Genomic DNA, 57,671 nt, shown 5'->3' with positions numbered 1-57,671 from the left:
ACGACGGAAGTGGTACTGTCTGTTTGTTCATCCCGGCAGCTCCTGTCCTGTAAGCAGTTAACGTTCGTGGCATTGCGATCCGCCGAGCGTTCTTATTCATAAACTAACATCAAGCGAAAAACCCGTCAATCGGAGATTGACTAGTCGCCGATCCGGTTCTTCGTATTCGCCAGCTCCTCTTTGAATTAGACTCGTAACCCGGCCGACAATCGTCGAGCAAACCTCAATACACAAAGAACGCTTGTCACATTATCGCGACAAGCGTTCTCCGTTCGATGACCGATTCGTTTTCATTTATACGGTATTCTGTCATATTCTTTATCAAATTTCGGGTTTATGTTACGATATCCTTACGTCATTCTGTCCCATACAAGTCGAAAGCAAAAGGAGTCCGAGCCATGTATTCCGGGATGCACCATGAGCAAGTTGTCTATCAGAATCCGTTTCTTGCCATGCGAATCTGGCAAATCGATTGCAAGGATACCGCGCCGGAAGCCGTTCAATTGCAGGTCGAGCAGGATTGGAGACAGAAACAGTATGCAGAATGGCATTACCACGAGGAGGTAGAGTTTCTCCTTATCCTCAAGGGAGAGCTGACGGCCTTTTGCACAGAGGAACGATTGGTACTGCGCAAAGGAGATATCTGCCTGTTCGGATCCTCCGAACCTCACAGGACGATTCAAACGAAGGACGGCAACTTGAGTTACCTCGTGTTCCAAATTGATCTGCGCAAATATTGGGATCAGAGCACGCTGACCAGCATGCGTCACTTCTCGGAAGTTCTTCGTCCGCTCAGCACGCTGAACTACATTTACAGGGAGTGCCGCGATGCGCGCACCCGCTCTGCCGCCCTGATCCGCGATATTTTCAAGGAAATGAACGAAGGCCAGCTTGGTTACGAGCTTGCCGTTTCTTCCCGCATCAAAGATCTTCTCTTATTGCTGCTTAGACATGATGAGCGTAAGCAGCTGAATTATAGCGACAACCAATTGGCTCATCGGCTGCAGCCAGCAATTGACTATGTGGAAGAACGACTGGGCAACAAACTGTCCGTGGTCGAGGTCAGCAGCCTTCTTAATATGAGCTATACCCACTTTATTAAGACGTTCAAGAAAGCGTTCGGCATGTCCTTTATTGACTTCGTCTCCTACAAGCGAATAAGGAAGGCCGAGCAACAGCTGCTTACGAGCGACATCAGCATCGCCGAAGTTGCCGAAGCGGCGGGAGTCTCAAACCTTGGACACTTCTACGATCTGTTCCAACGGTACAACGATTGTTCGCCCAAACAATTCAGGGATCGGCATAAGGCGCCGGCCCTCTCCCCCCAATAGCGCATGAAGCAAGCAAGACCAGCGTCCGTTTACGATTGGCCGTAAGATTACCCTTGTTTATGAGCAAGAATATTAATTAGCTTGCCAAATGGATCGCGTACATAGAATCTACGAACGCCCCAAGGTTCGTCGACAGGCCCATATTCTATCGGAAATCCGGCTCTCTTCATGCCTTCTAAAGCGGCATCCACATTATCGACTTCAATCGATAATTCAGGCGTAGGCGTTTCTGAGCCGCCTTGCGAGGCGATACTAATTTGAACGCTCATCTCCTCGTTTGAACCATAGGTTCTAATCCAACCATGATCCATCATTAAGTCAAGGCCGAGCACATCCTGATAGAAGGCTGTAGCTGCCGCGATATCCTTCGTGTTTATATTGGCGACAATTCGTTTGACCTTCATTTTAACCCTCCTAGACGCAAGCATTGTCCATCAATTTAGATTACTTTCGACTACCGAATGTTTTAGCGAAGCCCTATAATAAGCCGTCTTCCAGTTGCTCAAGCACGAGGCTCCACCATTGGTTTTCGTTTGCCAGGCTGGCCGCGTCCTTCTCCTCAAACAAAGCCCGCATCCGGGTCAACTCCGTCTTGCGGTCGAAGGCCGGCCGTTTCGGATGTTGCGGGACGATCTCACCGCGGCGGAAGGCGGCCAGCCGTTCACGCATTTGCTCCGCCGTCCATATCGTCGCTTGATCACCTTCGGAGTGACTTGCTGTAAACGATCGGACGCAGGATAAGAACAACAGAAACAAACGGATATCCGAGTTAACGAATCCTGATTGCCCGGAGGTCGGGTGGAAGGAATATAGATGCCCCGAACCTTGAGCCAGTCCCAGAATGGCGCTCTCCGGCTCCCATTCGTATCCGATGGGCAGCAGCTTGCGTTCGCCAGTGTGCAGAAGTCCCATATCCGCGAACGATTGGAAGCGAACGCCTAAGACGGCATCCGCGGGTTCGATAAGAGGAAGCCCTTCTTTAAGCAAAAATGCCTCTACCTTCTCAGGCAAATTGACGGATCTGACGAGATCCGGATCATAAACGACAACACGTTTCAAAGCTCCATTTCCTCCTCTTTTTTCAATACATGATTGTGATAGCTCAATCGAGCGCCTTACACAACCCGATCTAATTATTTTCCTTTCTTCGAAGCCATCCAGAAGACAAGAATCACGACTGGGATAAATATGAACCACGGAATTTGAATTGTACTCTGGGTAATAACAGCGATCAGTACCAATCCTAATGTACCAAGGATGAGCCATAAGCAGCCTCTTCCAAAAGTCGCCATAGGTGTGGATCCTCCGCTTTCCCCTGAGGAAATATGATCACTATAATAACGAGAACCGTTTACCGTTTTTGATACAACGGATCCACAATATCTGCATGTTAATGATCCTTGGACCAAACGTTCATTACAGTGCTGGCATGTTGTGGGAGTTGCGTTTCTAGAATAATCTTTAACAGTGTTTGGAGTTCCTTCCATCATTGCATCTTTAAGCGAACTACCACAAATAACACATATTAACGAGCCTTCAGCGTTTGATTCCCCACAATCGGTACATATCTTTACCGCCATTAAGCAATACCATCCTTCTTTTAAAACTGTTTACTACTATAACGTATGATATGGAATAAGGTTGTGCGTGAACCTGGCCTCTACTCAATAAAAGCGGCAAAAGCAGTATCCACATGCGCCTAGTACGCTTTGAAAGCGACGATTATCGAACCGATCATAACGACAATGCCGCCGACCTTGCTCATTAAATAATAAAAGTCGCTCGGCTCGGGGTTCTCGTACATGAACCGCTGCGGAGATAGGCGGAACATTAAATCTTGGAAGGCTTGATAACGGAAGCTGCACCAGCCAAAGATCAACAGGCCGATGGCAAAAAACAGAAACCCAGGCATGCCTCGTTTGATATGGTAATCGGGGTAAGCCGCTATTACGAGCGCCGACGGCTGAAAATCTTCTTCCCCTTCTTCCTTGATCCGCTCGCCGTTGGCGTAAATCTGAATAGCCATGACGATATTGCCTTTGTCATCGTAGTTCCATAGCAAGCCATTATTATCCTCGACGCTGTAGACATGGCCGTTCGGATAGGTCACGCGGAACTTGATCGAGTAAGGGTTGCTTATGTCCGCAATCGCATAGGACTGCCCGCCGATGATCAATGTGCGGTTTAACTCGTCTTCGGTGCGTACTTGGACGGGATCAGCCGTGCTGCTATGGTAGGTGACGAGTCGTTCTTGCTCGCCGGCGAATTTGTACGTATCCTCGTACAGGTAGAAGACGCGCTCCGTGAAATAGGGCCTCGACAAGAAGCCCGTCAAGATGGACGCGAAGATAACGGAGACGAAGAAAATAAAACTAGGCGTTTTCATTTTTCGGAATAAGGCTGGGGTAGAAATATTCGCTCATCCTTTCTGCTTCTGCTTTATCCCCTTACGTTCTAATAAGATAGGCGGTTGCAAGCTTTAGCTGCACAGCCTGCAGGATTTCGCCGGCAGGCTGTGTAATTAACCGGGTTGCCGCGATCTAAAATGCTAAGAAAATAAACCAGCGGCGGACTAGGACTTGAAAAATAAAGTCTTAGACTGCCGCTGTTGTCATTAAGCTAATGTTTCCGTTAGTTCAACAATCGTTCCATTATAAATCTTGTGATAGTCGTATCATGTCCACCACTTGTATACCATTTTCAAATATTTCTTCATCGTAATGTCTAACAAAAAAGTCTCTGTCTACTCCAGTTATTCTAAAGCCGCATTTCTGATAAAGGGCAAGTTGCCCAACACCTGAATTTCCAGTACCGACTTCAATCGTTTTGAATCCTAATTCCCTCGCAATTTGTATTGCATGTTTCACTAACTGTTTTCCGAACCCTCTGCCCTGATTCTTTTCATCAATTGCTACATTTACTAATTCAACTGTATCGGGTCTTGTTGGCAGTAAAACATAGACTCCTATTATTTGATCATTCAGTGAGGCGATATAGCAATGTCCTCTTCGAAGATATTCCTCAACAAGCTTCTGTGAAGGATCCGCTAATAATAATAGTTCAAATGGCGGGATTTCGTGCGTATGTAACTTACGTATTTGCATTTATTACACCTCGATTTTCATTGTTCCCCTGTTCACGAAAGGATTGCCATTGACAGAGATATATAATTGAACTATCGTTCTCCGATAGCGGAATGAACTCTCTGAACACTGATAAATGCCCTAAAGCATGAAACATGGTGTTATCTGAAGAATACGGCTTCAATGTACATCTAACTCTTACCGTTTTTTTTATTTAGCTTCTTAAAAGCAGAATATTCACGATTTAATCTAATAAAATTTAATATCAAATTGGCGCATTCATCTGGACTCAAGGTTTCGGTATTTAATTCAAGATCATACTCATTAAGGCTGTAGACTTTATCATACTGAGAAATTGCTAAACCAATTTCTCTATCTCCCCTTAGTTTTTCTCTCCTTATAAGTTCCTCTTTCGAGCAAGTTACCCCTACAAGCAGTACAGGATGATCCATTAATAAACCTAGAAATGTATTAAAGCGATCTTCAGTATCATTTACTGTATCTACAACGATATTCGTCCCCATTACCGACATAAATTTAATTGTTGAATAAAACAAAGTAATCAATGGTTCAATAATTATATGGGTTGGGCCTTGCACATCATCTGCATATTTGGTGTTAATGAAGTCAATGTAGTCATGAAACAGTCCATTAAAAAAATCATCAATTGATAAATGATAAAACGAGATTTCATTTTGGTTTAATAGTTCAGTCGATATGGAAGTCTTTCCGGAACTTGAAGTTCCATTTAGAAAAACAATTATCCCTTGCTTCAATTAAATATCACCTCTTCAGATAACGTCTTTTTTCGAACATTTAAGATCAGAAGGAGGGTTATGTCCGTCCCATACAGACTTTTCATCTATTCCTTATCCTTTTATTCGTTTCGAAACGTCGTTTCCATCCATTCCGCGAACCGTTCCTCTTCTTCGAACTGAGGGTAATGAGCCGAGTGCTCGTAGACAATAAACGTTTTGTCCGGCGCGTCCAACTCTTCGAAATACGCTTTTGCCGCTTTCGTCGACGTCATATAATCATGCGCTCCCATTACGAAGTAGACCGGTAGTTCGAGCTTCTTCACCAAGCTCGTTATCGGCCGCATAGATTCTTCGTTTAATAGTCGGTCCTGTGTCACCGCAATCCCCCTTGCATAACGGATTACATCCAGCAGGTTATATTCCCGGTTCATTAGAAAACCTTCGACATAATCGCGGTTATCGTCAATTAATCTTGCCGCTCCCCCATACTTCCGGATCAGACTCCTCGGCGTGATGTCGCGGCCTGCTTCAACATTCTCCCGCATGCCTTCCAGTTGTCTTATATCGCTCTTATCGTCGGCTGCGGTGGCTTGCCCTAGCGCGAAAGCGAAGCTGTCCAACTCGCTGACGTGATGATTGGCGACTTGTCCGATTCCGATGTATGCCGCGAATTTCTCCGGCGAAGCAGCGACTGCCTGCAAGCCTATGTACGTGCCGTAGGAGTGACCGATTAATATAACCTTTGATTGCCCCAGTCTATCGGCTACGTAATCTGTAATCGAGAACAGGTCTTCGACCAGCAGCCCTGCTGTCACGTCCGAATAATCTTCGCCGAACCGATGCGACTTGCCGCTCCCCCTCTGATCGTAATGCACGATGGTAAATTGCTTCTCCAGTCTTTCTTGGTATTTGCGCACGTAAGGGATTTCGGAGCAGCCGGGTCCGCCGTGGACGAAAATGACGATAGGATTATTCCGGTCGGCGCCGCGGATCATGATCTCGTGCCAAGCGCCGTTCAATTTCACCTGCTCCAAAGTGGCGATGCTGTTTTCCCCTTTGATCGAAGGTGTCCAAGTCGGAAATGCGAGAGCGACCACGATGATAACGGTCAAAGCAAAAATGATTGAGACAGCCTTTTTAGTCTTTTTTCGTTTTCGATTCATTAAGGATGCGCGGCTCTCTTTCCGTATGATGTATTAAGATTTTTTCAGCAATTATCATAACGTCCTGAAGGCTCAACTGTCAAAAGAGAATAAAGTAGTAGACTACATTAATCGCCGGTCAAAGCGACGTCTTCAACAAGAAAGCCCGCCGACCTCTAAGGTTGGCGGGTTAAGTTCTTGGTGGCAAGCAACAAGGAGTCAGCCCTCAAACAGAACTTCTCCTGATTTGTTTAAAGTGTAATGTCGAGTTTGTCATACAATCTGTATACAATGGCGGCAGCCTCTGCTCTTGAAGCTGGTTTGTGAGGATGAATGGCATGATCGCTGCCTTGAACAATGCCTTCTCTTACCAATGCCGCTATTTCTGAAATGGCAGGAAGCTCTTGGGAGATTGGATCCCAAGAGCTTTTCTAAAGCCGGTCATTGATTGCAATGCAATCTCACTTACAAACTCAATCTATAAAACCGAGCGGCATTGCCTCCGAATATCGCCTCATGTTCTGCCTCCGACAAACCTGATGGCAACGACTCCAATAAAACCTCCAGAACCTCTGCGTAATCGCAAGTCGTCAAGCAGACCGGCCAATCGGTGCCGAACATAACTCGGTCCGTTCCGAATGTCTCTACAACATGATGCACGTAAGGAACGAAGTCAAGCCGGCTCCATTGTTGCTGATCCGCTTCCGTAACTAAACCCGACAACTTGCACATTATTCCAGGGAAACGAGCCAGCTCGGACAACTGCTCCTTCCATGGTTCTATCGCTTTCTCGGCAATAAACGGTTTTGCCGCGTGATCGATGACTGCCCGGAGCGAAGGAATGGACTGAAGAACCTTGTGCATATCCGCCAGATGTCTTGGCCTCAACTGCAAATCGATGGGGAAACCATCTTCTGCGATTAACCTCAAGTTACGCATGACTCTGCGCTGGAGGATCCAGCCGTCCGGCAAATCCTGCAACATCGGACGAAATCCAACAAACCCCTTATGCCCGCGGAATGTCGAATAATGTTGCTCAAACTCCTCGGAATCCAGATCAAGCCATCCGACCACGCCGGCAATCGACTCCTCTTCCTCGTACAAGGAAAGCATAAATTCCGTCTCTTTCATCGTCGGCGCGGCCTGTACAACGATGGTTCGATCTATGCCGTGTTGTTGCAGTGTACGATGCAGATGCGAGGGCAAATAATCCGCATACAAAATACCCTGTTCCGGAGTTAACCAGCCATAATCCCCGCGCCCTGGTTTCCAATAATGCTGGTGGGCGTCAATCCTCATTTCTTAAACCGAAGAGCATATCCGTGTAATAATAATACGAACCTGGATCAGCCGTATTGGCGGTAGCAACTGGCAAAACATACACCTGGATGGGAGCCCCCTTCTGAATAGCCTCTACCTCCACTTTATAAGTTCCGGCCTCAAGCGTCAACTGGGCCCGCTGTTCCTTGGGAGCGCGATGATAGGCCGGCATAAATTCCAGCGTATGCTGGCAGTCGATCACGATTTTCCCATTGAGCTTAAGCGAAACAGGACCGTCTGCGGCAGCAATAAGGCTAAACTGGCGCTCCGACGGGATATAAAGCGTCGTCGTGGCTTTGTAACACCCATCCGCGTCTGTATTTATTGCCTTGTCCCACTCCAATCGATTTCCGGGGAACATGGCTTCAACGCCTTCGTTGCTATCAGGTCCCCATACCGTCCAACATGAGGCCCCAATCAGTGTAAACATCACCTTCTCCGTTGCCCACACCGAATTGTCGTGAAGCCTTGTCCAGAGCAAACCAAGTTCTTGGCTGGCCCCCACGAATGCCGGAGCCGTTATGTCCGCAGCCCATTCTATAGACTGGTTCGGCTGCAACACCGCTTCGAGCGTATCCGGTCCCACCCAGCTCTCAGGCAAGTCCATTGAAAGTTTGCCTGTTATCGTGGTCAATGAACGATTTATTAATGTAACATGTATGGTTTTCTTTTGATTGGCTCCAATCGCCGGTCCTTCGGCACCATACTCCATGATCAGCTCAAGAGCAGGGTTTTGCAAGGTCCCCCGCGGCAGCAAGTAATGATTGGATGTCGCCGACCTTTTCCAAAGCTCCTGAACCTCTCGAAGCGCAACATCCTTTCGGTTCCAGCAACTTGGTTCATTGGGATGTACAATGATATCGGCATCAGCAGCAGCCAAAATCTGTTTCCCCATACGAATCGTTCTTAAGGTCAACTCATCTAAATTTTTTGGCGCTGGAAATCCGTTAATCGGCGGACTGACAACGACGCGATCGCCTACCGGCTTCACCCATTTGTCAGGGAGTCCCTCCGGTCCAAGCAGCATCCCCAATATAGCCCCCAGCGTTGCAGCCGTACAGTCGGTATCATATCCGCAGTTAACGGCTTTTAATATCGAATCTTCGAAATCCTCGCCATACAACCAGCCAAGAATGGTAAATGCAATATTTTGAGGAGCATCTGTAAAATTGTCGCTGCCGTGATGCTCAAGAATAAGCGAACGCGTTTCCGTCCAGCTCTTGCCCTCTTGATGCCAACGAATCAAATCTTGTAGTGCCTTGCAGGTGCGGCTATTTGGAGGTATAAACTTCATGCCGATGTCGATCAGTCGGTCTCGGTCCTTTTCGAAGAAAATGGCGCTTTCAATGGCCGCAAAAAACATTTCTCCATATACCCCCTCGCCGCCCGCGTGGTCTACGATTGCATCCTGGTAGGCATATGACGCAGCTACTTCCGGTAATCCGGGGGCAACCATCGCCCATATTTCTGATCGGATTGGCGAACCCATGCAGTTAGTAAATGGATTATTAAAGGAGCCGGCAACGGGTGGAATAAGCCCTCTGCGTAAATTGGTTAATGCGTAGCCATATTCATCGAAAGGAAAAAAGATATGGTCCACCCACTCCTGTCCCAGCTCTCGAGCCGTTAATCCGGGACCATACTGTTCGAGCGCATGCAGCCATACGAGTTGAAGATCAAGATCATCATTTTCGAGCGGGCCGTCCGGCAATTCCGGATAAAAGGTTAGAGTTAACAGCTCCTTTACTCCCTCCACCGGCGCACCTAGAGTACCTCCTATATTTTTTCCCAACCAACCGCCATAAACGATTCGATAATACTCTTGTTCATTCAATATACTCAATCCCATGCCAATTCCTCCATTGCCGTTTAATTGATGTAAACGAATTAGCTTGATTATAGGAATATTGTTTGAGGGATGCCATGAACCAGATTGAGATGTTTGATGAAAATTTGTGAATTTTAAATCTTGCTTTCTATACTGAAAACCGAACTTTTTGAGCACCTACTATAGTATGATATAATAAAGCAACCTCATTATTAAAGCGCTTTCATATTGTGGCTATATCAAAACTAAGTTGTTTCTACTTTATATATCGATAGGAGTCATTATGTATTATTCAATGTCGCGACTTTCCACCTTGGACGTAAGATGGGCGGATCTGTTTGATGCGGGAACAAACACTACCTTTTTCGACCAACATTATAATCCGTATTATGAGTTAATCGTAGTTGCAGATGGAAATGTAAATCTCGAGGCTGGAGGCATCCAAACGCTCTTGCAGCCCGGGGATTCGCTGTTGCTTTGTCCTTGGGAGCAACATAAGGGGATCGTCTCGGAATTTAAACAGGGGAAGTTTTATTGGGCTCAATTTTCCTGTACGCCTGGAATGAACAATTTTAATGTTAACCGCCTATCTGATCTCGACTTTGTCCATGTCGAACGTACCGAGCTTCAGACTGTCGAAATAAGTCATGAAGATCTGTTGATTCTCCCGCGTCTATACCGCAACAAACAATGTTATAAGCTGCTGAGCCGCTTCGAAGACCTGGCGGATACCATGAAGCAGCCTCGGGGTTACTTTCGATTTCAAAGCACATTAATCCTGTCCGAAATGATTGCCTCCATCGCAACGGATTTCCTGGAACAAAGCCACTTGGACACCAGCTTTCCGGTTTCCTATTTTACGTTTCGCAAGCTGGCCAACCATTTAAATAACGATTACGTATCCGAGCTTAACGGGGAAAGCCTTGAACGAACGCTTGATTACAAATACGAGTATCTATGCCAGATATTTAAAAAATACACAGGGATATCGATGACACGTTATATCCAACTTCTTAGAATTCAAAGAGCCAAACATCTGCTTGACCATACAGGTAAAAGCATTCAAGAGATTTCACTTGAAGTCGGGTATTCGGATCCCTTTTATTTCAGCCGTTTATTTAAAAAATTAGAAGGCGTTGCCCCTCAGCATTATCGGGATATCAATCAACGAGACCTAGATGAGGCTCCTCCTTTTAACAGAACTTAGAGCGGAAGCTTATAAACGCCCGGTCCTCACCATGAAGGACCGGGCGCTTCCGTTTACGCGAGCACTCCTGATACAAATCCCGCTATATAGGACGCTTGCAAATATCGAGCTTCTTCGGTGTAATGAATATGGTCGCAATAGGCTGCGCCGCCCAGACGGCAACTGAAGCTATACAGGTCCAATTGCGGGATGCGATACTGCTCCGCCGCCTCTTTCGCCGCCGCATTGTACCGGACAATATCTTGATTGTACCTTTTGAATTCGGTGACAAGAACATTATGCCGCTCGTCCGGCACCGGGGTGGAGTGGACCCAAACAGCCTGGATCCCAACTTGGCCGATTAGCGTAAAAATGTGATCCAAATTAGCCTTATAGTCCTCCAATTCCACTAATGGCTCCATAGTCTCCGGATCGCGCTTGATGTCATGGAGCCCGCAATTCAGCAACATGTAATCAACTCCGAGCGGGCTGTTGGAGCCCCCGGCTTGCTCCTGCAAAAAAGCCAGCACCCTGCCGCTATCTCCCCCGTTTGCGCCGGCGGGACGATCCAGATTGATGCCAGCCTCCCTGTCCCCTTCTTTGGTCCGAATTTCGAATGTCTCGTCCAGCAGACGCCTTAAATAAGGCCCGTAATGATACGCTATGCTGTCTCCCAGCACATACAATGTCCGTTTTTGTTCCATCCTGCTCACCTCCCCATTACGAACGATATCCGATCAAGAATGCACTTCCGCTATCCGAGGCCATTAAAAGCCTCCTCCGGCAAAATGATCGTGACGGTCGTGCCCCGATCCGGCTCGCTGGCGATCTCCAAGGCAGCTTGCGGTCCAAAATACATCGCAATACGCCTGATCAGATTTTTCATGCCGTAGCCTCCTGGAGACGAGCTGACTGCCTGCAAATCGAGAATTTGCGCAATCTTGTCCTGCGACATGCCGGAGCCGTCGTCGGATACGGCGAATCGGATCTCTCCTCGCCTTCTCGAAATGGCAATCTGGATCGTCCCTCCGCCCTCTCGTGCATTTAACCCGTGCAAAATGGCATTTTCGACGATCGGTTGAAGCATGTGTTTGAAGATGCGCATGCCGCCAACGTCTTCCTCGGCCTCGATCTTTAATTCGTAGCTGCAATTGTACGAAAACTCGTTGATCTGTACGTAATCGCGAACCATGGCGAGCTCCTCGCCCACCGTAATGACCGTGTTGCCTTTGCTTAAGGACGCCCGGTAATATTTGGACATGTGATCGATTAAAAGCGCAGTTCTCCGGTCTTTATTCCATTGTGCATTCCATTTGATAACAGAAAGCGAATTGTACAGCAAATGCGGATTGATGCGTGCCTGCAGCAGCTCCAGCTCGAATCGGCCGCGCTCCTGATTCGCCTGTATCGTCTCCTCGTGCATCTGATTCATCCGCTCCAGCAATTGGAGAAACTTGCGCTTGATCATGTCGATCTCATTATCTTCGCCGACCGCTTCGAATTTTTCCGCCCAGTGCCTCTCGTCCGTCTTGAGCGTATCCAGAAACCGTTTTAGAATGCTCAGCGTCGTCCTCGCGGAATAGCTGGCCACGTACTGCATGATGAAGAGCGCAACGACAAATATGATAACGATGAGGCCGACGAGCTTGCTTACCGCAGCCGTAATGACCGACTTCGGGACAGCCGCAACGATCGTTAAGGCCGGGTTCAATTGTCGGATGGCCGTGTGATAACCGGCGGGATCGAACGCACCCGCTTCTGTCAACGTCAGGGTTGGCCCGCTATTGCGCGCATACACCACTTTTCCCGTTCCATCCGCCACCAGCAGCGCGGCGCTGTCCGGAAGAGCCGTATTATTAATAATCCGGGTTAACTGCTCGAAGGAGATGTTGGCTTCCAGAATGCCAATGCTTTCATTAAAGTTCTTGATTTCCCGGTAAAACTGCACATAACGGGCATTACCCCGAAACGGTCGTTCATGCAGGCGGTCCGACCAGTAGACGCTCCCCGCTCCTGCCACCTGCAAGCGATCGGCTATCCCTCTATCCGCAATCCGGTCGTACCGCTCGACGAAGCTTCCCTCGTAGATGCTTTCGTTGTAAGGGTATACGGTAAAAAAACTCCGGTTGCGGCTTCCCAGCGGCTCGGCAATCAAAAGCTCCAAATTTTCGTACAGCGGCATCATGCTGGCGATATCGCCTACATAATCGGTCTGCAACGCCTGAATCAGGTAGCGGTTCTGCAGGATCATGTCGCTTTTGACATATACGGATTCAATCTCGCTCTCGACCAGCCCCGCGCTTTTGCCTGCGGCCTCGGCCAGCCCCTTCCTGAATTCGCTCGTCTTGTCCCAAGCCATATATACGCTGATGGCGATAACGACAAGCAACAGCGGTATGCTCGACGCCAGTACCATATTGCGCCGTACGCTGCGCTCCAGACCCGTTCGGTGAGATGATTGACTCCGTTGCAACTTGGTTCCTCCCGCTCCTGCATGGCAGCCCGACTACCCATGCGTGTTGTCATTCAATACTATTGCGAAGCCATCTCCTGGAACTTGCCGGGAGTCAGACCGGTATGCGCTTTAAATACCGAGCGGAAATGCGCTTCGGTCCGATAGCCGACACGCTCGGCCACCTCGTACACCTTGAGATACGGATCATCCCGCAGCATCCCTTTGGCCGCCTCGACGCGGCGCTGGGTCAAATAATCGAACATGGTGTGTCCGGACTCCCGTTTGAAAATAAGATTGGCATGACTGGCGCTGATCTGCAGATGCTCCACGATCTGATGCACGCTTTCTATCGAGGCATATCGTTCGTCGATAATAGCTTTCAGATCCTCGACGATCCGTTTGTTTTTGCCGATAGCCTCGTCTTGGACGAGCGCCTGGCAGGCATTATGCAGCAACTGTCTAATCAGCCCGCGCACCTCCGAGATGGTCTCCAGCAAGGATAAATCCTTCCAAAGCCGGGGCTCGTCGCCGGATACATCTTCGATGCTTTTGCCAGCCTCCAGCAGCGATGATTGGACGACATGCACGATAGTGTAAGATAGCAGCTTGATTTCCTTCTCCGAACACGCGGCATCTCCACTGTAATACTTGTCCAGCAATGCCTCAATTCGCGAATCCTGCCGCTGCGCGAGCAGGCTCCGGACCTCGCTTGCCAGTTGGCTCTTATCGGTCTCGAGCCCCGAGCCGTGTCTGCCGATCTCGGTATAGAAGATAACCTGGTTGCCCTTGCTGTAAAATTTGGAGCGGGCAGCGGCTTCCGCCTGGCGGTATGCCATGGAGACACTAGTCCAATCGCTTGAAATTTCGCCGATGCCGATGGTGAGCTGCAGCTCCAACTGCTCGTTGGCCGCCTCGATGCAACGGTTCGCCCGCTCGGTTACGCCGTTTAGGAAGCTTTCCTCCTCCCCTGGAGGGCAGGGCACAAGCGCCAGCAGCGTGTCATAATGACTCGCGATCGACCAGCCTGCCAACGCCCCCGCAAGAGTCTGCTGCACGCAGGACTGTAGCGAATATAGGAGCAGATGGCGTTTGTGCACCGGCAAGGATCGATAGTGCAGCTCATAATTGTCGATCTGCATATACAAGACTGCGTAGCTTCCCAGGCCGCCCTCCAGCTTTAAATAGGCTAACCGCTCTTCGACTTCCTCCATCGCGATCTCCTCGCGCTGAAACAGCTCCTTCATGAACTGCTCCCGCAGCAGCGGCAGACTCTCTTCTACCAACTTGTGCAGGCTGGCCTCCAATCGGCGCTTGCGGATGTCGCCTTCCTTGAGACCGCGCAGCTTGGCGAATACTTGAACAAGCTCCTCAAGCTCGATCGGCTTCAAGACATAAGCGTTCACCTCAAGATCGATGGCCGCCTGCAAATACGCAAGGTCGTCGAAGCAGCTCATGAATACGAAACGTGTATCCGGGAGCTCCCGTTTAATTTTTTCGGTCATTTCGATTCCGTTCATCAGCGGCATGGATACGTCCGTCAACACGAAGTCGGGTTTGAGCTCCGCGGCTTTGCGATAGCCGTCTTCGCCGTTTACAGCTGTGCCGACTACCTCGATCTGCTGCTCCCTCCAGTCGATCAGCCCGGTCACACCCCGTCGGTCGTTGGGATTATCGTCGACAACCAACATTGTGTACATCGTCATTCCTCCTGTGTCGACAAGCCGAAGCCGCCGTATTCCGTCATCTGTTCTCCAGCTCTATTCTAACATCGTCGACGAGAAAGCGACCAGCGACCCCTACATCGCTGCCGAAGCGAATCTGCTCGATCTCGTCGCTTGCGGTGCGGAAGGACGCTTGGTCCGCAACCAAAACATTGTCCAGGTAGACATCGAACTTATCTGTATTTGTATTTGCCACGATGCGCACATGATACCAGGTATCGGCGGAAAGCGGTGCTAATGCATCTTGCACGCTTCCCTTGTTGTTGACCAAATAACCGTTCATAATGCCCAGCGTAATGACAGGCTCCGCCCTCGCGTTAAGCATGTAAGGGGCAATCCGGAAACCTGCGACAGACGATGTCTTGAGCTTCGCTTCGATCGTCAGCGTGCCGGATGCGTTGCGGAAAATATGGTATGCAACGACTGCACCGGCGCCGCTGCCGTCGGTATCGAGTGCCAGCGCCTGCGTGAGTCCGCTTGACGCCACCGAGACTTTGCCGCCGGTCTGCACTTTGTCCCAGTCCAGCGCGTTGCCTCCTGCGGTATACGACTCGAAATCCTCGTCGAGCAGCGCCGGCCCCTCAGCCGGCTCCGGCGGTCGCACCGACGGCAAAATATCTGCATAAGCGGCTGTGACGCCGCTCGCCACCATTATGTCCAGCGCTACCTGCGGCCAATCCCCGCAGGTCACATACGTTGTTCCGGCGAGGAGGCTCGCCGGCGCACCGATTCCCCTGCTATCGGAGTAGTTGCCCGAACCGGACACATTTAGATTGCCTCCGTTCGTGACAAATAGCTTCTGCGACAGACGCACAACATTATCGTTTACACGCCAGTCGGACGAACCTTGGTCCAGATAAATGGCGCCGTGGTAATGTTTTACATGTGAAATATAATTGTCATGAATAAACGACTCGCTTCCAGGCCCGAACGAACGGCCAACCGTATATATGGCGCCCCCGTCGTGAAGCACTTGCATCACTTCGTGAATGTAGTTGTAGGCGATGACGTTGTTTCTCGTCGCGTTTCGCTCGAAGATTTCCCAACCCCAGCCAATATGGATTGCGCTGTACGGCAACTGCCAGAATTCGTTGTTCACAATTCGCAGTCCGTCCGGGTATGCCGCCGATACGCCGACGCCCGACATATACTCCACGCCGATATGATGGATATAATTGTTGTCGACGGCGATATTTTGGAGCAGATGCTTCGGATCGGACGGGTTGCGGTTGTCGAGGACGTTCATATCCACTTCGCCGATCTGGATCGCGCTGCCCGAAATATCATGGAATTCATTGCCTCTTATCGTCATATTCTGACTGCCCTGCAGCACATTTAGTCCTGTGGAGCCCATACGGGTAAACACATTGCGTTCAAATTCGATCAGATGGCCCGCTCGCACCGCCACAGCTGCATCGGGAACAAATTCATGTTTGTGCGCATGGCCCGGCAACGCGGGCTCGCGAATATAATTAGCCTGAATGTCGGGATGGCCGACATCCGTGCTCGGCCGCAGCCATCCCGCCTCCGCAAACTCGATGCCGCGGAACGCCACGTCATGGACGATCTCGTCCACGCTGTCGCCCGCGATCACGAGCAGCTCCGTCAGGACGGGGGCAACCGCAACAGCCGTCGCCATATTTTCGCCGACTCTTGGCATGTAGTAGATATAGCCGTCCGACTTGTCCAGATACCACTCTCCGGGCTTATCCAGCAGCTCATACGCATTTTCGATAAACCAAGGCAGTGTCGGAGCGGTGCTGCCCTTGTCCAGGCCATATGACCAGCCTGGCTGATCCATCACAATCTCGGCCGCTGAGCCGACGAGCTGGATGCTGTCCACGCTAAAGCGCGGCGTCGTCCAACGCTCCTTGTACACCAGTTCGATATCATCCGGGTTGCCCCAGCCCGCGATATCCGTCATGGCTGTCGAATGTCCCGTGCTGCTGACGGTTGCGTTAGGCAATCCGTGCTCGCTTCGCGCGCGTATCGCCCGCTCGCCGTTGACGTAGAGCTGACGCGTATCGAGCGAGCCAACAGGCGCGCGGTAAATGCCCGAAGGCGCATCATGGAGACTCCATCCCGCAATGATCGTCCCACCGCTCACAACAGGCGACTCGCCAGGATACGCGCGGTAGTCGACCTTGAAGCTGCGCGAGCCGGAATCGGCGACGCCAAGATGCAGCGTCTCATCGAGCCGGTATGTTCCTTCTCGCAGATAAACGACGATGTCTCCCGTCATAACCGAGTTGATCGACCGGACTGCGTCTCGCGCCGCCGCCAACGTCTTGAACGGAGCGGCGAACGTGCCGTCGTTGGTGTCCGTTCCGTTTACCGGGTCTACGTAAAGCTCCGACTGTATGCCCGACGCGAGATAGGTGAAAGAACGCGAGGCGATGCCGCTCGCTTGTCCGCTGCGGATGGCCAACGCCTTGATGGTCGCGCTCGCTTGCGGCAAAGGGATAGCGACTGCCCCGCCGGCGACCGTCGTACCGTTCAGAGCCAGTCCGTTTACCGGATCGTACGCCGGGTCGGAGCCGTCGAGCGTGTAGATCAATTCAGCCGCATGCGGAGAGGAAAGTTCAATGTCGTAGCTTTCGTGAAAATAACCCTCATGATACGGAAACGGTTCGGCGATTTCCACCGCATTGGGCAGGGCCGTATAGACGCGTTGCAACTCCGCCGTCTTGACCCCGCCAAGATAAGCGGCCGCCTTTAATGTCGTTGTTTCGCTCACGGTAAAGCCGCCGCCAAACGCAGTGTCGCCGCTCAACTCGTGTCCGTTCGCAACCGACGGCTCGCTGCCGTCCAGCGTGTAGCGGATCGTATCGGCTCCGATCACCGACAACGATATTTCCGCCGAAGCGCCGAAAAAGGAGAATGGGGCGTCGGCCGTCAGGATCGCCGGCGGCGTGCCGACCGTCGCGTATTGCACCGGATAAACAGTCAACTCGGTGTCGACGCCCGTACGTCCGCTCGTATAAGTCGGGTACAGCTCGACTTTGTAGACCTTGTCCTGCTCGACGGGAACGGCGATGTCCACGCCGCCCGGCCCCTTGTATCGATAAACGCTCTCTGTCGCGGCATCGGTCATATTCCGGTATCGTACGGTATAACCGGACAATCCGGCAGGCGTAGACGGCAGCGTTACATGCAGCTCGTCGCCAGAGGCGGCAAGACCGAACGGCATGCGCGAGTCTTCTTCCTCGATGGTATGAAACAGGAAGTTATCGATTTTTGTCGTGATGCCCGGAAACGTAAACAATCCAATGAAACCCGGATTCCCATTTCCTGTAAGCGCATTCAATTCGTCATATTCGATGATCGGCGTATCGGCGCCATCCACATACGCCTTGACGGACTGCCCTTGCACGATCGCCTTAAGCCGATACGTCGGCCACGGGAAAGTGTTGGTCGCGATAGCCGGGCCGCCGTAGGCGCTTATCGCATGACGATCGGTCAACCGGGCCGTGCCGTTAAGGAAAGCCATATGGGCGGATGTATCAAAATAAACCTTGGGATGCGTCGCCCAGCCATTGGACCAAAACGTTTTCTGAAATTGCAGTCCCACGTTGCCGCCCTGCGATGCATTTATCAAGGTGACATCAAAAGAAACCTCGAAATTCCCGTAACGGCTATCCGGCTCCCCGACAAATCCGTAGTCAAATACGCCAATCGTTGATGAACTTGCCGGTCCAAGCTGCAATTGTCCGCCAGTCAGCGATACGCCGCCTAGATCTCCGGAAAATTTCCAACTGTTCGTTCCAGCCCCGTCCTGATAGATACCACTGGAGAGTGAGCCTCCGTCAAAATCGACCAAATACGTTTCGCCGCCTGTCGCAATGACGCCCGCGGCATAAATTTTATCCGGACCAGGACCGCCAATAGCGATCAGCCCCGCGACCAGGAGCGCGAACAATCCAAGCCAAACGCTTCGGCCTACGCGCCGCTTTTTCCTCCTCATTACAAACGCCTCCTTGGTAAGGCGCGCAAGCAAGCCTGTTTAGCGACAGATTTGCTTGCGCGCCGGGTTATCGTCCCGCTAGTCTCTGCCTTGCACCGCCTTCAACATCGGCTCGAAAATGCTCCATTGCTCCTCGAGAAGTTGATCGATGTCCGCATTGGACTGCAGCGTGCCGATCGCATCCGTCCACTTGGTCTCGAATTCCGCGTCGTTCCTGGCGATGAGGGCGAATTTGAACGCGTCCTCCCATACCGCCCGCGAATTCAACAGATTGGCAACAGCAGGAATATCCTTATATTCCGGCTTCCACGTGCTAAATTCGGGCAGTTTTACCACATTGGTCGCATACGGGCTCGTCGACTGAAACTTCGTCATCGCGTTTATCGTGTTTTTGTGATTGTCGCGGTATATAAATTCGTAGGACCATTCGGTCGGATAACGGCGAATTTCAAAAAACAAGTTGTCCGGACTGCGCGTATAAAAACCTTTGAGATCGCGGGGATCGATCGCGCTGTCGCCTTCGACGAGACCTTGCTGCAGCGTCTCGTCCTTGAATTTGCGAACGCCGTTTTCCTCGGTGTACAGCCCCAGCTCCGCCGGTCCCCAATATTTGATTTCTTCGTATTCGTCGGTATAGAAGGTATTGATCCAGTTTAGCACCTGCGGCAGGTCCTGCTCGGCAATCGTTTTAAACAACCATATATACCCGTTTGCGCCTCCGCTCACCGGCACAACGTATTGAGCAGGATACTCCGGCTTGTTTTCGATTTGGGTAAATAGCGGCACATAGCTGAAGCTTGCCCCGTTGTCGCGCAGCATCTCGTTTAGCTTGGACAGATTGCCGATGCCCACCATGCTCGTTGCGAGGATAGATGTGATGGCGTATTGCCCGCTCAATATTTTCTCCTGAAATTGCTCCGACGTGTGCACCACCGATTCTGGATCGATTACCGTATCGCGCAGCATCTGGTTTTGAAGCCTGGCCGCTTCTTTAACTGCGGGGGTCATCAGACCGAATTCCAGCTTATTGCTTGCGGAGTTGTACATGCTCATATAGTTGTAGGATTTGTAGCCGAGCATTTCGCCGCCGAGCGCCGTCAGCGCCGTCCAGTTGTCTCCTTTAGGATAACCAAAGGCGTATACCGGGCGGTTGTTCGACTTGAGATTTAGTTTCTGGATGTCATACATCATTTGCACGTATTCTTCGGTCGAACGGATTGGGAGAATAAATTTTTCTGCGATACTTTCGTCCGATTGATCGATCAAAGCCATCGCTTCTTCATAATTCAACGCTTCCGGATAAAGTTTCTTTAAAATATCGTCACGAATGAGGAAGCCTTGCGAGCTGTTCGTCGAGCTCCATGTCACGCTTTGCGGCACAGGTCCGTAATAATCGAGCCATTCTTCCGATTTGTTTGTCGCTTCGCCGTATAGGGTCGGCTGCAGATCGTACGGAATGCCGTATATTTTGCCGTCTTTGGTCACGGCATCCCAGGTATAGGAGGGAATGCTGGACCATACATCCGGCGCATGGCTCTGCAGCAGCTCTGGTGTCAGCTCCCACAGCAGATTGCCCTCCAGCGCTTTGTCGAAGCCGATCTGGTTGGAGGAGAATGCCAGATTAGGCAGCATATTTCCGGCCACCATCATACCCAACTTGACGACGGGATCCTGGCCTCCATTGCCTACCGCCTCTGAAATCCGTACACCTGTCTTGTTCTCCAGCCAGGCGCCAGGCACGTTTTCCTTCGGTTTGGTGATCGCCGGGATATCGGCGCCGTGCGAATACCAGTACGATATGTCCAGCTGCTTGTCAAATACGGTCTGCTCCATGCCTTCTTGCTTGCCCTGCGGGGACGCAGAAGGTATAGTATTGCTCCCTGTATTGCCGGCGTTGGTGCAGCCTGCCGCGATTAAGGAAAGCAGCAGCCATCCCGTTGCGGCCCGTTGAAATATGATTGTCTTTGTCTTCAAGTCGAGAACCTCCCTGATTTGATCATACCGGATTCGAACATGCATTCAACCTTATTCTTTGATCGCGCCAAGCATCACCCCTTTGACGAAATGCTTTTGCACGAACGGATAAACCATGACGATTGGCAGCGTCGATACGATCAATGTGGCCGCGCGCACCGAAGTCGGCGTAATTCGCGGCGAGGCGGCACTCTCTCCGCTGCTCTGCATGGAGCGCTCGACCGCCATCTGCATCATCAGCTCCGATTCCTTTAAAATTTTGTACAACATAAATTGCAGCGTCTGCACGTTTGAGCTTTGCACGTACAGCAACGTAGTCGTCCAGTCGTTCCAATGCATGACCGCGATCCACAGCGAGATCGTCGCCACAACCGGCATCGACAAAGGCAGGTACAGCTTAAACAAAATTTGTGCGCTGTTCGCACCGTCCAGCTTGGCCGATTCCTCGAGGCTGATCGGAATTGTGCCCAAATAAGCACGCATCACCAGCATATTGTAGAACACAAACATCGAAGGGAAGATGTAGACCCAGAAGCTGTTGATCAGATCCAGACTTCGAAATAACATAAAGTTCGGAATCATCCCGCCCTGGATAAAGGTCGGAATGAGCAGCATGGTCAGGAAAAGATTGCGCCCGGGCAAATCTTTTTTGAGCAGCGCGTAAGCGGCGGCCATCGTTACAAACAGACCGCTCGCCGTACCGATGACGACTCTCGATACGGTAACGAATGCCGCGCGAAGAAACGACTCGTTTGATAATACCGCTTCGTAGTTTTCCAGTGTCCATACTCGCGGAAAGATCGTAATGCCGCCGTAGGCGGTATCGCTGCCGTCGTTAAACGAAACGGCCAGCTGATTGAGATACGGGTACAGAAACAGCACGCTGAGCAGCAGCATAAACAAAACATTAAATCCGTTGAACAGCTTTTCGCCTTTTGTCGTTCTCATTTGCGCTCCCCCTTACCAGATGCCGACATTGCTAATTTTTTTGGCGAGCTTGTTCACCACGTACAAGATCAGGAACGAGCATACTCCCTGGGCCAGTCCGAAGGCGGTCGCAAGCGAAAATTTGCCTTGCTGCAGCCCGTATTTGTATACGATTGTATTAATGACTTCCGTATCTTGCTGGGTATACAGATTCTGAAATCCGATGATCTGCTCGAAGTTCGCATTAAGAATGCCCCCGGCTTGCAAAATAAAAATGATCATCACCGTCGGCAAAATACCCGGAAGCGTTACATGAAACACTTGCATGAAACGGCTGCAGCCGTCTACCTTGGCCGCCTCGTACTGCTGCGGATCGACGCCGGCCATCGCCGCGAGGAAAATAATCGTGCTCCAACCGATTTCCTTGAACACGCTGGAGAAAAAAACGAGCCCGAGAAAGTTATCGGAGTCCATCAAAATATTAATGCGCGACGCATCTTCCCCTAATAGCAGCAAGCGCAAATCGTTAAACGGTCCATACAGCTCGAAGAACGAATAGGCCAGGGATGCGACGGCGATCCAAGACAGGAAATGGGGCATATAGCTAATCGTCTGCACGATTCGTTTGAACCACATCAGCCGAAGCTCGTTCAGAAGCAAAGCCAATATAATGGTCAGCGGAAACCCGAACAACAGCTTGACGGAGCTGTACAGCAACGTATTGGCAATCGCCTGGCTGAGCGCTGGCGTGCTAATAATCGCTTCAAAATGCTTTAGACCTGCGAAAGGGCTTTCAAATACGCCTTTAAAAATGTCATAATCCTGGAACGCCATAACGATGCCGGCCATCGGCACGTATTCGAATACGATGACCCATAATAGGGCGCCGCTGAGAAGCGCATAAAGCAGCTTGTTCTGTTTGATCCGACGCCATGTCGTCCTTGCATGGCCAGCTTTCATCGTTTTTTCTGGTGTAGTCATGACAGGTGCTCGGTGTTGAATAACGGTTCACTCCTTTTTTCTCTGCTCTGCCCTTATTATAGAATTGGAGCATCCTGGCCAAAAAGATAACGTTTTCATTAAATACAGGGTGAAAATGATTATATGGATAAATAAAAAAGCAAAAAACTCTTAAGATGGGAGAAACCTCATCTTAAGAGTTTTGATTACATGATCTACAGCCGGATCTCCCGCCCGTGTTCGGCGGACTCGTAGATCGCCGATAGAATCTTGATCATATCGACGCCTTGCTCCGGTACAAAAATCGGCGTTTCGCGGCCGAGCACGCATTCAACGAAGTGACGAATGTTCGCCGTATGTTGAGGAATTGCCGAACCCGGAAATGTCGGCTTCTGATCGATAAGCGCGCCTGCGGCTTCCGTAAAGAGAGTCAGCTTGTCATTAATGAGACTGAGACCGCCCTTGGTGCCTCTCCACTCGAGAAACTTCTGTTCTTCCGCAATGTTTGACGCCCAACTGAATTCGATCTGAAGCGTTGCTCCGTTATCGAAGCGGATGAAGCCAGCGGCCAAATCTTCGACGTCGAATGTACCTTCCGGGATCCGACCCGACGCGTCCGGCTGATCCGCGAACTTGCGGTACGTCGCACCCGATACCGCGACAGGCTTAGGATTGCCGCTCAGCCATATCGCGAGATCAATCATATGCACGCCAAGGTCGATCAACGGACCTCCGCCGGACAGCTCCTTTGTTGTAAACCAGCCGCCGCGCCCCGGGATACCTCGGCGTCGAATCCAGCCGCAACGCCCCGTGTAGAGCTCACCGAGTTCGCCTTGCTCGATGATCCTTTTCGCGAACTGCGCTTCCTCGCTGAATCGGTTGTTGCGCATCGTCATCAACAGCTTGCCCGAAGCTTTGGCGGCGTCCGCCATCTTTTGCGCTTCGACCGGATTTACCGCATCCGGCTTCTCGCAAAATACATGCTTGCCTTTAAGCAACGCTGCGATGGCAATCTCAGAATGATACAAGTTAGGAGTGCTGATTCCGACGACATCAATGGAAGGATCGGCCAGGAGCTCCCGGTAATCATCGTAGACCTTCGCATCGGGAAAGTCCTTTGCCGCCGCTTCGGCCGAAGCGCGCAGCGAGTCGCAGAAAGCGACAATTTCGACTTCCTTATGCGACAACCATCCCGGAAGATGCGCCCACTTATAAATTCCGCCGGTGCCGACCACGCCTACTTTTAGCTCCGTCATTATTGCCCCTTAATGCTCTCTAGCGGCTTGGCATTGCCATAGACCGGATAGTCGCGCTGCACGGGCGCCGCCCACTTAACGGCATTGGAGATTACCCTGCGTACCTGCGGGTTGTAGTAAGTCGGGTACGTCTCATGCCCCGGCCGGAAGTAAAACACCTTGCCAGCCCCGCGCGTATAGCAGCAGCCGCTGCGGAACACTTCTCCGCCTTCGAACCAACTCACCAAAACAAGCTCGTCCGGCTCCGGTATATCGAAGTGTTCGCCATACATCTCTTCCTGCGGAAGTTCAATGTATTCGCCAATTCCCTCCACGATCGGGTGGCCAGGCTTAACAACCCAGATCCGTTCCTTCTCGTCCGCTTCCCTCCACTTCAAATCGCAGGAGGTACCCATAAGCTTTTTGAATATTTTGGAGAAATGGCCCGAATGCAAAACAATCAATCCCATTCCCTTGAGTACGCGGTCATACACTCTATTGACAATTTCGTCCTGCACCTCGCCGTGCGCCGTGTGCGCCCACCAGATAAGCACATCCGTCCGGTCCAGCACTTCGTGGGTCAAACCATGTTCCTCGTCGTCCAATGTAGCGATTGTAATCTCGCCTGCCACGTCCAAGCCCTGGGCAATTGCAGTATGCATGCCCTCTGGATAAACAGAAGCTACCTTCTCGTTTTTTTTCTCATGACGGTATTCGTTCCATACGGTTACATGAATATGCTGGCTCATTCGTCTAATCTCCCCTTTGATCAACTTCCTCTCCATTTTAATAGAGGAACGATCTCCGTTCGATTACCGAATCTATTTAATTTATACGGTATTCTGTCATGATCTTTATCAAATTTCGGGGCTAAATTCGATGCCTATCGGGCTTCCCCGTCAATGATGCAAGCGATCTGCCGCGCAGTATCATACACGGCCTGCAGACCGTTGCCGGCATAGGGACTGATCTCCGCGGTCAGCGACTCGCTGTAGCCAATCTCCTGCAGCGCGGCGCGCACGGCCGACCAATTGACATCGCCGGCCAGAAGCGGCACGAAACCGCCAAACGTGCCGACGGCAGGTCTGAAGTCCTTGACATGCACACGGAAAATGCGCTGACCGAGAATGCGAATCCACTGCTCGGGAAAGCCATATTTCAATACGTTGCCCACATCGAAATAAACGCCAATATGGGATGATTGCAGCTCATCCACATAACGGACCATCTCCAGCGGTGACAGCAGGAAATTATTCCAGACGTTTTCCACGCCTATCCGCACGCCGCGTGCCTCGGCTGCCTTGGACAACAGATTCAGCTCAGCCTGACTTCGTTCGTAACAGGCGTCATAACTCGTTTCCGGATCTACCTTGCCGGGTACGACCAGCACCGTATCAATCTCCAGCGCCTCGGCCAGCTCCAGCTGTTTGGAGATGACTTCGCGGCCCTGTGCCCGCACCTCGGCGTCCGCCGACGACAACGGACAGCCCCATAACAATCCGGTGGATAGGCTGCGCAGCTTGATGCCGTGCGCTTCCGCCTGACGCCTGATTGCCTTTGCTTCTTCCGGAGTCGTATCTGTCGTCAAACCGACATTGCCTGGCTCATATACATTCAGCTCTACCGTGTCAAAGCCCGCTTTCCGGCTGACGGCAAATACTTCCTCCAGCGGTGTCTGGTTCGGAAAACACCATTGATTGACGCCCTTCAACATACGCAGTCATCGCTCCTTTTTTATAGGTGCATTTGTCCTTTTCGAATACCGCCCCTTACAGAGCGACTGCTTTTCCCGATTCCGCCGATTCGTTGGCAGCGAGCGTGACGCGCAGCGTCTCTACCGCCTCGGCATAGTCGCCCAACACCAGATCCTGACGCTTGGCTGCAACCGCCTCGACAAATGCCTTATTCTGCAAATAATAGAAGTCATCGCGCGAAACCTCCGTGATGTGCTGTTCGGCGTCGATAATTTTTAAAGTATTGCCGTTAATCGACAGGTAGAAATCCGGTCCAAAAAACTCTACCTCGCCTCGATTGAAATGATTGGACAAGCAGGTGCTCGTAATATTGCCCACCCCTCCGGACGCCAGGACGAACGAGACCGCCCCCACATCATAAGCGGTTGCCTCGGGATCGGTCTGCTTAATATGAGTTTGCGCATGGAAAGCGTGAACAGATGTAATTTCTCCCGCCAAATAGCGAATCAAATCAAGTTGATGCGTCGACTGCTCGACAAGCTGGCCGCCGGACATCTCCATGCGCGTCCACCATGCCATCGGCGGCTTTCCGCCGATCCGATAGGCTTGCACGAGGGAAATTTTTTTATCCTGCAAATAAGCTTTGGCCTTCTGCACAATATCCAGATAACGCAGGCAATAACCAGAGGAATGAACGACACCTGAGCCAAGGATCTGCGCCTCCCATTCCTTCGCCTGCTCCATGTTTAGCGCTACCGGTTTTTCGGCCAGCACGGCGATTCCTTTTTGCGCGGCCAATACTTCCGCCCCGTCGCGTGCAAAAGGCGGCGAGCAGACAAATACGGCATCTACCTGGCCAGAATCGAGCAGTTGCTCCACGCTTGCGTACGACGCCGCCTCATACTTGTCTGCGATCTCTGCCGCTCTATTCGGATTGACATCAAAGATTGCGGTAATCTTGGCCGTATGGATGCGTTGAAGCGTGTTCATATGGTGCTCGGCGATACCTCCTGCACCGATAAAACCGATTCTAACTGTCATGTGTAAACTCTCCTCCTGGTTATCATCCTTCGACGGGCAACTGCTAACCGTCTCTATGGATCAGCATAGAATATATGAATCAGGCTGTAGTTATCGAAAACGCTCAATTATTTACACAAAAAAACAGGCATCCCCTCCCGAAATTAGGGAAGGATGCCTGCTTTGAAGGGATTTCAACCGAAATTGATCTGCTGGGTTTTGCGCCATTGAGACGGGGACATGCCCTCAAGCTTACGAAACCATTGCGAAAAAGAATGCAGCCGCTCGAAGCCGATCTGACGGGCGATCTCATTAAGCTCCTTGTCCGAGGAATTTAGCAGCCATTTGGCTTCGGCCATACGGCATTGCTGCTGATAACGCTTCGGGCTCATATGGTAGACCTGCTCGAACAAACGCCGGAATCCGCTCTCGGCCATTCCCGCCAGCTGCGCCAGATCCGAAATCTGCAGTCCCTTGTCCAAATTCTCACGGATAAAGTCGGCGGCTTTGGCAATCGAGATCGGCTGTTGCCCGGTTTGCGAATGCTCAAGCAGAAACAAGAGCAGCACTTCGATCCAGGCACGATAAGCGCAGGCCGTCTCCTTGAGCGGTGTGGAGAACAAGCGCAGCCATTCGCGGAACAGCGCCTCAAAGCGCTCTTTGTCCAGACGGGACAACCGGAAGATTCGCGGCTCTCCGTTGATGCGAAATCGATTTAACAGCTCGACGACCGCAGGCGGGCAATGCTCCAGCTGGATAAGGCCAAAGCGATTGCGGCCCATTCCTTCGAAGCGATGCGGGAGATCGGGCGGCACGATGATGATATGGCCAGTCTCCAGATCGCTTCTGCCCTGCAGCCATTCCACCGCTCCGCTACCTTCCAACAGGATAGTGATCTCCAGAGAAGGATGAACGTGAAAGCCTTCATCCGCCCAACTTCGATCCGCATTACCGATAAAGCTGCGGACCTGCATATCTTTCTCCTTCATCGCTTACCCTCCTGCCGCTAATTCGGATCTCCACAACTATATACATGTTATGACGCCCCGATTTTGCGGTCAAGCGGTAAATGCTTTTCTAATCAGACAAGCGAGGTTTGGCGCAGATGCCAGATTATGCGGCTATAAGAGGGAGGAAGCTCCCCTTCGCCTTCCAGCCGGCCGCACAGTACCCCGGTTCCGTCGGGAACAACAGAGACGCGATGCCAGCTTCCGCCGCCTCTCTCATAATCATATGTTTCTCCATCGTCATCGTAGAGCATGCACATTCCCGGCGCATCGCCAAAATGGACCAAATGCAGCTCCGTCTTCGCGCCGTTCGCCGGCACATGCGACAACGGCGGCATCATCGGAATGATCGCACCTTCCCTGACAAACACCGGAATATGCTCCACACCGGACGCGACGCGAATAGTTCCTCCGCCGATATAACGTATGCCGGATTCCAATCCGTACCATACGCCCTCCGGCAGCAGCACTTCCCGCTCCGACTCTCCCTCGACAAGCGGAGCAACAACCATATCGTTGCCATACATATATTGATCGTCCCATTCCTTCGCCTTGCGTTTGCCATACGCTCCTGCAGTCGTGTCCAGTGCTCCGGCACCTTCTCCGCTCGCGGCGGCGAGTTGCTCGGGAGGTATTTCGAAACTCATCGCGCGGATGGGCGGAATTCCCTTTTCCCGATATTCCGCGAATGCGGTGTAAAGATAGGGAAGCAACCGCATCCGGAGCCGGATATAATGGCGCACGACGCCTTCAACTTCGGGGAAGCTCCACGGCTTCGTGCCATCTCCCCATGCGTTAAGCATCGCAAGCGGCGAGAAACATACGGTCTGCATTCGCCTCGCCCAATCCTCGGCATTGCGCGCCTTCCGCACTTCCGGCGTCCAGAGCAGCCCGCAATAAGAGGCGTTGCAGAGCGCCCTGATGAACTGCTTGTGATCATACAGGTCGGAATAAAGCGCATAAGGCAGCGATGAAGCGCCTGCGCCGGACGCCCGGACAAGCCCGTAAGTCCTTCGATTCTCGGCGCGGTAAAGGTCATAGGTCATTTTCTGGAACATCAGGCCGTAGAGCTGGCGCATGCTCTCGCCGTCAAGCCCCGACGGGAAGCGCGCGTGGTCCGGGAACATCCAGGCATTGTTCGTAAGCTCGCTGCCGTCGCACTCGTCCAGCTTGTAGCCGGCTACGCCAAGCGAGACATGTTCCCGCAGATGATGTTCCTTATACGCCGCCCTTGCTTCGGTCAGCGCATAGTCGGGAGCAATGCCGCCCCATACCGTATGAGAGCCGGACATTGGACGAAGCTTCGAGTACATGCCGCTGTCCGGCGACAAGTAGGGATGCTCCCACAGATTGATGCGGAAGCCAGCCTCTCCCATCCGCCGCACGAATGATGGCGGATCGGGAAAACGCCCGCCGTCCCATTCGCCCGTAACGGGATAACTGCGGCTATGCCAGCCCGGCTCCAGCCCGATCACATCGCAAGGAACATCCCGCTCCCGGTATTCCAGCGCCTCCCGCAGCGCCTCCTCGTCGGTATGGAGCGTCGGCAGGCGATGCCAGAAGCCGAGCCCCCACTTGGGCGGCAGCGCTCCACCGCCGCAATACAAATTGTAGCGGGCCACTGCGTCACGCAATTTCGGCCCGCCGAATACATAGAGGAATGCGCCATCAGACGGCAGCTTGATTTCCACGCGCGGAGACGGCATCGTCGCCCTCCATTCCGGGTCAAGATTGCGATCCCGTATCCACTCCGTATCCGTATCCGATGTCAGCAGCGTCGAACCGAGATGCATCGTCACAATACGGGACGTATCCACCAGCACGCCGTACCCCTTATCGCTAACATAAAAAGGGACGGGAGCATGCGTTTCGCCCGTATCTTGTTTGGGGTCGCTGTTAACGCGCAGATAGCGAGTCCTGCCCCGTTGATTGGAACGCATAAACTGCAAGCCCGTGCCATACAACCGCTCTTGCCCATCGAGCGGCAGAACCAGCAGCTTGGCGTTATTGCCGCATTCCTCCACTGTAATATCGCTCCACCGAAACGGCGGCGGGGCCGCCTCCATAAGGCCGAGCGCCGCTATATCCGGCTCGGCTCCAATTAACGCCAGCGGCGAAAGCCCCTCCGGGCTGCCGATGCGGAGCCGCCATACGCCGGGCGCGACCTCCTTCCAACTCGTCGCGGCGTCAGAGGTTTGGTATTCGTACGCGTCATTCTCGTTAGACATGGCGCAACCCCTCCTTTGCCGGAAGCTCTATTGCCGTCCTCGTTCCGCTTTTGGCAGCCATATTCGTAAAATAGACAAGCGCCTGCGTCCGCAAGTAGTCGCCGGCGTTTGTCTCCGCTTCTCTGCCTTCTGCCAGAGAGGCAAGAAATTCGCCCAAGGCGTCGCTCTGCGGCATATCGTCAAAATCCGTGATCATCCTGACCTCATCGTCCGAATATACGTAAATGATGCCATTGTCGAGCAATAACGCTCCCTTCGTTCCTTCTATACGCCAAACTCCGCACCACGGGGTCATCGGCCCTCGGGACGCGATTGTCGCGGAATAATGGACCGGTATGCCCCCCTCCAGCTCAATAATCGCCATCGTCTGTAGCACGGCGCCTTCCTCTTGCCATCCGCCGGATGGATTGAACATGCCAGCCTGAACAGCGATGCCTTCGCGTCCCGTCAAATATCGCAGCAGATCCAGATGGTGGACGCCAATATCGTCAAGCACCGATACCGCGTAATCGCGCTTAACCCGGTGATATCGCCGAAATGCAATATCGACCGTCGAAATTTCCCCGATCGCGCCTTCTTCCAGCAACGCCTTCAGCTTGCGGATGTAGGGGAAATGCCGATAATTCTCCGCAATCATAAAAGGAATCCTCTCGCGTTCCGCCCTTGCCACAATTTCCATCGATTCCGCATAATCGAACGAAATCGGCTTCTCGCAAAGGACCGGCAGCCCTTGGTCGAAAGCCGCGTTGTTGACCGCCGCATGCGCGGAGGGCGGAGTAACATTAACAACAAAATCCGGCCGTTCGCTCTTAAGCGCCTCCTCCAGCGACGTATAAAAAGGGACGGGATCGTCTCCAAGCTTCGCCTGTCGCGCAGGGTCCTTTTCGACGACGGCCAGCAGAAGTCCCCTGCCGCGCAATCGCTTATACCAGCCCAATCCCGCTTCCCCTAGCCCTGCCAAAATAGCCTTCATATTTGTCCATCCTCCGTCGCGTGCTGGCTTGGGTGGCGTTCGGAACCGGCATGGCACCACAACGTCACAATAGGCTCCGTCTCGCTCGAGCAGAGGTGGTGATCTTCGCCTGGCTCAATAATAACGATATCTCCCGTCCGGACCTCATGTTGCTCCCCATCGACTTCCATCACGCCGCGCCCCTGCAAAATGACAAACGCCTCTCTGTCGGCATGGACATGGAAATCTTTTCCGCCTGGACCGTCGCTCGTATGACTCCGTTCCCCTGGAGCGGCGAACGCAAGCCCTCCCGAATAAAGATAACGCCCGGGCAGCAAGCCATTAAGAAAATGTCCGGTTTCCTCTGTCCGCAAATCATTCAACGAAAGTCTGATCATTCGCCGCCTTCTCCTTTCATTGCCGGCTTGCCGCCTCTATCCTGTGCCGCCGCCCAAAATATGATCGATTGCCCCGAGCTCCTCGTCCGTAAACGAGGCCTGGCTCAGAAACCTCGCAATATCGTCAATCTGCTCCGCTTTGCTCGCGCCGATCAGCGCGGAGGAGACGCGTCCCCGCCGCAACACCCAGGCCACCGCCATCTGCGCCAGACTTTGTTGTCGCTGATGGGCAAGCTCTTGCAGCTTGCGCGACTTCGCGAGCTTCGCTTCGGTAATATCCTCGCGGCCCAGGAACACGCTGGCGCCCGCCGCCCGCGAGTCCGCCGGAATGCCGTCCAGGTAACGATCCGTCAGCAGCCCGCGAGCCAGGGGACTGTAAGCGATCGTGCCAACGCCGGCCTCCTCCAGCACATCCTGCAAGCCCTCCTCCAGCGTCCGCTCGTACATGGAATAGTGGCATTGATGGATCAGGCAAGGCGTCCCCAGCTCGCGCAAAATAGCGATGGCTTCCCGCGCTTGCACGGGTCCATAGTTGGAGATGCCGACATACAGCGCTTTGCCCTGGCGTACTGCCTGGTCCAGCGCCAGCATCGTTTCCTCAAGCGGCGTCTCCGAGTCGTATCTATGCGAATAAAAAATATCGACATAATCCATATGAAGCCGCTTCAGACTCTGGTCGAGGCTAGCCAGCATGCTCTTGCGCGACCCTCGCTCGCCGTAAGGCCCCGGCCACATCCGATAGCCGGCTTTGGTAGCCACGATCATCTCGTCCCGATAAGCGGCAAAATCCTGACGCCACAATTGCCCGAACGTCTCCTCGGCTGATCCCGGCGGCGGCCCGTAATTGTTCGCCAGGTCAAAGTGCGTAATGCCGAGGTCGAAGGCGCGGCGCAGCATGATTCTGCCATTCTCCACCGCATCCGCGCCGCCGAAATTATGCCACAGCCCAAGCGTTATCGCCGGCAGCTTCAGCCCGCTTCTGCCGCATCGGTTATACTTCATCGTCTCGTAACGCTCGCTTGACGCTGCGTAGTTGTTCATCTCAAACTTCCCCCTTCCGCGTATCACTGCTTTAAAGGTATAACCATGTTCCATGTGTCGGAAGCGTCCATAAAACCGTCGCTGCCGTTCGAGACGGCAGCGAACAAATGAGTCGGCTTGCCGTTCTGGAACAGCAGGAACGGCCGCTCCAGATTGCCCAGCGTCCGCACCGTGCCGTCATCGAAGCGCACCGTGCGGGAATAGCTTTGCGGCTGCTCATGCAAGTTCCATTGCAGCCCGTCAGGCGACCCGGCGTAGATGCCGCCGTATGTTTCTCCGCATAGATGACCTTCCATATCTTTCGCGATCAAGCTGTATCCTTCGGCTGTTTGCCAGATGAACGGGTCCTCGATATGGAATGACTCCGGCGGAAACACCGGCTCGTCGCTCAGCACCCGGTACGGCCCCTCGTAATGATCCGCATGCGCGACGCCAATCGTCATGCCGCCATGCAGATTGCCTTCGTAGCGGCGAGCCTTGTAGATCAGCAGCACGGAACCGTCCTCCCGAACGCACGGAGCCGGATTGGAAGTCAAAAAGCTGTCGAATCGACCGGGACGTGTCGGCAATATCGGTTCGTCCGCTCTGCGCCACGGGCCCAATACGCTGTCCGAGATAGCCAGCCCTACCCGTTTGTTCGCCCGCGCCACGATACATTGCGGATCGGTTAAGCCAAAATTCCCCGGCGGATCCGGATCGCCAAGCGGGTGGGTCGAGCCCGTATAATAAAGCAAATATTTGTTGTTGTGCTTGACGATATGGGGGTTGTGCGTGCAGCGCCCGTCCCAATATTCCGCCCCCCTCGCCGGAAGCACCACCTCGCGGAATCGATAAGGTCCCTCGGGCGTATCCGAATCCGCTCTGACAATCTCCGAAGCCGTCATCCAGCCGGGATGCATCGGCAGCGTCTTCGGCCAGCGCGAGGCGAACATATGAAACTTGCCGTCCTCGCCCTTCACGACGGAACCGCACCATACCCAATAACCTTCCATCCGGAAGCCGCCGTCACGCGGAGCCGGCAGCATTGCGCTAGTATGCATGGAACGTTCCTCCATAACCGAAATCACGCCGCGACGACCGCCTGCCGCGCACCGCTGCCTGAAATCCAATTTTCCCGCCTTGTTTTGCCCATGTATAATCGCTATTGCCGAGAATCAATGATTTTCCCCTCCTGCTGCATCAATAACTGAACCCATCCACAACGACTCCCAACTTATGGTATTGCTTGCGCATCTATCGCCGCTAAGGCGTATTCAGTCCTACATCGCCGACTGCCAGCGGCCGATTTAGCAGAGGCGCTCCGGAATATTCGTCCGCCCCCACATCCGCTGTCGCACGCGCTTGACCATCCATATCCTGCAGCACGAACGCGTATGTTCCCACAGCGGCGTCAATTGCCGGGCTGCTCGCGGACAGCTTCTGGATGCCGCTCACCGTGGTCAGCAGCGGATTGATATTACGGATCTGCCCCGAGCTGCGCGATACGTTGCTAATGGTGCTGCCATACCCGATGTTGCCCTGAAACAGCGTATTCGTTATCGCCGCCTCGTAATAAAGCGTGCCGGTGCTGTTGCGCACGATATTGTTCGCAACGACGGAATCTTGCGGCGCATACGCTTTGCCCGAGCCGACCACGATACCAGTAGTGCTGTTGACAATCGTATTGTTGACGATAAGCGCCCGGTACACCTTCCATTGCTTGCGCAATTCTTCCACCGTCGGACTTGGAGGGGAGCCTCCAGTACCGCCGTCGAAGTCGCCATTCGGCAAGTAGATCGCTTCGCCTGTCAAATTTTCAAAGTAGTTGTTATAAATTTTGTGGTCATTGCCGAACAACCGGATACCTTCCTGATCCGACTCAACGCCGTCCCCGAGAAAGAAGTTGCCGTATACGCTGTTGTTATGACCATGCCGCAGCGTCAGGCTGCCCTTGGACGTGCGGAACGTATTAAAGCGAATCGTATTGCTGCTGCTCTTGACTGAAACGATTTCCGGCTCGCCATCGCAATTTTCAAATACATTGTATTGAATCGTGTTATAGCCGTGGGACAGTGTTAGGCCGGACAAGCCGAGCCGGATCGTCTCTTTGCCATTGGTTACCCATGGGCCGACATCGTGGAAATAGTTGTATTCGATTATATCGTATTGCGAAATTTGACCCGATCCGCTTTGCCCCTCATAAGCGATCAGAGGGTTGGTGTCGCTCTTGGGCCCGAAGTCGTTGCGGTCGATGCGGTTATGATGGCTGTTTGCGCCCCGCACTTGCAGCCACATCAGGTCTCCACCCGAGCTTGGGAGCGCAAACGCATTGCGGGTCAACCGCACATGGTTCGAACCTTCCAACACGACTGCGCCATTGGTTGTGTTCGTAAACCTTAATCCGTCCAGCACCACATGCGAGGAGTTCTCTACGCGGAAGCCCGACGCTCCCGAGATGATGGCTTGGCCGCGGTTTTTTGCTTTAATGACGATTGGCGCATTTGCGGTGCCGTTTTTATTCAGAACAGTAAAAGGGCTAGTACGCGAGTACGTACCGTTTGCCAGCACGATCGTTTTGCCCGCCGAAGCAGTTGCAAGCTCGGCAGCCAACTGCGTGGAGTTGCTTACTTCGACTACCGTTCCTTCGCTGCCGCTGCCACTTGAAGCGCTGCCATAAATTTCGACCTCGGTTATGCTATTCCAGGCGTTTACCGAGTTGCCGTGCCCAACAATCCGAACATAACGGACGGGGGCAACATCGGCAAAATCAAATGTCTGCAAGCTGTTGCTCAAACTGCTGACCGCTCCCGAAAGCGCCGTGCTGAAGTTGTAGCCGTCATAAGACGTTTGGATATCAAAGGTGAAAGTTCGCGATGCTCCGTTAAAAAAGGCGATCTTTACGTATTCCACTCGCTTGCTTGATCCCAAGCCGTATTGGACCCACTCCTCGTCGCCGCTCGCCGACCATCGCGTGCCAAGATCGCCGTCGATTGTATGCGCGACGATATTGCCGTCATCTCCGCTGGCCATAAGCTGCGGCACGGTAACCGTCAGCTTGCTTGCGCCGGGAGGAGGGCCGCTTGCGGTGCCGTACAGTTCAACTTCGGTATAGCTGTTCCACAAGTTGGAGGAGTTGCCGTATCCGACAATCCGCACATAACGAACAGGATCGACATCCGGAAAGTCGAATGTTTGCAGGCCATCCACAAGGCTGCTCACAACTCCGCTGCTGACGGTCGTGAAGGCGGAACCGTCCGTAGACGTCAAAATATCAAAAGTAGAGGTGCGGCTTGATCCATTCAGAAAAGCAATTTTGATGTAAGACAGTTTACTGTTTACGCCCAAATCGTACTGAATCCATTCCCCGACGCCTTGACTCGACCAACGTGTGCCGAAATCGCCGTCCACCGTGTTGGACGGAACGTTGCCGTCATGCCCGCTCGCCGTCACGCTGGAGCTGCCAATTGCGAATTTCGCATCGGCCGCCCCTGCAGCTCCCGGCATTAACGCAAACAGCATACAGAACAAAATCATGCACGTCATACTTTTGGTTCTCATGATTCATTTTTCATCCTTTCATAGTGAATTGATGGTTATTGAATCATTGCCTTCGTTCCGTCAGCACCTCCTCTCAAGAGTATGGAAGCCGGGAGGATCTGCCTGCCCTCCCGGCTTCGTAATAACTCCCTGTCATGGTGAAACGACTGACGCCGTCCACTCTAGATGCCATCGTTTCGGCTAAACGTACTGGATAGAAAGTGTGAGCCAAAAGTCGCTCATGTCTGTTCGATCCTTCTCTCGATTAAGAGGAAAAACGCCCTCTAATGCCCACTTCTTCGTCCCTTCCTTGCGCTATAGAGGGAAATCCTCCCACTAATCCAGTTCGAAATGCTGGATTCGGGTAGAATCACCTCGAAGAAAGGGCGTTTTTCCCTCTAAATCGGGCAGATAACCCGTTTCATCCAGATTATAGGGAGCTTTTCCCTCTATTCTCCTATACGGTATATATTCTCCGATGGGGTATACGATTGGCCTCTCCCCACTTCACGCACTTGCTGCTACGGTGAAGACACCTCGATCGAAATCTCTCGAAGAGGAGCAATCGCGCTTTTTCCTTAACACCTATCGCCGTCCTTCGGCGTCGTGGCGCGCTTCATTTCGAGAAATATAAAGAAGGCATAGTGAAATCATATACTTTCCTATATTTTAAAAAATGTGCCGACTCCAGCCTTTGCCCTTAGCCAACGCTTCAATATAGTAGTAATCGCCGTAAATCAGCGATACGTTGATGTTGCTGTTAACCGGCTTATGTCCGGTTGCTCCGAGCAGGATGCCTTCATACTCCGGCTGGTCGAGCGTACTGTAGTTGTTCGACAGCGAACGCAGAATGCGCGTGGCCGCACGCTGGTATAAAGCGGCTTCCTCGGGCGTAACCTGCGACGCGATGTCGATCAGGCCGGATGCGGCGCAGCTCGCCGCCGAGGTATCGCGCGGCTCGTCCGTCAGGTCGGTCGCCGCGCGGAAATCCCAATGCGGCACATCGTCTTCCGCCAGCGCGCTGATAAAGTAATGAGCCACCCGCTTCGCCGCGTTTAAGTAACGTACTTCGCCCGTATAACGATAAGCGCAGCTCATCCCATAGAGCGCCCAAGCTTGGCCTCGCGACCAGGACGACTGCGGCGCGAAACCCTGTCCGCCGTCATAACGCTCCACTTCGCCCGTCTCCGGATCAAAGATAACGATATGATGAACCGAGCTGTCGTCGCGGATAAACGTGCGCAGCACCATATCCGCATGGGCGATCGCAATATGCTTGAAACGCGGATCGCCGCTTTCTTCGCTCGCCCAGAACAGCAGCGGCAGATTCATCATCGAATCGATGATCGACCAGCCTGTCTGGTTGCGAGGCCAAGCTCGAATGAACTGTCCGGCCGGGTTGTACCGACCCGCCAGATAGTTGGCGGCGAACAGTCCGCGCCGCCGCGCGTCCGGGTCGCCGGTCAGCTTGTAGCGGATAACCGAAGTCGGCAGGAACTGAAAGCCGACATCGTGGTGAAAATGGTTGTCGCGCAAGTAACATTGCTCCATGCGTTCGTCCCAAGGCTCCGCCGCCTCCCGATAACGGGTCTCGCCGGTCATATCATACAGAATCCAAAGCATGCCCGGCCAAAAGCCCGAAATCCATTGATCCACTTTGATCTGGTCATATTTGCCCGCTGCCGAAACATGCGGCGCCTCCGTCCAGCCCGCTTCGATCATATGATCGACTTTTATCCTCGCTTTTTCCCACCATGCCGACAGCTCGGACTGTTGCAGCTTCACTTTTTCATTGCTCATCCCCGAAGTCCACTCCTTCTCTGCTAACCTTTAATGGCACCGATCAAGGCGCCTTTTACGAAATACTTTTGCAAGAACGGATATACCAGAAAAACCGGAAGCGTCGCTACCATAATCGTGGCGTATTTCAACGTCTCGCCCAATATGATGATCTCGTCCTGGGACGCTCCCTCCGCCATCGAGTTCGCTTCGCCGATAATTAAAATTTCACGCAGGATCAACTGCAACGGATACAGCGACCGATCCTGAAGGAAGATCATGGCGTTAAACCAGGAGTTCCAGTGGCTTACCCCGTAATACAGGCCTACCACGGCAAGCACCGGCTTGCAAAGCGGCAGGAAGATGCGGAACAGAATGCCGAAGTCATTGGCGCCGTCGATCTTGGCCGATTCCTCCAGCGCATCCGGCACCGCCTCGAACGATGTCCGCATAATAATGAGGTTAAACGCGCTTATTGCGGTAGGCAGGATCAGCGCCCATAACGTGTCCGTAATGCCCAGTCCTCTGACAAGCAAGTAGAACGGAATCAAGCCGCCGCTGAAAAACATGGTGAACACGATAAACAATGTAAGCGGTTTGCGATATTGCAACGTTTTTCTGGACAAGGCGTACGCTGCAAAGGATGTGAGCAGCAAATTGAGAGCCACGCCTATAATGACAATAAATAACGTGTTGCGGTAGCCAAGCAGGATCATCGGATTGCTGAATACCGCCGCGTATGTCTCAAACGAAAAGCCCAACGGCTTCCATAAAATGCCTTTATGCGCCATCATCAGCGCCGGTTCGCTAAATGATGCAAATGCCACGTAAAGAATCGGGTACATTGTTGCAATCATGAGCGTGGACAAAAACAGCGTATTGCAAACCCGGAATATATGTTCACCCAAGCTTACTCGCATGCGAACCCTCCTCTACCACAGGCCCGTATTGTTCAACTTCCGGCTTATCCAGTTGGAGCCGATAACAAGCGCGAAGTTAATCACGGAGTTGAACAATCCGACAGCGGAGCTGAAACTGAATTGAAAATCTTGAAGCCCGATCCGGTACACATAGGAGGAAATGACATCCGCTGTCACATAAGTGGTCGGGTTGTACAGCAGAATAACTTTCTCGAAGCCAACGCTCATAATCCGGCCAATGTCCAGGATGAGCAATATAACGAAGACGGGCAGCAGCCCAGGCAGAGTAACATGAAGCATCTGCTTCCAGCGTCCACCCCCGTCGATCTTGCAAGCTTCATATTGCTCTTGATCGATCGCAGACAGCGCGGCCAAATAAATAATGGTCCCCCAGCCTACATGCTGCCATATATTCGACGAAACGAAGATCGTCCGGAAATAGGACGGCTCCAGCAACATCGTAACCCGCTCGCCGCCGAAAAATGCGATAATATCGTTGATGACGCCGTCACTGCTCGTGAAATCCTTGATCATGCCGGCAATAATGACAAGCGAAATAAAATGCGGCAAATAAGTGATCGTCTGGACCGAACGTTTGAACAGCGCATTTTTGACCTCATTAAGCAACAAGGCAAGAATAAGCGGTGCGGGAAAACCGAAAACGAGATCATAAAAGCTAATCATCAGAGTGTTTTTAAACACCCGCCAAAAATACATTCCGCCAAAAAAGTCTTTGAAATGCTCCAGTCCTGCCCACGCGCTGCCCCCAATTCCAAGCCGGGGATTAAAATCCTTGAACGCGATAATCGCTCCGTACATCGGAAAATATTGAAAAATAATGAAATAAGCCAAAACAGGAGAAAGCATAATGTATAAATATTTGTTTTTGACGATGTCTTTCGCGATATTAAGCGGCAGACTCCCGGCATGCGCGACTTTGCCCCGTCCCAGCTTCAACTGAGCCATCTCCTACTCCTCCTGTCTACATGCAGCATCATCGGCAGGGGATGGGCTGCACCATTCCCCTGCCCCCGCGACGGCCTGGAGCCTGCCGCGAGACGATGCATGGAGTTATCTGTTGTTGTAGCGATCCAAGGCACCTTGATAGATGTCGATTACATCGCGAATACCCATATCCTCAAGCTGCTTCACGAAGCCGTCGAACTTGTCGATCGGCTCGTTGCCCATAATAAATTTGATGAACATTTCTTCCAGATAGGTGTTGATGGCCGTCATCGACTGCGCTACCTTTTTGCTCTCATCTACGGTAGGCGTTATGAACGCCGGCAAAATATGTTTCGCCGCATCGGTCTCCGACCAAATTTTGACCGCCTCATCCTGTTGCGGGAACGTGTTGGTCGATTTTTGCTCATGCATCGGGAACGGACCGTTCGGAATCGTATATTGCGCCAGCATCTGCTGCGACGTGTACTTGTCGTTTTTCACGATCATATCGGTAAATTTCGGAACGCCGTTATCCATCGTGTAGCTTTCGCCTTCGACGCCGAAGTTGTAAGTCAAGGTTCCTTGCTCGCTAAATGCGTAATCCAGCCATTTTACGATCGTTTCCAGGTTTTTCGCCGATGTCGTCACTGCCGCGCTTGCTTTCGGGTTATATTTGAAATCGCGTTGTCCGGTAAACGGTTTTTCGCCTGCGTTTAATACCGGATAAGGAGCCGCTACCAGATCAAATGTCGGATTTTGGGCTTTGCCGGACTCCAGCCATTTGCCCATGCCGCCGCCCAGCAGGTAGACAGTCGCGCCGGACTCGCCGTTAAGAAGCCGCTTATCCAGCGTGTTGCGTTCGATGATCGGGAAGTCTTTGTCGATCAGGCCTTCGGAATACCACTTGCGGAACAACGTGATAACATCCTTGTATTGCGGATCAAGCGGGCCGTATTTCACTTTGCCCTCGTCGTCGATGTAGAAGCCGTGCGACGTTTTGTATGCGCCAAAAAACGCGTCCTGCAAGTTCATTTTGCCCGCATATTGCGCTGTCAGCGGCGCTACGGCGCCTTTTTTCTCTTTGAACGCCGTCAATACCGTATGCCAATCGTCTACCGTTACTGGCAATTGCAGCCCCAGCTCATCCAGCCAGTCTTTGCGCAGCATGGGTCCGCGGAAGACTACGCCTTCCGAGTTGCGCACCATCGGGAAGGCATAATATTGGCCGCTGTCGGTTTTCACCATCTTATCCAGCTCCGGATCGGCTTCCAGCATCTTCTTCAGGTTAGGCGCATATTGGTCGATCAAATCGTTAAGCGGTACGATAACCCCGTCTGCTATCGCCTTCTCCGGTCCGCCCGGATAGATGCTCCAGTCGTACTCCAGCACATCCGGCAGCTTGGTGGAAGCCAGCAACAAATTAAACTGCTCTTCCGCTTGCCCGTCGGTCGGGTGGATGTAGGTTACTTTCACGCCGGTTGCTTTCGCGATTTCCTTTCCGATTGGCGCTTCCGCAAGATTCGTTGCAAATGTAATCAGGTTGCCGTTAATTGGAGCCCAGTACGAGAAAGTATCTTTGGTATCCATCGGATAAACCGGCTTATCCTCTCCCTCGTTGCCCTTGCTTTCGCCATTGCCGTCCGTATTGCTGACGGCGCTTTGGGTCGGCTCCGCTTTGTCCTTGTTGCCGCTCCCCCCGTTACCAGAGCATGCGGTTAACAACAATGAAAGTACCATTGTGATCCCCAGTATGAGCTGCCACTTGCGCTTCTTGCTGTTTCGATGATTTGCCATTGTGCCCCTCCGTTCTATTCGCCCTCGAATTTGTTGGTGTGAATCCGCTATCATCGTAACGCCAATTCAGTGTCGCAAGCCATTGTCAAAACCTAAAATATACGGCAATTCCTCAAAAATGAGAGTAGCAAAACCGCAAGTTTACCGCTTTTTCTTGAAGTGCGGGTTCAACCTCATAAAATGAAAGTTCAAAAAGTTCGGTTTTCAGCACCGAGAAGATGGAATGCAAGTAGAAACTGAGGAGCGGAGCGTAGCAGCGCTACGTGAGCACCGGAAGTTTCGCTTGCGTTCCATATTCGATGTCGAGTACGCTTCTTGGCCTGCTTCGTGATGGAAAGCGGACTTTTTGAACTACCTGTTAAAATGAAAGTTCAAAAAGTTCGCTTTTCAGCACCGAGAAGATTGGATGAAGGTAGAAACTGAGGAGCGGAGCGTAGTGGAAGCTACGTGAGCACCGGAAGTTTCGCCTGAATTCAATATTCGATGTCGAGTACGCTTCTTGGCATACTTCGTGATCAAAAGTGGACTTTTTGAACTACCTTTATGAAAAGGAAAGCCCGGGGGCTACTTGACTTCCCTGTAGCGCCCGGGCGTTATCCCTTCAAATTTTTTGAATATGCGGTGGAAAGTATTCACATCGTTGTAGCCGACCATCAGCGATATTTCGCTGACCGTATATTTCTCGCCGGTAAGCAGCAGCTTGGCTTGCGCCAGCCGCGTCTTGTTAATATAGTCGAGCAGAGATTCGCCGGCATGTTCCTTGAACAGCTTGGAAATATACGACGGGGTCATGGAGAAAGCTTCCCCGATCATCGATATGTTAAGGTTCTCGTCATGGTAATAATCGTTGACGTATTTCATGACCTTATCGATCAGCGGATTGCTGCTATATTCGCGGTTATTGTTAACGTAGCCGCAAAGTAGCTCCAGCATATCGTAAAGCTGGCCGCGCATCTCCCCTACCGTCTGGCATTGCATCAGACGTTCGATGGCGCGCACGCCGTCCGGCACATCGGGCTTGCCCGCGATGCGGATTTCGCCGATTACTTTTTGCAGCGTCGCCATCAGGTCGAACATCAGACATTTGGCCGTATGAAAAGAAAAGGGCTCCGTCGTCACATTTTTTTGAATGATCTCATGGGCTAACGCTTTCGCCTTCTCGAGTTGGCCCTCGCGCACGATGGCTATCAATTGCTGCTCGGCCTTGAGCGGATAGAAATAGCCGCCTGGAGCGGCCCCTTGGCTGTCGCCTCCGTTTAAGTCTCCATAGTGAATAATGCCCCCGCTGCCCGCAACAATACGGTATTCCATCGCCTCGACCGCTTCCTGGAACGCCTGGCAGATGCCATCTTCGCCTTCTTGCTGCATGCTGATGGCTGCGGTCAGTTGCACATGGGCATGATCGGAAATAAACGACATGGTTTCTTCCGCGATGCGCCCGAGCTCCGCCCGCTGCTCCGCCGTCGATGCTAGCGGATGGTTGACGATGCAAGCGAGCAGCTCCTGGTCCAGCTCTACCGCGTAGGCATGGGCGGACTTGCGCGCGACCTCCTCGACCACGTTGGCGATCAGGAAGTGCAGCAACCGCTTGTTACGCACCTGCTCCTCATCTTCCCGATGGAACTTGCCGAAATGCTCGATGCGCAGCAAGATGACAGAAAAGCCGTCCTGCGGAAAGCGCAGGTCATAGGCCGAAAACGATTCGTGCAGCGGGATATGGCTGTCGAGCTGCCCCTTCAGCAACCGCTGCAGGAAATGCGACCTGAGCGTATTGTTATGCTGGTTCAGCTTGTAATGAAGCTCCTCCTTCTCATGGTAGGTGCTGCTCAGCGCCTGCTCCAGGAACGAATACTCATTGGAGCCGCGATCGAAGGTAACGCCCGCCTTGAACGACAAGCTCTGAATCAGCGCATGGATCGGCAGGTAGTTCCGCTTGAGCAGCCAATACGTCACGCCCCCGCCAACAACGAGGCACAGCAAGATGCTGACGATCGTCAATTGCTCCACCACGTTCATCTTCTGATGGTATACGGCCGCCGGCAGCGTCATCACATATTTCCATCCCGTAATGGATGAGGTTGTGTAGGAAGCGACAAGCCGGCCATCGGCAGTCTGGAACTCCAGTTGCCCCGATTCCTCCGGCATATCGCCGTATTGCACGGCAGGCTCCGCCAGCGGATCGCCCGTAGACGCAATGACCCGATCGTCCTCATCCAAAATAAGGATGGTGCCTTCGTCCGGCGCCGACGCTTGCTCCAGCAGCTTGCTCCGGTCGATCATGAACAGCAGCACCGCGCCCGGCTGATTGATGACGTTAGACATCACATTTTGGGCATACATAACCGTAGGCCTCCACTCATTCTCTTCGGAAACGACGACCGTGTGGTAGCCTTTAATGTACCACTGATCAAAAAATTCCCGAAATGATTGGAACGGCATATGCTCTTCGAAGCGGATATGGTCGTACAACGTTTCGCTGTTCATACGGTTGTTGCGGGCGATGACCGTATCGCTGCTTTTGTAGTAAATATAAATGCCTTCTAGAAAATCGTTGGCAATTTCGTATACGCGCAAATCATTGGCGATCTGGTATATTTCGTAATGATCCGAATCGGACAGGTCGGCATCGGCCGAAATGAATGCCGCAATCCGCCTGTTGAGGCTCACCTCGAGGCTCAGACTCTCGATTCCTTTGAACTGGTTATCTATAGCTTGCTCCATTTGCAGAAGGATAGATTGGTTGGCACGATTAATTTCGGCCTTTACAACGCTCAGCGTCGCGCCGTATATAACGCCGCTGATCAAAATGGGCACGAGCAGCACCGAGACGTAGGAAAGCATCCAGGTCAGGATTACGCTGCGATTTTTGTGCCGGAGCTGTTTCAGATAGTTTGTCCAACGGTTTCGGGTCTTCGCCACAGGCTCTGCCTCCCATGTTTTTAAGATGTAGTTCAAAAAGTCCAACTGGACTTTTTGAACCTTCATTTTAATCAGAGTCGGGGCCGACGTCCGTTCTTGTCAAAATGGCCGGACGGCGAATAGCCTCGGCATCCGCCTTCTGATTGTTGATGCAAACCGCCGGAGACGGCTGGTATTCGTAGATGGCCGGCTGATCCTTGCCGCATACAAGGTTGTAAGCGACAACGCATTGCTCCGGCGCATACGGAATCCGCTTCCCGAGCGTAATGCCATGCCGACAATTGACAATCGTATTATTGGTCACGTGGGCGCGATAGACGCGCCAATGTTTTCTCAATTCCTCTTGCGTCGGCGACTCGGGATAACCGTCCGGCCCCCCATCGTAGTTGCCTCCGTCAATAAGCAGAGCATCCAACGTCAAGTTTTCCATATAATTATCGAACAGGTGATGGTCGTTGCCGTAAATGCGAAACCCGCCCATCTCCTCCTTCACGCCATCGCCGATAAACACATTATGATGAAAGCGGTTTCCATGACCGTGACGCGCTGTCACCTGGCCGGCGGAGTTAAGAAATGTATTGTACCGAATTGTATTATAACAGCTTTTTACCGAAATAATCTCGGGTTCTCCGTCGCATTCTTCAAACAGGTTGTGTTGAATGGTAATATAGCCGTTCGATAGAGAGATGCCGGACAAGCCGAGCCGGATCGCTTCGAGCCCATTGACGACGCGCGGGCTTATATGATGGAAATAATTATATTCGATGACGTCATGCTGCGATATTTGTTCCCCGTCGCCATCAAAAATGACGAGCGGTCCAGGGTCGGCCTTTGGCCCGAACTCGTTGCGTTCGATCCGGTTCCAGCCGCTGCCGCTCCCCACCACAGACAGCAGGCTGTACTCCGCCCCAACCCGTCGCGGCTCAAATCTGTTCCGCGCAATCCTCACATGCCGCGAACCGTCCAAAATGATGGATTCTCGCCGCTCGACCTGCAAATGCAGACCCCATATCTCTACGTAGGCAGAGTTCAAAATGTGTATACTAGATTCGCCAACTATCGATGCTTTTCCTTTGTTTTCTGCGCGGATGCTTAGTATGGCGGTGTCCGATCCCGCTTTGCCTTCAATGATATAGTCTTCATTCCGATCATAAACGCCGTCCGCCAACAAGATCGTGGAACCAGGCTCTGCCCGGCCAATGGCTGCCGCCAACTCGTCGCTATTCGATACCCGATAAATAGAAGTCATCTTCCCACCTGCTCCCTAAAGAATAGGCGGATATGTTCCCGCAGCCTTCGCAGGACCATATCCGCAACTTTGCAACACCTATTAGATGATGTTCAAAAAGTCCGCTTTTGATCACGAAGTATGCCAAGAAGCCTACTCGACATCGAATATTGAATTCAGGCGAAACTTCCGGTGCTCACGTAGCTTCCACTACGCTCCGCTCCTCAGTTTCTACCTTCTTTCAATCTTCTCGGTGTTGAAAACCGAACTTTTTGAACTCTCTCTATTATGAAAGATAAGTCCCCTGTACCATAGTGTGAAAAAATGAAGCAATCATAAAAATGTAAACTGGAGCGCCCTTTTTACCCGAAAAAGAAATACGCAACTCTCATATCGTCTTCCTTCAACTGCATTTTTTGTGCCGCCTCGAGCAGAGGCGTGCGGTCGTAGACAAGACTTTTCATCGCTATTTCGCCATCGGTTATCGTAAAGTAATGCGCTTCTTTGGACGCATCGTCGCGACGGCGGTAAGACACGCTCCCCGGATTCAGCCACAGACTGGTGTCGCTCAAATAATGAATGCATCTGCGATGCGTATGTCCGAAAATAATGCGGCGATTTCCGGCGGCTTCGGTCGTCCCGCCGTTGCGTTCCGCCCAGAAGGCGTCGTACTTGGGCAAGCTGTCGATCGTCAAATAGTTGTCGTACAAATGCTGCATCGTGTAGCTATAGCCGTCCATCTCGAATGTCCGGCAGACCGGCATGCTTTCGAGAAACGAAATTTCCGCTTCGCCGAGCAGCCTGGCATTGTAATGCGCCCACTTGATCGCATCCTCCGCCACATCATGACCGCCGTTGCCGTTTCGGTACAGATCGATAATAGTGTCGTCGTGGTTGCCGCGAACGCAAATCACATCGTTTTTGTGCACCCATTCGATTACTTCCCGCGGGAAAGGCCCGTAGTCGACGAGATCTCCCGCGCAATAAATGAGATCACAGTCTTGTTCCGCCTTTCGGATTGCTTCGAGCGAATAAACGTTGCTGTGGATATCCGAAATAATTAATGCTTTCACGATGGATTCAACTCCCATAATTCCAACATTCTCAGCAGTACCGTCACCGCTTCCGCCCGCGTAGCTGTACCGCCCGGCATAAAATGGTCCGGCTTCCGTCCTTCAATGATTCCCGCTGCAGATGCCAGGGATACGGCTTCGCTTGCCCAGTCCGGGATGTCTGCGCGATCCGCGAAGCTCCGCGGCGCGGTCCCGTCGTCCTCCAGCGGATAAGCCCTTAGCAGCATGGCAACCATCTCTGCTCGATTAATGGCGCGATTAGGCTGCAATGTGCCGTCATGATATCCTTGCAGAATGCCTGCCTGCAGCGCCGCCCCAAGCTCGCCGGCAGCCCATGTCGGAACATCCGCCCCGTCGGCAAACGGCAAGTCCGTCAACGCGGCATCCAGCTTCAGCGACCGCGCCAGCATAATGGCAAATTGCATGCGGGTGAGCGGCATGTCAGGTCGGAAGCTGCCATCCGGATAGCCGCTCACGATGCCCTGCTCGACCGCTTGGGCAATGTTTTTCCGGCCCCAGTGATTTCCGGTGTCCGGGAAATCCGGCAGACGAGGCGGCTCCGGCGTCTGACCTGGTTTTGGCGACTCGCTCGGCGCCGGCGTTGCCGTCGGCGATGGAGCCGGACTTGCCGACGGGGTTGGCGTCGGAATTGGGTACCAGCCTCCTCCCCCGCTTGCAACGGGACGTTTGACAGCGATCGTATACGATTTGATTCTGCCGGATGGCATCGTCACTTCGACCAAAATGTGGCTTCCATCCGAAGCAATCGCCAGCGCCTCGCTCGGCTGGCCGCTCGCGACTGTGCGGCGCTGCGCGCCATCCACGCTGACCTCGATCAGTGAACCGTCGCTGAGCGCTGTCGGCACAAGGGTCACACTGCTTATCGAAGAAGGCGCCGTTATCGAATAAAATCTCACATCTTGCGCGAAACCGCTCAGCAGTTCTTCGCTTCCGGACTTCAGTTGCATTGCGCTCAGTCCCGGAGCGCCTTCGCCATCGGGCGGATTCGTCCCGATCCCGGCATTCGGGCCGACATCGGCTGTCGTCAGCGGCCGCCTGCTTACAGGGGCTCCCGGATTGTATTCATCCGCTCCAACATCGGCGCCGCTAACACGCTGCTGCCCGTCCATATCCTCGGACGCAACATAGGGCGGCTTGGCCGCATCGACAGCCGGACTGATGGCTGACAGACGGATCATACGGTCTGCGCTGCGCACCAGCTTTAATTCCTTTTTCTCAAACCCGCCTGTTATCGCATTATTATTTGTCGGATTTGCAATTCCTTCAATTAAATTGCCTGAATAGACCGGTCGTTCGCTCGGCGGGGCGCTCTGCACGGGACCCGTCTCGTTAAAGATCGTGCCCGCATTGCTGAATATGAGATTGTTGTACACCTTCGTTGCGACCGGCTGATACGTTCTGCCGCCCAGACTGATCGCTGTCGTATTGTTGCCGACATTGACAATCGTATTGTTGAATATTTGTACGTTGTACTGCCGCCAGTGGCCGCGCAGCAGCTCCGTCCTTGTCTCCGCCGGAAGGCTGTTTAGCTCGGCCGTCTGCTCCGGCGATCCCCAGCGCACCGTCGGGTTCGCGCTGCCGTCCGGGCCCGCATCATGCGTGCCGCCATCGAGGCGGATAACGCGGTCGGTCAACCCTTCCATGTAGTTATTGTAAATTTTGTGATCATTGCCGTAAATGCGGAATCCGCTTAATCCCGGAGTCTCGCCATCGCCAATCATATAATTCCCGTAGAAGCTGTTGCGATGTCCGTGCCGGGCAACGATGCCTCCGTAAGAATTGCGGATCGTATTGTAACGAATAATGTTGTCGCTGCTTTTGACGGAAATAATTTCATCTTCGCCGTTAAGACCGTCGAACAAATTGTATTGGATCGTCACGAAGCCGGACGAAAGCGACAAGCTGGACAGCCCCAGACGGATGGCCTCCAGACCGTTGCTGACGCGCGGTCCTATGCCGTGGAAGCGATTATATTCGATGACGTCGTATTGGGAAATATTTTGCCCGGAATGGCCTGCGCCGTCGTAAATGACTACCGCGCCGAAGCCCTTCTTGGGTCCGATGTCATTGTAGGACAATCGGTTATGGCTGCTCTCGCCTTCAACCCGGATGTAATGGCGATGAGTGCCGTTAGCCGTCAGCAGAGACTGGTCGTCGTACGGAGTCGGCCCTTCGTAGACGTCTCCGCCCGCACTGTCCAGCCCGCCGGTCCTGCAGCTTCCCGGAACGTCGATCAAGCAGGTTACGGTCCCAACGAGCGGGGCGGTGAAGCTGTACGGTTGTCCGGTTTCGTTAAGAGCAAAGCTGTTGCGCATGATCGAGATATGGCTTGCGCTTTGCAGTTGCACTCCCGGATGGACGCCTGTCAGCGTACGGTGCTCAAGGCCGCGATCTATCAGCGTTTCGTTGCTTCCCTCCGCGCCGATTCCGTTGCGGAAGGCGAAGCCGGACACTTCCACGTAAGCAGAACTCTCAATATGAAAATAGCTGTTGCCGGATATGATGGCCTTTCCTTGCTCTGCTGCCGTAATCCGGATCGGATAAGCCGGCGAGGCTGTCTTATTAAGAATGACGAACGGCCCATTCTGCTCATACGTGCCGTTCTGAACCTCGATAATCGTGCCTGGCGCAACAGTATCAAGCGCCTGCTGCAATTGTTCCGCCGAACTTACCTGTACCGTTGTCAGCGCGGGCGGCGGCAGATCATCCTCATCCACATCGCCCGCGGACGGCGGCTTCCCCGGTCCTTGCGGCTCCTCGATAACTGGCGCCTCGCCGATGAACAGCTGCGCTTCCATCAAGCTGTTCCAGTTGCCGGAACTTCCGCTTGCGCTATTGCCGTAACCGACGAGCCGCCAATAACGCGCTTCAATCGGACTCGCCATAACGTAAGGCTGCAGCACGGAATCTTCCGCTTGCAAAGCCCGGCCGCTTCGTTTCGGCAGCGCCACGACATGGCTCTCGAATGAGGCATCGTTGGATGCCAATACCTCGAAGCTGGACAGCCGTTCCCTTGCGTTAAGGAACGCCAGATTCATATAAGTCATGCGCTGCTTCTCCCCAAGATCGAACTGAAGCCACTGCCCTTGTCCCGAAGCCGACCAGCGGCTCTCCATGTCTGCCGCATCCTCGCCCCAGACGCCGTCCACAACATTGGCCGGAACATAATTGGTGCCCGGCTGTGACGAACTGGCTGTAACAGAGCCCGCGTGCAACCCGATTTGCCCATTCCCGTCAATCGGCAGTCGGCGAATAATAGTAAGACTGTAAGCATTGCGCACCGGGCCGTTCTCTTCGTCTTTTAATTCTATGCTCAATCGGTTCACTCCGGGCAAAAGCGGAATGCTGTCTCCCGCAGACAGCGGCACACGCTCCGACTCATAGTTGCTCAAATAAATTTCGATGCGGGCGGCCGACGTCGCTTCCGGCGAGGCGACCGGCAATTGCGCTTCCAGAGCGACGCTCTCCGTCGTCGCAGGTACAAGCGCCTCATAACCGTCCGTCTTGTTCGGATCGAAGGCCGTATTCAGCGGAACGGCTTGCGTACCGTCCTTAACGGTCAATCCGGATAGTTGAAGCTGCGGCATCTGTTCGGCAAACGTAAAGTAACTGCCGTCCTCCAACGTCGCTTCCCCCGCATAATAGGACTCGCCGCGAAGCGTTACTTTCGTCAGCGGGATTTCCGTCGCATCGCTCCAGTCGCTCGAAGCGCTCGTAAGCAGCAAGCCGCCAAGCGGCATGGCACTGAGGGGAATCGCGATCCGCACATGGCCGACCTCCCCTGTATTCTTGGCTTTCCATGTGCGGCCGAGACGCATGTGGCCGGAACCGTAAGGCGTCGGATCAGCCGCATGGCCATCGTCGCCCCATAGCAGATACTGCTTGTCCGCGAGCGCCTCCCCGTCCGGCGTACCGATCAGCACCTGCAAAGCGGTTGCTCCGCCCGCGCCGCTGCGGCTCTGCCGTTGATCCAGAGCACCGATTTCATCACGTCCGATACCGGCTATGTTGTGACTATAACCCGTATGAGAAGCGGAGTCCCATACAGTCTGCGGCGCCGATCCGGCGCTTAAGTAATCTCCCGCGGGCAGCGTCAAGCCGTATTTGATCGCCAGATACGTCTCCACCTGGCGTTTCTGTGCATCCGTAAGCGCTTCCGTAAAGACGATAAACTCACCCATGTAGCCGTTAAAGCCCGAGCCGTTCGATGCGGCCGCGCCAAGCGACATAGTGCCGCCGGAGCCGACGAACGGACGCAGAGGCGTATTCGATTGGCCGATTGTCACGCCGTCACGGGCAACAGACTGGTAGACGGAGCCGTTGAGCTCCGAATTGGCATTGTGATGCAGTCCCCATATATTATATTGGGACAAATGCACCTGATCGCCCGCCGTTAACCGCTGATGCGAGCTGTCTGTCATTTTGCTGCCGGAATCCCACAGAACAGACCCCAAGGTTGCGCTTGTCGAACCGTTTTTATGCGGAATATGCGCGCCGAATCCCCCTCGCGACAAGACTTGATTGAAAATCAACGAGTTGTCGATCGCGCCCAAACCTCCGGTTACCGTATAGACGCTTGCGCCGTCAATCTCTTCCCCGTCCGCAAACAAGCCGTTCGCATCCTGAAGGATGCTGCCTGATCCCGAACGGATAAATTTCACTGCCGGCTGATTGTTCAAATCGCGATGTTCAGGCACGTAGCTTGGCTTGGTACGGCTGCTAATCGCCTCAATACTGCCGTCATTTACGAGATCGTGAGCGTTGCCGCTGCTGTCCTTCCATACCGTTACATCGTTGCCGACCCGTGTTACACTGCCCGGGTCAGCCTCCAGCCACAGTCGGAGCGCGGCTGCGTCTACTCCTCCCGGCGTTCCTGCCTGAGGTTCAGCCTGCGTCGTATCCGCCGGCAACGCGGCGACAGATCCGACAGCCAGCATCGTCGCCAGCATTATATGTACGGCTTTTCTGGATGTGCGGCCTCGGCCTGCCGCTTTCGTTCCGAACAACTTGGTTAAAGTCAATTTTACTCCCCCTCGTCTCCCGGCGCGGACCCGCTCCGGCATTTCGGATTAAGAGTTTCCCCCTTAGGCCGTGTCTGAAAACCCGCTCAGGGGCATCTTTCACCGCCTTTCCGCCCCCTGCTTCGTCACTTTTGCTTGACGTACCCCCGGTACGCCTTCACAAAAATTCCTTGCATGGAACGAAAATTCGGCAAAATCTGCTCCCCTCGGAGTATTCAGACACGCCCTAGTCGAGCAAACTCTCTTCTTTTATATACAAAGATGGATACTGGAGAAATCGTCAAAAGCTGAAACCGCCCTCAAAAGTCCCGATTTCGATCTGCAATTTCTGAAATGGACATCAAATCCTAAAACGCCAGCTTCCCCGAAGCGTTTTCCCGCCGCAACCTCTCCTCCCTTTATGCCGTCTATAATGGAAGAAGATGCAAGGAGGTTTAAGCGATGAGACGAAATCAAAAAAGGGGCTCGGCATCGCTCATAGTCGGGTTATCCGCCATACTGTTGCTCAGCGGGTGCGGAGGCGCCAATAGCCCAAACGGGCCGATTCAATCCAATAAACCGAGTAACAGCAATACCTCGTATGAAGTGTCTAACGAGGACTCAGGCATTGAACAGGCAACCTATACGATAGACGACTATGATGCGGCGGTAGCGAATGCCCAGCTTGCCTTCGCCTTCGACCTGTACGATGAAGTCCGCAAGGCAGACACGGACGCGGGAAGCAATGACTTCCTCTCTCCCGCAAGCATTGCTACCGCACTTGCGATGACCCTCAATGGGGCGGGCGGGGACACGCTCAACGCGATGAACCAGGTTTTGCATCTGGAAGGCATGGATGCCGAGGAACGCAACCGCGGCTATCAAGTCCTGCTGGATCTGCTCTCCCATAGCGGGGAAGAAATCAAGCTCTCCGTTGCCAACTCGCTCTGGGCAAGAGATGACTTGAGCTTCAATAAACAATTCATCCAGACGAACAAGGACTACTTTAATGCAGAGATGGAGTCGCTCGACTTTCAGGATGCGCAATCGGCGGATAAGATCAACAAATGGGTGCGTGAACAAACGGCTGGCAAGATAAACGAAATAATCAAAGCGCCGATTAAGGAAAACGCCATCCTTTTCCTGCTCAACACCATCTATTTCAAAGCCAACTGGGCAAGCTCGTTCAGTGAGGACCTTACGGAAGCCCGCCCGTTTACGAATGCCGACGGATCGCAGCAGGATGTGCCGATGATGCTCAAAGACGGCAAGCTGAGCCATCTCAGTGGAGAAGGCTTCCAGGCTGTCCGTATTCCTTATAATGGCGGAAACATGAGCATGATTGTTTTTCTACCGGATAAGGACAACAACCTTGATGCCTTCCTGGATGGTTTGTCTGCAGCACAGTGGAAGAAATGGCTGGGCCAATTCAAGCCTGCTATAGGCCAGCTGCGGCTGCCGCGATTCAAGATGGAATACGAAATCACCTTGAATGACGCCTTGAAGGCACTGGGAATGGAAACGGCATTTGATCCGAATCGGGCAGATTTCTCGCCGATGATCTCGCACGACAACAATGTTTACATCGGAGAAGTCAAACACAAGACCTTCATTGAAGTGAATGAACAAGGCACGGAGGCTGGAGCGGTGACAAGTATCGGCATGGAAGTGACTTCCGTCCCCTCCAATACGTTCGAAATGGAAGTCGACCGTCCATTCTTCTTCGCCATCCACGATGAGCGTACAGATGCGATACTGTTTATGGGGACAGTGCGGCAGATGGATTGATCCCAGTCCAGCCCTGGACTCGACTCCGTCCGAATGCCGCCGATCCTCTCGGGAGGTTAATTAGGAAGCATAGAGAAATAGACCATTCCCGAAGGAATGGTCTATTTCTCTATGAATGAGTGGACACAATTACCGCTCTGCCGTCTCCACAACAGGCAGGCTGATTTCGAATAGGCTCCCTGCTCCCAGCCGACTGCTTACAGAGATCGTGCCCCCATGAAGCTCTATGATTTTTTTGCATATAAAGAGGCCCAGTCCCGATCCTCCATACTTGCTGGAGCGAGATTTGTCCCCACGGTAAAAACGATCGAAAATATGGGGCAGATCCTCCTCCGCTATGCCGCTTCCATTGTCTCCCACCCGGATACGGAGAAACGAAGCTTCCATTTCAGCAGAGATTGTGATGCTAGATTCGCCGGCACCGGCATACTTTAATGCATTGCCCAACAAATTATCGAAAACCTGAGCAATTCGGGCACGATCTGCTCGAATCGGCAATGCCGGAAATGGCCGGTGAACGATCAGCTCAGCGTTGAGATCCATAAATTCCAGCTCGAAAGGCCGGATCAAATCCTCCAGCAGCTCCTGGCTGTTCTCCAACTCAGCCTGCATGATCAGATGCCCGGACTCCAGCTGCGTAATCTGAAACAGCTCCTCGATCAGGCTGTCCAGCTTTACGGTCTTGTTTTTGATGATGGCCAAATACCTCTCATACTTTGCTTTGTCATGGACGATACCATCCTGCAAACCTTCCACATAACCTTTGATGGAACTGAGCGGCGTTCGCAAATCATGGGAAATGGTTGTAATAAGCTCCTTGCGCGCCTGCTCGGATAAGCGCTGCTGTTCCAGAGACTCCTGCAGCTTCGATCTCATCACCTCGAAGGCCTCGCTAAAGCGGCCCATTTCATTGTTCCCACGGTAAGCAACCCGGAACTCATAGTCCCCCCGCACAATGTTATCCGCGGCGGTACTCAATTCCTTTAATGGCACCAGGATGTCTCGCGAAATTATTTTTGCCAGCATGACCGAAATACCCACAAGGATGAGGATCAGAGCCGTAATCCCTATCATTATATTCGTATACATAACATTGCCCGCTCCAGAGTTCCCGGAATCCATCGATCCGACTAATCCCAAAATGAGAATGGGCACGATGGCAACGATGACCAGGGAGGATATCAGCTTAAACCGCAGACCTGTTCTCATCGCCCGCTCCCATCCAGCTTATAGCCGATCCCCCACACCGTCTTCAGGTAGACAGGATTGGCCGGATCCGCTTCGATCTTCTCCCGAATCTTCTTGATATGTACGGTAATTGTATTCATATCGCCATACTGATCGTAGCCCCACACGTCTGCGAAGATCTGCTCGCGGGTGAATACCTGATTGGGATGGCGCGCCAAAAATCGCAGCACCTCAAACTCCTTGGCGGAGAAATGGACCGGCGAGTTGCGGACGGTCACCTCATAAGCCTTTAGATGGATAACCAGATCCCTGCAGACGATAACATCCGTGGGCTCCGGCGGACGCGAGAGCTGATTGCTCCTTCTTAACTGTGCCTTTACCCTGGCTACCACCTCGCTGGGGCTAAAGGGCTTGACCACATAATCGTCCGCTCCCAGACCGAGGCCTACTATTTTATCCGAATCGGTTTTTTTGGCGCTCAGGATGATAATAGGAATCTGTGATTCGGCACGAATCATTCGGCAGAGTTCCATCCCGTCCAACTTGGGAAGCATAATGTCCAATATCGCCAAATGGGGGGACAGCTGTCTAAATAAACGGAGAGCCTGTTCGCCATCCTCACACAGCACCACCTCGAATTGTTCTGCTTCCAAGTAATCCTTCATCAGATCGGCAATTTCCCGCTCATCTTCCACAATCATAATTTTGGCGCCTTGCATGCGAACGACTCCTTTGGTTGATGCACTCCCCTTTATCATAAAAGATGGCGATGTGGATGTAAATTGGATCAGATTATCACTCGACTCCAACTACCATAATGAGCAACATTAATGCAGCAATGACAATAAGACCTATATACATCAAACGTTTGATCAAAACGATCACCTCCCGGATTCCCCGTTATCAAAAGTCACTTGATTTCTTTTTTATTGAAAGCAAACATTCCCAGCAGCGCAAAGACAACCGCCGTCAAGCATGCTGCAAGGACTGACAGCAGAACCTGGTCACCGGCGATCCTATATTCCATCATCTGCAGAAACAGCTTGAATACAGAATGGTCATAGACCGTTCTATAAGCCGGAATAAGTCCTGCCAATGATTCGGAGATCTGATCAAAAAAAAGAAAAAACAGCAATGCAGCCCCGACCGTCACGCCGGCTTCCGTAGAACAGATCGCCAGTACAGCGACAAGCGCAGTGAATGCAGCGGCAAACAATGCGGTTAGAGCCAGTGTTCTCCCTATATAAACCGCGGCGGTGATTTCCGTTAAGCTCCCGAAGCCATTAACGACGCTCCCGATCACCATCGATATTAACGGACAAAGAAGAGACAAGGCCACGGCACCCAACATAAAAGCGGCCAGCTTCGCCAAATAAATCCGAGTACGCGAGTAGCCGGTTGAGCAGACGACCTTCATGACACCGGAAGCATACTCCTTGGAGATAAAAAAGCCTGCCAGAATACCTAACGATATTTTTAATAAGATCTGATTGGCCTGCACTCCGACAACAAAGGATTGAATGCCGGTCATTGGCGGTTTTCCGGAATTGCTCCCGACAAAGTAGAACATCACATATAACATAATCGGAGCAAAAATCATGACCATCAACAAGGCTTGGTACAGCGGATCATGGCGCAGCTTGTACAATTCGGAACGGATAAGATTAATCATGGCTGTTTCCTCCGATCTTCTGGATGAAATAACGCTCCAGCTCTTCGCTCACAGGCATAAATTGCTCAATCTCCAACCCAGAAGCTGCCAGCAAGGAAGAAATCGCGCCCGGCCGCTCAGTGTATTCGTATAATCGAATGGATCCGTCGGGCATTCTATTGATCTTTGCCGGTGCCTGATCCATTAAAACCTCTACAGCCCGATCCGAATCATCGACCTTGATATGAAGGTATTGGCGGCATTTCTCATTCAACTCCCCCGCAGTCAATTGCTCCAGCAGCTTCCCTTGATGAATGATGCCGTAATGGGTAGCCAGCAGATGGAGCTCGCTGAGAATGTGGCTGGAGATCAGGATGGTCAAGCCGGTATCCCGGTTAAGCTTGGTCAGGAGCTGCCTTAATTCCATCACGCCAACAGGATCCAAGCCATTTGTCGGTTCATCGAGAATAAGAAATTCCGGTTCTCCCAGCAATGCAATAGCCAGGCCGAGCCGCTGCTTCATGCCCAGCGAGAATTCCTTGACCGGCTTGCTGCCCGTACGGTCCAGGCCAACAATGTTCAACAGCTTATCGAGACTTGCTTTGTCGGATATGCCCTTCTGAAGCCGGCGGACCTCCATGTTCCCTCTCGCTGTCAGATGAGAGAGCAGCGCGGGACTTTCAATCGTGACCCCCATGCGCTTGCGCGCCTGAACAATGCCGCTTGCGGAAGTTTGCCCAAACAGCTCGAAGCTGCCGGAGCTGGGGAAGGCCAAGCCCGAAATAATTCGCATCAGTGTGGATTTGCCCGCACCATTCTGTCCGATAAATCCATAGATGCTGCCTTTACGAATCGACAGGTCCACTTGTGCCAGCGCAGTATGTTTCGGATATTGTTTGGTCAATTGCCGGGTTTGCAGAACATATTCTTCCACGTTTCAGGAATCCTCCCTTATTGTTGTGGCCACAGGCTGTCTATGACTTTTCTAATCATAAACTGAAGTTGTGAATAGCCGGTTTTCAATAAATAAACAAAGTGTTGGGAAATGATTAACGTTTGATAAACAATGGGGAGAAGAAATACGAAGCATACTTTTTTACCTCATTCGGGGCTCGACCCGACTATGGGGCAAACGAAGCATACTTTTTCACCTCATCGATCGGGGTTTCTTTGTTCCCCCTCCCTATTCGATGCTCGAAGTTTGTTTCAAACAAAAAACGAACAAAAGTGTCGTTGAGATCTGTTCGCTCCTTCAACTAAGCCCCTCGTTATGTCGGTTTCGAAAAAAATCACCTGAAGGTAATTCAAAAACTCAAAGCGTCCAGTCACTCAGCGTCTATCGGACATAAATGACGCTATTGTTCGATTTTTTAGGTTTTCGAAAATCTATCGGACATACACGACCTTATTGGCAGCATCCTTGCGAAAATTGGCTCCCTAACAACCAAATAGCGCCGGTCCTGTCCTTTAGAGTGGGGAGAGGTCGAAAATCGGACAAATAACGTCGCTGGTGTCTGTTAGATTTTTCAACCTTTTGTGCCGCCGTCAGGTGTATGAAATTTCGAGTACAATGCTGCAATAGAGGCGCAACTGATGCAGATGTGTATGAAATTTCGAGTACAATG

Annotated in this window: 44 protein-coding genes (1 of these 44 running past the window's edge); 3 read left to right on the top strand and 41 right to left on the bottom strand. The window is 52.5% G+C overall.

From position 1 onward, the window contains the following. Nucleotides 1–31, bottom strand: the beginning of a protein-coding gene (locus tag B1748_RS21825; protein WP_179215736.1) for a sensor histidine kinase. Its footprint begins 1,697 nt before the window's first position; 31 of the gene's 1,728 nt are visible here — the first part of the coding sequence; its start codon is at nt 29–31; the stop codon falls past the left edge of the window. A gap of 367 nt (nt 32–398) precedes the next feature. On the opposite strand from B1748_RS21825, the gene B1748_RS21820 reads away from it, so the two are divergent. Then, nucleotides 399–1,331 carry an AraC family transcriptional regulator gene (locus B1748_RS21820; RefSeq protein ID WP_179215735.1) on the top strand — a complete coding sequence of 311 codons (933 nt, stop codon included), beginning with the start codon at nt 399–401 and terminating at the stop codon, nt 1,329–1,331. Between the two features lie 47 nt (nt 1,332–1,378). Here B1748_RS21820 and B1748_RS21815 read toward each other — a convergent pair whose 3' ends face one another. From B1748_RS21815 to B1748_RS21775, 10 genes are all read right to left on the bottom strand, one after another. Next, nucleotides 1,379–1,735: a VOC family protein gene (locus tag B1748_RS21815; RefSeq protein WP_087570065.1), complete on the bottom strand. Its 357-nt coding sequence runs from the start codon at nt 1,733–1,735 to the stop codon at nt 1,379–1,381. Nucleotides 1,736–1,808: 73 nt separating this feature from the next. Then, nucleotides 1,809–2,390: an SUKH-4 family immunity protein gene (locus tag B1748_RS21810; RefSeq protein ID WP_179215734.1), complete on the bottom strand. Its 582-nt coding sequence runs from the start codon at nt 2,388–2,390 to the stop codon at nt 1,809–1,811. Nucleotides 2,391–2,464: 74 nt separating this feature from the next. Continuing rightward, entirely contained in the window at nt 2,465–2,911 is a 447-nt protein-coding gene (locus B1748_RS38100; protein WP_143810356.1) for a double zinc ribbon domain-containing protein, read from the bottom strand. A 119-nt stretch (nt 2,912–3,030) separates the two neighbouring features. After that, a complete protein-coding gene (locus B1748_RS21800) occupies nt 3,031–3,717 on the bottom strand; it encodes a DUF6199 family natural product biosynthesis protein (protein WP_087570063.1) in 687 nt (228 codons plus the stop codon). Between the two features lie 265 nt (nt 3,718–3,982). Beyond that, nucleotides 3,983–4,435, bottom strand: a complete 453-nt coding sequence (locus tag B1748_RS21795) for a GNAT family N-acetyltransferase (protein WP_087570062.1) — start codon at nt 4,433–4,435, stop codon at nt 3,983–3,985. Between the two features lie 170 nt (nt 4,436–4,605). Beyond that, a complete protein-coding gene (locus tag B1748_RS21790; RefSeq protein WP_087570061.1) occupies nt 4,606–5,190 on the bottom strand; it encodes a chloramphenicol phosphotransferase CPT family protein in 585 nt (194 codons plus the stop codon). Nucleotides 5,191–5,291: 101 nt separating this feature from the next. Continuing rightward, entirely contained in the window at nt 5,292–6,335 is a 1,044-nt protein-coding gene (locus tag B1748_RS21785; RefSeq protein ID WP_087570060.1) for an alpha/beta fold hydrolase, read from the bottom strand. Between the two features lie 230 nt (nt 6,336–6,565). Then, nucleotides 6,566–6,697: an S-layer homology domain-containing protein gene (locus B1748_RS38095; protein ID WP_373271294.1), complete on the bottom strand. Its 132-nt coding sequence runs from the start codon at nt 6,695–6,697 to the stop codon at nt 6,566–6,568. 82 nt (nt 6,698–6,779) lie between these two features. Further along, the gene (locus B1748_RS21780) at nt 6,780–7,613 is read right to left on the bottom strand and encodes an amidohydrolase family protein (protein WP_087570059.1); all 834 of its coding nucleotides are present in this window, start codon (nt 7,611–7,613) and stop codon (nt 6,780–6,782) included. Beyond that, nucleotides 7,603–9,483, bottom strand: coding sequence for an ADP-ribosylglycohydrolase family protein (locus B1748_RS21775; protein WP_087570058.1), 1,881 nt, complete (start codon nt 9,481–9,483; stop codon nt 7,603–7,605). The genes B1748_RS21780 and B1748_RS21775 overlap by 11 nt, the downstream gene beginning before the upstream one ends. Nucleotides 9,484–9,745: 262 nt before the next feature. Between B1748_RS21775 and B1748_RS21770 the strand changes: the two genes are divergently transcribed. Beyond that, on the top strand, nt 9,746–10,669 hold the full coding sequence (locus tag B1748_RS21770) for an AraC family transcriptional regulator (RefSeq protein ID WP_087570057.1): 924 nt from the start codon (nt 9,746–9,748) through the stop codon (nt 10,667–10,669). Between the two features lie 53 nt (nt 10,670–10,722). Here the strand turns inward: B1748_RS21770 and B1748_RS21765 are convergent, their stop codons facing one another. The 26 genes from B1748_RS21765 to B1748_RS21640 form a co-directional block, all read right to left on the bottom strand. Continuing rightward, nucleotides 10,723–11,352: an SGNH/GDSL hydrolase family protein gene (locus tag B1748_RS21765; protein WP_087570056.1), complete on the bottom strand. Its 630-nt coding sequence runs from the start codon at nt 11,350–11,352 to the stop codon at nt 10,723–10,725. A 50-nt stretch (nt 11,353–11,402) separates the two neighbouring features. Further along, nucleotides 11,403–13,121 carry a sensor histidine kinase gene (locus B1748_RS21760; RefSeq protein ID WP_087570055.1) on the bottom strand — a complete coding sequence of 573 codons (1,719 nt, stop codon included), beginning with the start codon at nt 13,119–13,121 and terminating at the stop codon, nt 11,403–11,405. A gap of 59 nt (nt 13,122–13,180) precedes the next feature. Next, nucleotides 13,181–14,800: a response regulator gene (locus B1748_RS21755; protein WP_179215732.1), complete on the bottom strand. Its 1,620-nt coding sequence runs from the start codon at nt 14,798–14,800 to the stop codon at nt 13,181–13,183. Between the two features lie 43 nt (nt 14,801–14,843). Next, nucleotides 14,844–18,788, bottom strand: a complete 3,945-nt coding sequence (locus B1748_RS21750) for an FN3 associated domain-containing protein (protein WP_087570053.1) — start codon at nt 18,786–18,788, stop codon at nt 14,844–14,846. Between the two features lie 78 nt (nt 18,789–18,866). Then, a complete protein-coding gene (locus tag B1748_RS21745; protein WP_087570052.1) occupies nt 18,867–20,762 on the bottom strand; it encodes a type 2 periplasmic-binding domain-containing protein in 1,896 nt (631 codons plus the stop codon). Nucleotides 20,763–20,813: 51 nt separating this feature from the next. Beyond that, a complete protein-coding gene (locus B1748_RS21740) occupies nt 20,814–21,710 on the bottom strand; it encodes a carbohydrate ABC transporter permease (RefSeq protein WP_087570051.1) in 897 nt (298 codons plus the stop codon). A 12-nt stretch (nt 21,711–21,722) separates the two neighbouring features. Next, nucleotides 21,723–22,670, bottom strand: a complete 948-nt coding sequence (locus tag B1748_RS21735; RefSeq protein ID WP_087570050.1) for an ABC transporter permease — start codon at nt 22,668–22,670, stop codon at nt 21,723–21,725. Between the two features lie 194 nt (nt 22,671–22,864). Beyond that, complete coding sequence (locus tag B1748_RS21730; RefSeq protein WP_087570049.1) at nt 22,865–23,905, bottom strand: Gfo/Idh/MocA family protein; 1,041 nt, start codon at nt 23,903–23,905, stop codon at nt 22,865–22,867. Then, nucleotides 23,905–24,633 carry a ThuA domain-containing protein gene (locus B1748_RS21725; protein ID WP_087570048.1) on the bottom strand — a complete coding sequence of 243 codons (729 nt, stop codon included), beginning with the start codon at nt 24,631–24,633 and terminating at the stop codon, nt 23,905–23,907. The genes B1748_RS21730 and B1748_RS21725 overlap by 1 nt, the downstream gene beginning before the upstream one ends. A gap of 134 nt (nt 24,634–24,767) precedes the next feature. Next, a complete protein-coding gene (locus B1748_RS21720; RefSeq protein WP_087570047.1) occupies nt 24,768–25,598 on the bottom strand; it encodes a sugar phosphate isomerase/epimerase family protein in 831 nt (276 codons plus the stop codon). A 55-nt stretch (nt 25,599–25,653) separates the two neighbouring features. After that, a complete protein-coding gene (locus tag B1748_RS21715) occupies nt 25,654–26,619 on the bottom strand; it encodes a Gfo/Idh/MocA family protein (protein WP_087570046.1) in 966 nt (321 codons plus the stop codon). A 173-nt stretch (nt 26,620–26,792) separates the two neighbouring features. Further along, nucleotides 26,793–27,587: a helix-turn-helix domain-containing protein gene (locus B1748_RS21710; protein WP_087570045.1), complete on the bottom strand. Its 795-nt coding sequence runs from the start codon at nt 27,585–27,587 to the stop codon at nt 26,793–26,795. A 92-nt stretch (nt 27,588–27,679) separates the two neighbouring features. Continuing rightward, the gene (locus tag B1748_RS21705; protein WP_087570044.1) at nt 27,680–29,833 is read right to left on the bottom strand and encodes a TIM-barrel domain-containing protein; all 2,154 of its coding nucleotides are present in this window, start codon (nt 29,831–29,833) and stop codon (nt 27,680–27,682) included. Further along, nucleotides 29,826–30,806, bottom strand: a complete 981-nt coding sequence (locus B1748_RS21700) for a Gfo/Idh/MocA family protein (RefSeq protein ID WP_087570043.1) — start codon at nt 30,804–30,806, stop codon at nt 29,826–29,828. The genes B1748_RS21705 and B1748_RS21700 overlap by 8 nt, the downstream gene beginning before the upstream one ends. Further along, the gene (locus B1748_RS21695; RefSeq protein ID WP_087570042.1) at nt 30,803–31,183 is read right to left on the bottom strand and encodes a cupin domain-containing protein; all 381 of its coding nucleotides are present in this window, start codon (nt 31,181–31,183) and stop codon (nt 30,803–30,805) included. Before B1748_RS21695 ends, B1748_RS21700 begins: the two co-directional genes overlap by 4 nt. Nucleotides 31,184–31,219: 36 nt before the next feature. Further along, on the bottom strand, nt 31,220–32,224 hold the full coding sequence (locus B1748_RS21690) for an aldo/keto reductase (RefSeq protein ID WP_087570041.1): 1,005 nt from the start codon (nt 32,222–32,224) through the stop codon (nt 31,220–31,222). 23 nt (nt 32,225–32,247) lie between these two features. Continuing rightward, nucleotides 32,248–33,264 carry a glycoside hydrolase family protein gene (locus tag B1748_RS21685; protein ID WP_256975850.1) on the bottom strand — a complete coding sequence of 339 codons (1,017 nt, stop codon included), beginning with the start codon at nt 33,262–33,264 and terminating at the stop codon, nt 32,248–32,250. A 202-nt stretch (nt 33,265–33,466) separates the two neighbouring features. Then, nucleotides 33,467–35,761 carry a chondroitinase-B domain-containing protein gene (locus tag B1748_RS21680; RefSeq protein ID WP_087570040.1) on the bottom strand — a complete coding sequence of 765 codons (2,295 nt, stop codon included), beginning with the start codon at nt 35,759–35,761 and terminating at the stop codon, nt 33,467–33,469. Nucleotides 35,762–36,409: 648 nt separating this feature from the next. Then, nucleotides 36,410–37,540: a glycoside hydrolase family 88 protein gene (locus B1748_RS21675; protein ID WP_087570039.1), complete on the bottom strand. Its 1,131-nt coding sequence runs from the start codon at nt 37,538–37,540 to the stop codon at nt 36,410–36,412. Nucleotides 37,541–37,563: 23 nt separating this feature from the next. Continuing rightward, on the bottom strand, nt 37,564–38,439 hold the full coding sequence (locus B1748_RS21670) for a carbohydrate ABC transporter permease (RefSeq protein ID WP_087570038.1): 876 nt from the start codon (nt 38,437–38,439) through the stop codon (nt 37,564–37,566). A 12-nt stretch (nt 38,440–38,451) separates the two neighbouring features. Beyond that, on the bottom strand, nt 38,452–39,405 hold the full coding sequence (locus B1748_RS21665; RefSeq protein ID WP_087570037.1) for an ABC transporter permease: 954 nt from the start codon (nt 39,403–39,405) through the stop codon (nt 38,452–38,454). Nucleotides 39,406–39,510: 105 nt separating this feature from the next. Beyond that, a complete protein-coding gene (locus B1748_RS21660) occupies nt 39,511–41,178 on the bottom strand; it encodes a type 2 periplasmic-binding domain-containing protein (RefSeq protein ID WP_256975848.1) in 1,668 nt (555 codons plus the stop codon). Nucleotides 41,179–41,742: 564 nt separating this feature from the next. Further along, nucleotides 41,743–44,097, bottom strand: a complete 2,355-nt coding sequence (locus B1748_RS21655) for an AraC family transcriptional regulator (protein WP_179215731.1) — start codon at nt 44,095–44,097, stop codon at nt 41,743–41,745. Between the two features lie 67 nt (nt 44,098–44,164). Next, a complete protein-coding gene (locus B1748_RS21650; protein WP_087570035.1) occupies nt 44,165–45,346 on the bottom strand; it encodes a polysaccharide lyase 6 family protein in 1,182 nt (393 codons plus the stop codon). A 341-nt stretch (nt 45,347–45,687) separates the two neighbouring features. After that, nucleotides 45,688–46,398, bottom strand: coding sequence for a metallophosphoesterase family protein (locus B1748_RS21645; protein WP_087570130.1), 711 nt, complete (start codon nt 46,396–46,398; stop codon nt 45,688–45,690). Continuing rightward, entirely contained in the window at nt 46,395–51,440 is a 5,046-nt protein-coding gene (locus B1748_RS21640) for a DUF8202 domain-containing protein (RefSeq protein WP_179215730.1), read from the bottom strand. Before B1748_RS21640 ends, B1748_RS21645 begins: the two co-directional genes overlap by 4 nt. Nucleotides 51,441–51,881: 441 nt before the next feature. Here B1748_RS21640 and B1748_RS21635 point away from each other — a divergent pair, with 441 nt between their 5' ends. Beyond that, nucleotides 51,882–53,207 (top strand): serpin family protein, encoded by a 1,326-nt coding sequence (locus B1748_RS21635; protein WP_087570033.1) that lies wholly within the window; start codon nt 51,882–51,884, stop codon nt 53,205–53,207. A gap of 129 nt (nt 53,208–53,336) precedes the next feature. On the opposite strand, the gene B1748_RS21630 is transcribed toward B1748_RS21635, so the two are convergent. The 4 genes from B1748_RS21630 to B1748_RS21615 form a co-directional block, all read right to left on the bottom strand. Beyond that, nucleotides 53,337–54,416 (bottom strand): sensor histidine kinase, encoded by a 1,080-nt coding sequence (locus tag B1748_RS21630; protein ID WP_087570032.1) that lies wholly within the window; start codon nt 54,414–54,416, stop codon nt 53,337–53,339. After that, nucleotides 54,413–55,114, bottom strand: coding sequence for a response regulator transcription factor (locus B1748_RS21625; protein ID WP_087570031.1), 702 nt, complete (start codon nt 55,112–55,114; stop codon nt 54,413–54,415). The genes B1748_RS21630 and B1748_RS21625 overlap by 4 nt, the downstream gene beginning before the upstream one ends. Before the next feature lie 191 nt (nt 55,115–55,305). Further along, the gene (locus tag B1748_RS21620; RefSeq protein WP_087570030.1) at nt 55,306–56,067 is read right to left on the bottom strand and encodes an ABC transporter permease; all 762 of its coding nucleotides are present in this window, start codon (nt 56,065–56,067) and stop codon (nt 55,306–55,308) included. After that, on the bottom strand, nt 56,060–56,980 hold the full coding sequence (locus B1748_RS21615; RefSeq protein WP_087570029.1) for an ATP-binding cassette domain-containing protein: 921 nt from the start codon (nt 56,978–56,980) through the stop codon (nt 56,060–56,062). Before B1748_RS21615 ends, B1748_RS21620 begins: the two co-directional genes overlap by 8 nt. Nucleotides 56,981–57,671 lie beyond the last annotated feature (691 nt).

The organism is Paenibacillus sp. MY03 (assembly GCF_002165585.1).
In the GTDB taxonomy this organism is placed as follows: domain Bacteria; phylum Bacillota; class Bacilli; order Paenibacillales; family Paenibacillaceae; genus Pristimantibacillus; species Pristimantibacillus agaridevorans.
This window is presented reverse-complemented; position numbering and strand designations above follow the sequence as displayed.

Bases quoted from the DNA above. Each gene is read 5' to 3' on its own strand.
- B1748_RS21820 (WP_179215735.1), top strand. From the start codon at position 399: ATGTATTCCGGGATGCACCATGAGCAAGTTGTCTATCAGAATCCGTTT.
- B1748_RS21815 (WP_087570065.1), bottom strand. From the start codon at position 1,735: ATGAAGGTCAAACGAATTGTCGCCAATATAAACACGAAGGATATCGCG.
- B1748_RS38100 (WP_143810356.1), bottom strand. From the start codon at position 2,911: ATGGCGGTAAAGATATGTACCGATTGTGGGGAATCAAACGCTGAAGGC.
- B1748_RS21800 (WP_087570063.1), bottom strand. From the start codon at position 3,717: ATGAAAACGCCTAGTTTTATTTTCTTCGTCTCCGTTATCTTCGCGTCC.
- B1748_RS21795 (WP_087570062.1), bottom strand. From the start codon at position 4,435: ATGCAAATACGTAAGTTACATACGCACGAAATCCCGCCATTTGAACTA.
- B1748_RS21785 (WP_087570060.1), bottom strand. From the start codon at position 6,335: ATGAATCGAAAACGAAAAAAGACTAAAAAGGCTGTCTCAATCATTTTT.
- B1748_RS21780 (WP_087570059.1), bottom strand. From the start codon at position 7,613: ATGAGGATTGACGCCCACCAGCATTATTGGAAACCAGGGCGCGGGGAT.
- B1748_RS21775 (WP_087570058.1), bottom strand. From the start codon at position 9,483: ATGGGATTGAGTATATTGAATGAACAAGAGTATTATCGAATCGTTTAT.
- B1748_RS21770 (WP_087570057.1), top strand. From the start codon at position 9,746: ATGTATTATTCAATGTCGCGACTTTCCACCTTGGACGTAAGATGGGCG.
- B1748_RS21765 (WP_087570056.1), bottom strand. From the start codon at position 11,352: ATGGAACAAAAACGGACATTGTATGTGCTGGGAGACAGCATAGCGTAT.
- B1748_RS21755 (WP_179215732.1), bottom strand. From the start codon at position 14,800: ATGTACACAATGTTGGTTGTCGACGATAATCCCAACGACCGACGGGGT.
- B1748_RS21750 (WP_087570053.1), bottom strand. From the start codon at position 18,788: ATGAGGAGGAAAAAGCGGCGCGTAGGCCGAAGCGTTTGGCTTGGATTG.
- B1748_RS21740 (WP_087570051.1), bottom strand. From the start codon at position 21,710: ATGAGAACGACAAAAGGCGAAAAGCTGTTCAACGGATTTAATGTTTTG.
- B1748_RS21735 (WP_087570050.1), bottom strand. From the start codon at position 22,670: ATGACTACACCAGAAAAAACGATGAAAGCTGGCCATGCAAGGACGACA.
- B1748_RS21730 (WP_087570049.1), bottom strand. From the start codon at position 23,905: ATGACGGAGCTAAAAGTAGGCGTGGTCGGCACCGGCGGAATTTATAAG.
- B1748_RS21725 (WP_087570048.1), bottom strand. From the start codon at position 24,633: ATGAGCCAGCATATTCATGTAACCGTATGGAACGAATACCGTCATGAG.
- B1748_RS21720 (WP_087570047.1), bottom strand. From the start codon at position 25,598: ATGTTGAAGGGCGTCAATCAATGGTGTTTTCCGAACCAGACACCGCTG.
- B1748_RS21715 (WP_087570046.1), bottom strand. From the start codon at position 26,619: ATGACAGTTAGAATCGGTTTTATCGGTGCAGGAGGTATCGCCGAGCAC.
- B1748_RS21710 (WP_087570045.1), bottom strand. From the start codon at position 27,587: ATGAAGGAGAAAGATATGCAGGTCCGCAGCTTTATCGGTAATGCGGAT.
- B1748_RS21705 (WP_087570044.1), bottom strand. From the start codon at position 29,833: ATGTCTAACGAGAATGACGCGTACGAATACCAAACCTCTGACGCCGCG.
- B1748_RS21700 (WP_087570043.1), bottom strand. From the start codon at position 30,806: ATGAAGGCTATTTTGGCAGGGCTAGGGGAAGCGGGATTGGGCTGGTAT.
- B1748_RS21695 (WP_087570042.1), bottom strand. From the start codon at position 31,183: ATGATCAGACTTTCGTTGAATGATTTGCGGACAGAGGAAACCGGACAT.
- B1748_RS21690 (WP_087570041.1), bottom strand. From the start codon at position 32,224: ATGAACAACTACGCAGCGTCAAGCGAGCGTTACGAGACGATGAAGTAT.
- B1748_RS21685 (WP_256975850.1), bottom strand. From the start codon at position 33,264: ATGCATACTAGCGCAATGCTGCCGGCTCCGCGTGACGGCGGCTTCCGG.
- B1748_RS21680 (WP_087570040.1), bottom strand. From the start codon at position 35,761: ATGAGAACCAAAAGTATGACGTGCATGATTTTGTTCTGTATGCTGTTT.
- B1748_RS21675 (WP_087570039.1), bottom strand. From the start codon at position 37,540: ATGAGCAATGAAAAAGTGAAGCTGCAACAGTCCGAGCTGTCGGCATGG.
- B1748_RS21670 (WP_087570038.1), bottom strand. From the start codon at position 38,439: ATGCGAGTAAGCTTGGGTGAACATATATTCCGGGTTTGCAATACGCTG.
- B1748_RS21665 (WP_087570037.1), bottom strand. From the start codon at position 39,405: ATGGCTCAGTTGAAGCTGGGACGGGGCAAAGTCGCGCATGCCGGGAGT.
- B1748_RS21660 (WP_256975848.1), bottom strand. From the start codon at position 41,178: ATGGCAAATCATCGAAACAGCAAGAAGCGCAAGTGGCAGCTCATACTG.
- B1748_RS21650 (WP_087570035.1), bottom strand. From the start codon at position 45,346: ATGACTTCTATTTATCGGGTATCGAATAGCGACGAGTTGGCGGCAGCC.
- B1748_RS21635 (WP_087570033.1), top strand. From the start codon at position 51,882: ATGAGACGAAATCAAAAAAGGGGCTCGGCATCGCTCATAGTCGGGTTA.
- B1748_RS21630 (WP_087570032.1), bottom strand. From the start codon at position 54,416: ATGAGAACAGGTCTGCGGTTTAAGCTGATATCCTCCCTGGTCATCGTT.
- B1748_RS21625 (WP_087570031.1), bottom strand. From the start codon at position 55,114: ATGCAAGGCGCCAAAATTATGATTGTGGAAGATGAGCGGGAAATTGCC.
- B1748_RS21620 (WP_087570030.1), bottom strand. From the start codon at position 56,067: ATGATTAATCTTATCCGTTCCGAATTGTACAAGCTGCGCCATGATCCG.